46 protein-coding genes and 3 pseudogenes (1 of these 49 running past the window's edge) are annotated in these 57,671 nt (G+C 68.7%); 26 read left to right on the top strand and 23 right to left on the bottom strand.

Annotated features, from left to right (window positions below):
* The 10 genes from FHR97_RS15835 to FHR97_RS15790 all read left to right on the top strand — a co-directional run.
* Positions 1-595, top strand: the 3' portion of a protein-coding gene (locus tag FHR97_RS15835; RefSeq protein WP_183384767.1) for a hypothetical protein. The gene continues 59 nt to the left of window position 1, outside the view; 595 of the gene's 654 nt are visible here — the last part of the coding sequence; the start codon falls outside the window, past its left edge; its stop codon occupies positions 593-595.
* A 247-nt stretch (positions 596-842) separates the two neighbouring features.
* Positions 843-1,769, top strand: a complete 927-nt coding sequence (locus FHR97_RS15830) for a LysO family transporter (protein ID WP_183384766.1) — start codon at positions 843-845, stop codon at positions 1,767-1,769.
* Positions 1,770-2,046: 277 nt separating this feature from the next.
* The gene (locus FHR97_RS15825) at positions 2,047-3,486 is read left to right on the top strand and encodes an ATP-binding protein (protein WP_183384765.1); all 1,440 of its coding nucleotides are present in this window, start codon (positions 2,047-2,049) and stop codon (positions 3,484-3,486) included.
* On the top strand, positions 3,483-4,196 hold the full coding sequence (locus FHR97_RS15820) for a response regulator (RefSeq protein ID WP_183384764.1): 714 nt from the start codon (positions 3,483-3,485) through the stop codon (positions 4,194-4,196). The genes FHR97_RS15825 and FHR97_RS15820 overlap by 4 nt, the downstream gene beginning before the upstream one ends.
* Positions 4,197-4,297: 101 nt before the next feature.
* Entirely contained in the window at positions 4,298-4,951 is a 654-nt protein-coding gene (locus tag FHR97_RS15815; RefSeq protein WP_183384763.1) for a hypothetical protein, read from the top strand.
* Between the two features lie 182 nt (positions 4,952-5,133).
* On the top strand, positions 5,134-7,185 hold the full coding sequence (gene betT, locus FHR97_RS15810) for a choline BCCT transporter BetT (RefSeq protein ID WP_183384762.1): 2,052 nt from the start codon (positions 5,134-5,136) through the stop codon (positions 7,183-7,185).
* A gap of 145 nt (positions 7,186-7,330) precedes the next feature.
* Positions 7,331-8,269 (top strand): carbon-nitrogen hydrolase family protein, encoded by a 939-nt coding sequence (locus FHR97_RS15805; protein ID WP_183384761.1) that lies wholly within the window; start codon positions 7,331-7,333, stop codon positions 8,267-8,269.
* Positions 8,270-8,346: 77 nt separating this feature from the next.
* Complete coding sequence (locus FHR97_RS15800; RefSeq protein WP_183384760.1) at positions 8,347-9,588, top strand: cyclic di-GMP phosphodiesterase; 1,242 nt, start codon at positions 8,347-8,349, stop codon at positions 9,586-9,588.
* Positions 9,589-9,670: 82 nt separating this feature from the next.
* Positions 9,671-10,036, top strand: coding sequence for a DOPA 4,5-dioxygenase family protein (locus FHR97_RS15795; RefSeq protein WP_183384759.1), 366 nt, complete (start codon positions 9,671-9,673; stop codon positions 10,034-10,036).
* 68 nt (positions 10,037-10,104) lie between these two features.
* On the top strand, positions 10,105-10,344 hold the full coding sequence (locus tag FHR97_RS15790) for a hypothetical protein (protein WP_183384758.1): 240 nt from the start codon (positions 10,105-10,107) through the stop codon (positions 10,342-10,344).
* Positions 10,345-10,414: 70 nt separating this feature from the next.
* Here the strand turns inward: FHR97_RS15790 and adhP are convergent, their stop codons facing one another.
* From adhP to FHR97_RS15775, 3 genes are all read right to left on the bottom strand, one after another.
* Positions 10,415-11,440 (bottom strand): alcohol dehydrogenase AdhP, encoded by a 1,026-nt coding sequence (gene adhP, locus FHR97_RS15785; RefSeq protein ID WP_183384757.1) that lies wholly within the window; start codon positions 11,438-11,440, stop codon positions 10,415-10,417.
* Positions 11,441-11,551: 111 nt separating this feature from the next.
* Positions 11,552-13,072 (bottom strand): acetaldehyde dehydrogenase ExaC, encoded by a 1,521-nt coding sequence (gene exaC, locus FHR97_RS15780; RefSeq protein WP_183384756.1) that lies wholly within the window; start codon positions 13,070-13,072, stop codon positions 11,552-11,554.
* Between the two features lie 259 nt (positions 13,073-13,331).
* Entirely contained in the window at positions 13,332-14,405 is a 1,074-nt protein-coding gene (locus tag FHR97_RS15775) for a sulfite oxidase (protein WP_221187826.1), read from the bottom strand.
* 365 nt (positions 14,406-14,770) lie between these two features.
* Here FHR97_RS15775 and FHR97_RS15770 point away from each other — a divergent pair, with 365 nt between their 5' ends.
* Complete coding sequence (locus tag FHR97_RS15770; RefSeq protein ID WP_183384834.1) at positions 14,771-15,430, top strand: response regulator; 660 nt, start codon at positions 14,771-14,773, stop codon at positions 15,428-15,430.
* Between the two features lie 25 nt (positions 15,431-15,455).
* Here FHR97_RS15770 and FHR97_RS15765 read toward each other — a convergent pair whose 3' ends face one another.
* The 4 genes from FHR97_RS15765 to FHR97_RS15750 form a co-directional block, all read right to left on the bottom strand.
* Complete coding sequence (locus FHR97_RS15765) at positions 15,456-18,026, bottom strand: hybrid sensor histidine kinase/response regulator (protein ID WP_221187825.1); 2,571 nt, start codon at positions 18,024-18,026, stop codon at positions 15,456-15,458.
* Positions 18,007-19,197, bottom strand: coding sequence for a nitric oxide-sensing protein NosP (nosP, locus tag FHR97_RS15760; protein WP_183384753.1), 1,191 nt, complete (start codon positions 19,195-19,197; stop codon positions 18,007-18,009). The genes FHR97_RS15765 and nosP overlap by 20 nt, the downstream gene beginning before the upstream one ends.
* 133 nt (positions 19,198-19,330) lie before the next feature.
* Positions 19,331-20,647 carry a sigma-54-dependent Fis family transcriptional regulator gene (locus FHR97_RS15755; RefSeq protein WP_183384752.1) on the bottom strand — a complete coding sequence of 439 codons (1,317 nt, stop codon included), beginning with the start codon at positions 20,645-20,647 and terminating at the stop codon, positions 19,331-19,333.
* A 442-nt stretch (positions 20,648-21,089) separates the two neighbouring features.
* Entirely contained in the window at positions 21,090-22,604 is a 1,515-nt protein-coding gene (locus tag FHR97_RS15750) for a carbohydrate porin (RefSeq protein ID WP_183384751.1), read from the bottom strand.
* Positions 22,605-23,067: 463 nt separating this feature from the next.
* Between FHR97_RS15750 and FHR97_RS15745 the strand changes: the two genes are divergently transcribed.
* The 11 genes and pseudogenes from FHR97_RS15745 to FHR97_RS15695 all read left to right on the top strand — a co-directional run bounded on the left by FHR97_RS15745 (position 23,068) and on the right by FHR97_RS15695 (position 36,684).
* Positions 23,068-24,351 carry an ABC transporter substrate-binding protein gene (locus FHR97_RS15745; RefSeq protein WP_183384750.1) on the top strand — a complete coding sequence of 428 codons (1,284 nt, stop codon included), beginning with the start codon at positions 23,068-23,070 and terminating at the stop codon, positions 24,349-24,351.
* Positions 24,352-24,365: 14 nt separating this feature from the next.
* Entirely contained in the window at positions 24,366-25,352 is a 987-nt protein-coding gene (locus FHR97_RS15740; RefSeq protein ID WP_183384749.1) for a carbohydrate ABC transporter permease, read from the top strand.
* Positions 25,349-26,191: a carbohydrate ABC transporter permease gene (locus FHR97_RS15735; RefSeq protein WP_183384748.1), complete on the top strand. Its 843-nt coding sequence runs from the start codon at positions 25,349-25,351 to the stop codon at positions 26,189-26,191. The genes FHR97_RS15740 and FHR97_RS15735 overlap by 4 nt, the downstream gene beginning before the upstream one ends.
* A 26-nt stretch (positions 26,192-26,217) precedes the next feature.
* Complete coding sequence (locus tag FHR97_RS15730; RefSeq protein WP_183384747.1) at positions 26,218-27,840, top strand: alpha-glucosidase family protein; 1,623 nt, start codon at positions 26,218-26,220, stop codon at positions 27,838-27,840.
* A gap of 49 nt (positions 27,841-27,889) precedes the next feature.
* The gene (locus FHR97_RS15725; protein WP_183384746.1) at positions 27,890-28,996 is read left to right on the top strand and encodes an ABC transporter ATP-binding protein; all 1,107 of its coding nucleotides are present in this window, start codon (positions 27,890-27,892) and stop codon (positions 28,994-28,996) included.
* Positions 28,997-29,068: 72 nt separating this feature from the next.
* Positions 29,069-30,739: an alpha-amylase family glycosyl hydrolase gene (locus tag FHR97_RS15720; protein ID WP_183384745.1), complete on the top strand. Its 1,671-nt coding sequence runs from the start codon at positions 29,069-29,071 to the stop codon at positions 30,737-30,739.
* Between the two features lie 76 nt (positions 30,740-30,815).
* Positions 30,816-32,102, top strand: a complete 1,287-nt coding sequence (locus FHR97_RS15715; RefSeq protein WP_183384744.1) for an ABC transporter substrate-binding protein — start codon at positions 30,816-30,818, stop codon at positions 32,100-32,102.
* A 72-nt stretch (positions 32,103-32,174) separates the two neighbouring features.
* Complete coding sequence (locus FHR97_RS15710) at positions 32,175-33,821, top strand: alpha-amylase family glycosyl hydrolase (RefSeq protein ID WP_183384743.1); 1,647 nt, start codon at positions 32,175-32,177, stop codon at positions 33,819-33,821.
* Between the two features lie 86 nt (positions 33,822-33,907).
* Entirely contained in the window at positions 33,908-35,242 is a 1,335-nt protein-coding gene (locus tag FHR97_RS15705; protein WP_425486097.1) for an ABC transporter substrate-binding protein, read from the top strand.
* Positions 35,243-35,315: 73 nt separating this feature from the next.
* Positions 35,316-35,522 (top strand): annotated as a pseudogene (locus tag FHR97_RS15700) (alpha-amylase family glycosyl hydrolase); the annotation flags it as partial.
* A 109-nt stretch (positions 35,523-35,631) separates the two neighbouring features.
* Positions 35,632-36,684 carry a substrate-binding domain-containing protein gene (locus FHR97_RS15695; RefSeq protein WP_183384742.1) on the top strand — a complete coding sequence of 351 codons (1,053 nt, stop codon included), beginning with the start codon at positions 35,632-35,634 and terminating at the stop codon, positions 36,682-36,684.
* A gap of 93 nt (positions 36,685-36,777) precedes the next feature.
* On the opposite strand, the gene FHR97_RS15690 is transcribed toward FHR97_RS15695, so the two are convergent.
* The 7 genes from FHR97_RS15690 to FHR97_RS15660 all read right to left on the bottom strand — a co-directional run bounded on the left by FHR97_RS15690 (position 36,778) and on the right by FHR97_RS15660 (position 46,483).
* A complete protein-coding gene (locus FHR97_RS15690; protein WP_183384741.1) occupies positions 36,778-38,964 on the bottom strand; it encodes an ATP-binding protein in 2,187 nt (728 codons plus the stop codon).
* Positions 38,965-38,997: 33 nt separating this feature from the next.
* Positions 38,998-39,525 carry a putative pterin-binding protein gene (locus FHR97_RS15685; protein WP_183384740.1) on the bottom strand — a complete coding sequence of 176 codons (528 nt, stop codon included), beginning with the start codon at positions 39,523-39,525 and terminating at the stop codon, positions 38,998-39,000.
* 135 nt (positions 39,526-39,660) lie between these two features.
* Positions 39,661-40,476: a DUF2189 domain-containing protein gene (locus FHR97_RS15680; protein ID WP_183384739.1), complete on the bottom strand. Its 816-nt coding sequence runs from the start codon at positions 40,474-40,476 to the stop codon at positions 39,661-39,663.
* Positions 40,477-40,707: 231 nt separating this feature from the next.
* Entirely contained in the window at positions 40,708-41,136 is a 429-nt protein-coding gene (locus tag FHR97_RS15675; protein ID WP_183384738.1) for a universal stress protein, read from the bottom strand.
* 14 nt (positions 41,137-41,150) lie between these two features.
* A complete protein-coding gene (locus FHR97_RS15670) occupies positions 41,151-43,745 on the bottom strand; it encodes a TRAP transporter permease (RefSeq protein ID WP_183384737.1) in 2,595 nt (864 codons plus the stop codon).
* Positions 43,746-43,879: 134 nt separating this feature from the next.
* The gene (locus FHR97_RS15665; RefSeq protein ID WP_183384736.1) at positions 43,880-44,854 is read right to left on the bottom strand and encodes a TAXI family TRAP transporter solute-binding subunit; all 975 of its coding nucleotides are present in this window, start codon (positions 44,852-44,854) and stop codon (positions 43,880-43,882) included.
* A gap of 240 nt (positions 44,855-45,094) precedes the next feature.
* Entirely contained in the window at positions 45,095-46,483 is a 1,389-nt protein-coding gene (locus FHR97_RS15660) for a KamA family radical SAM protein (RefSeq protein ID WP_183384735.1), read from the bottom strand.
* Between the two features lie 319 nt (positions 46,484-46,802).
* Between FHR97_RS15660 and FHR97_RS15655 the strand changes: the two genes are divergently transcribed.
* Both FHR97_RS15655 and FHR97_RS15650 read left to right on the top strand, forming a co-directional pair.
* Positions 46,803-47,627: a carbon-nitrogen hydrolase family protein gene (locus tag FHR97_RS15655; RefSeq protein ID WP_183384734.1), complete on the top strand. Its 825-nt coding sequence runs from the start codon at positions 46,803-46,805 to the stop codon at positions 47,625-47,627.
* Between the two features lie 37 nt (positions 47,628-47,664).
* Positions 47,665-48,201: a macro domain-containing protein gene (locus tag FHR97_RS15650; RefSeq protein WP_183384733.1), complete on the top strand. Its 537-nt coding sequence runs from the start codon at positions 47,665-47,667 to the stop codon at positions 48,199-48,201.
* An 83-nt stretch (positions 48,202-48,284) separates the two neighbouring features.
* On the opposite strand, the pseudogene FHR97_RS15645 reads toward FHR97_RS15650, so the two are convergent.
* Together FHR97_RS15645 and FHR97_RS20750 are read right to left on the bottom strand one after the other, a co-directional pair.
* Positions 48,285-49,385 (bottom strand): annotated as a pseudogene (locus FHR97_RS15645) (TRAP transporter large permease); the annotation flags it as partial.
* Between the two features lie 103 nt (positions 49,386-49,488).
* Positions 49,489-49,635 (bottom strand): annotated as a pseudogene (locus tag FHR97_RS20750) (C4-dicarboxylate ABC transporter); the annotation flags it as partial.
* A 288-nt stretch (positions 49,636-49,923) separates the two neighbouring features.
* On the opposite strand from FHR97_RS20750, the gene FHR97_RS15635 reads away from it, so the two are divergent.
* Positions 49,924-50,688 carry an outer membrane protein OmpK gene (locus FHR97_RS15635; RefSeq protein WP_183384732.1) on the top strand — a complete coding sequence of 255 codons (765 nt, stop codon included), beginning with the start codon at positions 49,924-49,926 and terminating at the stop codon, positions 50,686-50,688.
* A gap of 94 nt (positions 50,689-50,782) precedes the next feature.
* Here FHR97_RS15635 and FHR97_RS15630 read toward each other — a convergent pair whose 3' ends face one another.
* Positions 50,783-51,871 carry a glycosyltransferase gene (locus FHR97_RS15630; protein ID WP_183384731.1) on the bottom strand — a complete coding sequence of 363 codons (1,089 nt, stop codon included), beginning with the start codon at positions 51,869-51,871 and terminating at the stop codon, positions 50,783-50,785.
* 149 nt (positions 51,872-52,020) lie between these two features.
* Between FHR97_RS15630 and FHR97_RS15625 the strand changes: the two genes are divergently transcribed.
* A complete protein-coding gene (locus tag FHR97_RS15625) occupies positions 52,021-52,893 on the top strand; it encodes a DMT family transporter (RefSeq protein ID WP_183384730.1) in 873 nt (290 codons plus the stop codon).
* Between the two features lie 4 nt (positions 52,894-52,897).
* On the opposite strand, the gene FHR97_RS15620 is transcribed toward FHR97_RS15625, so the two are convergent.
* From FHR97_RS15620 to FHR97_RS15595, 6 genes are all read right to left on the bottom strand, one after another.
* The gene (locus tag FHR97_RS15620; RefSeq protein ID WP_183384832.1) at positions 52,898-53,428 is read right to left on the bottom strand and encodes a DUF192 domain-containing protein; all 531 of its coding nucleotides are present in this window, start codon (positions 53,426-53,428) and stop codon (positions 52,898-52,900) included.
* Entirely contained in the window at positions 53,421-54,566 is a 1,146-nt protein-coding gene (locus tag FHR97_RS15615) for an ABC transporter ATP-binding protein (RefSeq protein ID WP_183384729.1), read from the bottom strand. Before FHR97_RS15615 ends, FHR97_RS15620 begins: the two co-directional genes overlap by 8 nt.
* Positions 54,556-55,227 (bottom strand): molybdate ABC transporter permease subunit, encoded by a 672-nt coding sequence (gene modB / locus FHR97_RS15610; RefSeq protein ID WP_183384728.1) that lies wholly within the window; start codon positions 55,225-55,227, stop codon positions 54,556-54,558. Before modB ends, FHR97_RS15615 begins: the two co-directional genes overlap by 11 nt.
* Positions 55,227-56,039: a molybdate ABC transporter substrate-binding protein gene (gene modA / locus FHR97_RS15605; RefSeq protein WP_246404091.1), complete on the bottom strand. Its 813-nt coding sequence runs from the start codon at positions 56,037-56,039 to the stop codon at positions 55,227-55,229. Before modA ends, modB begins: the two co-directional genes overlap by 1 nt.
* 244 nt (positions 56,040-56,283) lie before the next feature.
* Positions 56,284-57,018 carry a GntR family transcriptional regulator gene (locus FHR97_RS15600; protein WP_183384727.1) on the bottom strand — a complete coding sequence of 245 codons (735 nt, stop codon included), beginning with the start codon at positions 57,016-57,018 and terminating at the stop codon, positions 56,284-56,286.
* A 98-nt stretch (positions 57,019-57,116) separates the two neighbouring features.
* The coding region (locus FHR97_RS15595) for a pyruvate kinase (protein ID WP_246404086.1) at positions 57,117-57,671 on the bottom strand (555 nt) is incomplete at its 5' end.

Raw genomic sequence — 57,671 nt, 5'->3', positions numbered from 1 at the left:
GGCCCTGGCAGCGCCCCCGCCGCAGGCCTTCAGCGCCCGCTATCACCTGCAGGTGGACGGCTGGCCGGATACCGACATCCGCCACCGCCTCCGCCATGACGGGGGCGCCTGGCGGAGCGAGATGCGCACCGAGCTGCCCGGGGCCTGGGGGCGGGAGTGGGGACGCTTCCGGGTCGCCGAGGACGGGGTTCGCGCCCTGCACTATGCCGCGGGCTACTCGCTGCTGGGGATCCAGCGGGGCTACTCGCTGGACCGGCGGGACCTGGGGGCCCTGCCCGACCGCCAGAGCGCCCTTGTCGCCCTCGCCCGCCGGGCCATCGGCAACGCCTGCGTCCGGGATTGCCCGCTGCGCTACCGTGACCACCGGGGCCGCGAGGAAGTCCTGCGCTACCGGGTGCTGGGGCGGGATGCCCTGTCCCTGCCGCAGGGCCGCTTCGATCGGGTGAGAGTCGTCCTCAGCGAGCCCGGCGACACCGACAAGCGCCTGATACTGGACCTCGATGCGCAGCGCCCCGGCCTGCTGCTGGCCATGGAGTACCACCGCGACGGCCGGCGCCGCAGCCGGCTGACCCTGACTGCGCTGGCCGAGCCCTGAGTCCCCTTCCGCCGCGGGGCAAGAATGCCTGGCAGCCGGTCGGAATTGACCGATCGTCACGAGAAAGACGGATTTCGAGACGAGTCTATCGATCTGATGAGGCGAATAGCACACTATTCAACGACTCAGATCGAATGACATCGGCCGAGCCCGGGTTTCGCAGTAGAGCAGCGTCGAGTCCGACAGGCTGCTAGAGTAGCCGGTTTTCGGGTCGCCGACGGCACCCCAAAGGAGAAGGGACTCTCGCATGCTGACCGGTCTGCTGATCGTCTTGTTGCCACTGGTCCTGGGCTATCTGGTCCGAGTCCGACGGGCGGGGCCGATGGCCCTGATCAACCGTGGCGTGAATGCCTCGATCTACGTGATCCTGCTGTTGATGGGAATCGGGCTGGCCGGCCTCGACGACCTCGGCGGCCAGCTCTCGCGGATGGGCGGGCAGGCCCTGACCCTGCTCGGCGTGACCTCGGCCTGCAACCCCGCGGCCCTGGGCTGGCTGTCCCGCCGGCTGCGCCTGGCGGTGGATCCCTCGCGGGTGGTGGCCGGCGCCCCCACCAGCAAGCTCGCCGCCATGGCCGGATCGCTGTCGCTGGTCGGGGTGGTACTGCTGGGGGTCGTGCTCGGCGTGGTGGCCGGCGGCCCCCTGGGCGAGAGCCTGTTCCCCTGGGCGGAGCGGCTGGCGGAATGGGTGCTCTATGCCCTGCTCGCGCTGATCGGCTGCCAGCTGCGCAATTCCGGCATGCCGCTCCGGCAGATCCTGCTCAACCGGTTCGGCCTGGCCATTGCCATTACCCTGGCGGCGAGCTCGCTGGTCGGCGGCCTGCTCGCCGCTCCCCTGCTCGAGCTGCCCTGGAACCAGGGCCTGGCCCTGGCCGCCGGCTTCGGCTGGTACTCCCTGTCCGGCATCCTGATCGGCGACCAGCTCGGCCCCCTGCTCGGCGGCGTGGCCTTCTTCAACGATCTCGGCCGCGAGCTGCTGGCCTTCGTGCTGATCCCGCTGGTGATCCACCGCCAGGCGGCCCTGGCCATCGGCTACGGCGGCGCCACGGCCATGGACTTCACCCTGCCGGTCATCCAGCAACACGGCGGCGTGGCCTGCGTGCCGGTGGCGGTGGTCAGCGGCTTCATCCTCTCGTTGCTCTCGCCGCCGCTGATCCTCTTCCTGCTGACGCTGTAGGCCATGGGCACCCTGCCGCTCTCCAGGGATCAGCCAGCAACACGGCGGCGTAGCCTGCGTGCCGGTGGCGGTGGTCAGCGGCTTCATCCTCTCGTTGCTCTCACCGCCGCTGATCCTGTTCCTGCTGACGCTGTAGGCCATGGGCACCCTGCCGCTCTCCAGGGGTCACCCAGCAGCACGGCGGCGTGGCACCGGTCACCTGCACAATGCCTGCACACCGATCGGGGATGATAGGGTCTCACCCTGATCGTCCCTGCTGGCCCCGCGGAGTCCGTCGATGCGTTCCCGCTCTGTCTTCACCCCGGCCGTGTCCCGGCTCGGGATCAAGTTGTTCGTGATCATCCTGGTGGTCAATGTGGCCATCTCCGGGCTGGTCTTCATCGCCGTGTCACGCAGCCTCGACCAGGGCTTCATCGAGTACCTGGACCGCACCCAGACCCGGCGGGCCGAGACCCTGGCCAAGGGCCTGGCCGACGAATGGGCGTGGCGCGGCGACTGGCAATGGCTGCGCCAGTCGCCGCGAACCTGGCATCACCTGGTGCGTCGCCAGCTGTGGCCGGGGGATGCCCCGCCGCCGGAGGGCATCGAGCGCCGCCTGGGAGACCCCAAGGACTTCGTGCTCCATGACGCCGAGGGCCTGCCGGTGATCGGACTGCCGCCGGACAACGACCTGGAGGCGGCGGAGCTTCGCTGGCTGCCGATCGTCAGCGACGGCACCCGGGTCGGCACCCTGGGCTATCGACCGCCCCAGCAGCTGATGGCGCGCATGGATCGGATCTTCCTGTCCCAGCAGCGCCGTAACCTGGCGATCATCGTCGCCGCCCTGGGACTGGCCTCCCTGCTGCTGGCGGGAGGCCTGTCCTGGTGGCTGGGCCGCCGCACCCGAGGCATGACCCTGGCCACCCGGCGCCTCACCGAGGGCGACTACAGCACCCGTCTGGCCGAGCGCGGCCGCGACGAGCTCTCCAGCCTGGCACGCGACTTCAATGTCCTGGCGGCCACCCTGGAGGCCAGCCGCGAGGCGCGCAGCCGCTGGGTCTCGGACATCGCCCACGAGCTACGCACGCCGCTCGCCGTGCTGCGCGGCGAGATCGAGGCCATGCAGGACGGCATCCGTCCCCTGGACCTGGACAACCTGGGCTCGCTGGCCCAGGAGGTCGACCAGCTCGAGCGCCTGGTGGCCGACCTGCGACTGCTGTCCCAGAGCGATGCCGGTGCCCTGGAGGTCCAGCTGGCGCCCCTGGACCTGGCCGCCAGCCTCGCCGCCCGACTCGACGAGGCCACCCCCTGGCTGGCCGACAGCGACCTCGCGCTCGACAGCGAGATCGAGGGCCCGGCCTGGATCCGCGGCGACACCCAGCGCCTGCGCCAGTTGTGGACCAACCTGCTGGACAACACCTGTGCATATACTCATCCCCCGGGCCGGCTGAGGGTACGTCTCGCCGCCACCGGAGAGGGCTGGCAGGTGAGCTGGGAGGACAGCGCCCCGGGGGTGCCCGAGGCCGAGCTGCCGCGGCTCACCGAACGCCTCTACCGGGTCGAGGGGTCGCGCAGCCGCGCCAGCGGCGGCAGCGGCCTGGGGCTGTCCATCGCCATGGCCCTGGCCCGGGCCCACGGCGCCGAGATGGTCGCCACCCCGTCGTCGCTCGGCGGGCTATGCTGGACGCTGACCTTTCCGGCCATCGCCGAACATCAACTCAGGGAGGATGACGCATGATTGCCCCGGACCCCGCGACCGACCGCGTCCTGATCGTCGAGGACGAACCCAAGATCGCCCGCCTGGTGGCGGATTACCTGGAGGGCAGCGGTTTCGACTGCCACCACATCGACCACGGCGACAAGGTCCTGCCCTGGCTCGAGGCCCAGGAGGCCCGCCCGGAGCTGGTCCTGCTCGACCTGATGCTGCCGGGCACCGACGGCCTGACGCTGTGCCGGGAGATTCGCCAGCGCTGGCCACGGGTGGCGATCATCATGCTCACCGCCCGGGTCGAGGAAGTCGACCGTCTGCTGGGCCTGGAACTCGGCGCCGACGACTACATCTGCAAGCCGTTCAGCCCCCGCGAGGTGGTGGCCAGGGCCCGGGCCGTGCTGCGCCGCAGCCGCGCCGCCGAGGCCCCGGAGACCGCCGGCGACGGCAACACCCTGAGCCTGGACGAGGACGGCTGGCGGGCGCTGGCCGACGGCCAGGACCTGGGACTGACGGCGGTGGAGTTCCAGCTGCTGCGGGTGATGATGCAGTCGCCCGGTCGCATCTTCTCCCGGGAACAGCTGATGGATCACATGTACCGCGATCACCGCATCGTCTCCGAGCGCACCGTGGACAGCCATATCAAGAAGCTGCGCAAGAAGATCGCCGAGGTCTGGCCCGAGCGCGAGATCATTCGCTCGGTCTACGGCGTGGGCTACAAGTATCAGCCGGAGGAGTGAGCCCCGCGGGCATGCACCACCTTTGCACCCTGGGTCCACGGCCCTTGCACGTCGCCGGGCGACACTGCCAGCGTCACCCAAGGACACAAGGAATGCCGGACATGAAGAAGATGAGCCTGACCCGCAAGCTGTTCGCTCCCGCCCTGCTGGCCGCCGCCATCGCCCCCCTGGCGCTCTCCGCCGGCGCCGCTCCCGGTGAGGGCGAGCCCCACGGCAGGGGAGGATCGTTCCACGCCGAGCAGCGCGAGGCGCTCTTCGAGCGCGCGGGCCTCGACGCCGAGACGCGCGATGCCCTGGCCGAGGCCCGCGCCGAGCATCACCAGGCGCTGCAGGAGCTGCAGACCGAGCACCGCGAGCGGCTCGACGAGATCCTCGATGACGACCAGCGTGCGGCCCTCGAGCAGGCCAAGCGCGAGATGCGCCAGGAATGGCGCGCCGAGCAGCGCCAGGCCCGCGAGGCGCGCCTGGAGGCCCTGTTCGACGAGTGGCAGCTCGACGAAGCGAGCCGCGAGGCACTCCGCGAGCAGCGTGCCGCCTTCCATGCCGAGGCCCAGGCGCTGCACGACCGGACCTTCGACAGCCGCGAGGATCGCCGGGCGGCCTGGCAGGCACTGCGCGCCGACTACCGCGAGACCCTCGCCGAGCATCTCGACGAGGAACAGCTGAGTCGCCTGCGCGAGGCCATGCGTCCCGACCACAAGGGCCCCGGCCCGCACCACGGCGGCGATCGCCCCCGGCACCCCGACGCCGGCTGACGCCGCCCTCCCCGCCTCCCAGGACGCCCGGCCCCGTGCCAGGCGTCTTCGTTTTCCTCTCACCGAACTTCGAGATTCCCGCCGCAGGCGGGAGGCCGACTTGCAGACCACAGGGGATGTGCGTATTTTGTTTGAACGTTCATTTAAAAAAAGAGTCACCCCAACAACAGGAGTCTCACTGAATGACGGATAACACCGCCCTTCCCGAGCGACGGGATCGGATCAACCGCACGGTCTTCCACGGCAGCGTGGCAGGCATCCTGGTGTTCCTGGTCCTGACCATGACGTTCACCCAGGAGGCCGGCGCCTTCTTCGACGCCGGCCTGGCCTGGGTGAATGACACCTTCGGTTGGTACTACATGCTGGCCGCCGTGGCCTATCTCGCCTTCGTGGTGGTGATCGGCTGTTCGCGGGTCGGCTCGATCCGCCTCGGCCCGGACCACTCGCGCCCCGAGTTCTCGCTGGTGTCCTGGGCCTCGATGCTGTTCGCCGCCGGCATCGGCATCGACCTGCTGTTCTTCTGCGTGGCCGAGCCGCTGTCCCACTACCTGACCCCGCCAGACATGGCCCCGGAAAGCGCCGCGGCCATGCGTGCCGCCGTGCCCCAGACCTTCCTCCACTGGGGGCTCTCCGGCTGGGGCATGTACGTGCTGATGGGCATGGCGCTGGCCTACTTCAGCTATCGCCACCGCCTGCCGCTGGCCATCCGCAGCGCCCTCTACCCGCTGCTGGGCAAACGCATCAACGGCCCCATCGGCAACGCCGTGGACATCACCGCGGTGATCTCCACCGTGTTCGGCATCGCCACCAGCCTGGGCATCGGCGTGATGCAGCTGAACTACGGCCTGACCTTCATGTTCGGCATCCCCGAGAGCCTCGCCACCCAGGTTGTGCTGATCGTGCTGGTGGTGATCCTCGCGACCATCTCGGTGGTCACCGGCGTCGAGAAGGGCATCCGCCGCCTGTCCGAGTTCAACATGGGGCTGGCCGCCGCCCTGCTGCTGTTCGTGCTCTTCCAGGGCGACACCCTGCACCTGCTCGACGCCCTGGTGCTCAACGCCGGGGACTACCTCGGCAACTTCGTCGGCTCGAGCTTCGACACCTACGCCTTCGCCGGCGAGGACGCCCAGCAGTGGAAGGGCTGGTGGACCATCTTCTTCTGGGGCTGGTGGATCGCCTGGACGCCCTTCGTCGGCCTGTTCCTGGCGCGCATCTCCCGCGGTCGGACCATCCGCGAGTTCGTCATCGGCGCCCTGCTGATCCCGCTGGGCTTCATGATGGCCTGGATGTCGATCTTCGGTAACAGCGGTATCGAGATGGTCGCCAATCAGGGACTCGTCGAGCTGGGCGAGCAGGCGCTCAACGCTCCCCAGACCACCATCTACACCTTCCTCGAGCAGTACCCCTACATCGGCATCACCGCCTCGGTGGTCACCCTCCTGGGTATCGTGTTCTTCGTCACCTCCGCCGACTCCGGCGCCCTGGTGCTGGCGAACTTCACCTCGATCCTGTCGGACGTGAACCACGACGCGCCCATCCGCCTGCGCATCTTCTGGTCCGTGGCCATCGGCCTGGTCACCGTGGCCCTGCTGATGGCCGGCGGCCTGTCGGCGCTGCAGAGCGCGGTGGTGATCACCGCCCTGCCCTTCTCGCTGGTGATCTTCGCGATCATGGCCGGCATGACCCGCGCGCTGAGGCTGGAGAGCAAGAAGGCCGAGGCCCGCCGCCAGGTCAGCGGCACCGCGCCGGGCGGCGACTGGCGAGAGCGCCTCGACCGGGCACTGGATACCTCCACCCGGGCCGGCGCCGCCGCCACCATCGAGCACGCCGTCCGGCCGGCCCTGCGCCAGTTCGCCGAGGAGCTCGAGAGCCGCGGCCAGCCGGCCACGGTGACCGAGGAAGAGGTCGAGGGCGAGCCGCTGCCGCAGCTGACCCTGCAGGCGGACTTCGACGACGCCCACGGCTTCGTCTACCAGGTGCGCGCCCACCGCCTGCGCACCCCGAGCTTCCTGCCGGCGGACGACGACTACTATGTGCGCCTCGACGTCTACCTGACCGAGGGTGGCGCGGACAAGGACCTCAACGGCTATACCCGCGGCCAGGTGCTCGGCGACGTGCTTTCCGAGTACGAACGTCACCTGCACTTCCTGGCCCTGGCCGGCGAGGGCGGCGCCAGCGTCCAGGCGATGCCCGGCTCCGTGGGCGAGCCGCCCCAGGACCTCAGCCCGGCCTGAGGCACCCCCAGAACCGGCACGCGAGCGGCGACCCCACGGGGTCGCCGCTTTCGTGTCTGCCCCATGCCGGACGGCAGACAAATCGGGGGATCGCGCCCATAGTGGAAGGAGGCAGTCTTCGCCGGCCTTGCGGGAGGAACCGACCATGCCCACCCGAGTCGCCGTCATCCAGGCCCCACCGCGTCTGCTCGACCGGGACGCCAGCCTGGAGCGGGCCATTGCACTGACCGATGAGGCGGCCGCCTCGGGGGCCGGCCTGCTGGTGTTTCCCGAGGCCTACCTGCCCGGCTACCCCACCTGGATCTGGCGCCTGCGGCCGGGGGGCGACATGGCCCTGTCCGGCGAGATCCATGCCCGCCTGTGGGAGAACGCCTTCGATCTGGACCAGGATCACCTGCGCCCCCTCCAGAAGGCCGCGGCCCGCAACGCCGTGACGCTGGCGATCGGCCTCCACGAGCGGGATGGCCGCTACAGCGGCACCACCCTGTACAACACCGCGGTGGTGATCGGACCGGACGGCACCCTGCTCAACCGCCATCGCAAGCTGATGCCGACCAACCCGGAGCGCATGGTCTGGGGCCAGGGCGATGCCAGCGGGCTGCGGGTCGTGGACACCCCGGCGGGCCGCCTCGGCGCCCTGATCTGCTGGGAGTGCTACATGCCGCTGGCCCGTTTCGCGCTCTATGCCCAGGGCCTCGAAGTGTTCATCAACCCGACCTGGGACGCCGGCGAGACGCGCCTGGCCAGCCTGCGGCATATCGCCAGGGAAGGCGGCTGCTGGGTCATCGCCACCGCGACGGCCCTGGAGGGGAGCGACATTCCCGAAGACTTTCCCGAGCGCGACCGGCTGTTCTCGCCGGACGAGTGGATCAACCCCGGAGACGCCACCGTGGTCGCCCCGGGAGGTGAGGTGGTCGCCGGCCCCCTGCACCGCGAGAAGGGCATCCTCTATGCCGACATCGACGCCGCGGCGGCCCGGCGGGCGCGACGCACCCTGGACGTGGGCGGCCACTACGGCCGACCGGACCTCTTCTCGCTGAGCGTGGACCGCCAGCCCCGCGTGCCGGCACGCTTCGAGGACTGATCGGGCCCGGCGACCACGCCGCCAGCCGGAGGATGGTCTATAACTGTAGCCAGCCCATGACAGCCGGAGACAGCGTCATGCAAAGCGCCAACGACCCCCCGAACGGCGGACGCCTGGTCGAGGTGCCGGTCAGCCTGCTCGAGAACGGCATGTATATCGCCGCCCTCGATCGGCCCTGGATGGTCCCGCCCCACCTGCTGAAACGCGGACGCTCCGACCTGCGCCGACTGCGCAGCTACTGCCGCTCGGTGTATGTCGATCCCCAGCGCTCCCAACCCCAGGTGCAGGCGATCCTGTCCGCCCTGCAGAGCCCACCGGACCTCAGCGAGTTCGCGCCCTTGCCCGACGAGGAGCGGCGCCGCCCGGCGGTCGCGCAGCGCGATCCCCGCGAGGTGCACCACGCCGAGCAGCTGTACACCAAGACCCAGCGCACGCTGCAGCGCCTGATGCGCGACGAGCATGACTGGTATCGTCGCCTGCCGACGCTGCAGCGGGAGATCGGCCGGCTCATCACGTCGCTGGAGGTGGTCCCCGAGACCCTGGTCTGGCTGACCCGCCTCAAGCACCGGGTCGCCTACCGAATGGAACACGGCCTCAACGTCGCCATCCTCGCCATGGCCTTCGGCCAGCACCTGGGCCACGAGCGCTCACGGCTCGAGGAACTGGGGCTCGCCGGCCTGCTGCACGACGTGGGCAAGATGCGCCTCGACCAGGCGTTACTGGACAAGCCCGGCCCGCTCACCGAGGAGGAATTCCAGCACGTCCAGAGCCATGTACTGCGTGGTTACGCCATGCTCGAGCATGACCCGCATCTCCCCACGGCGGTCAAGATCGCCTGCCGGGACTATCACGAGCGTCTCGACGGCAGCGGTTACCCCCGCGGCAAGCCGGCCCGGGACATCGGCGAGGCCGCCCGGATCCTCGCCATCGTCGACACCTATGACGCCATCACCAGCGACCGCGTCTACAGTCCGGCCCGACCGGCGACCGAGGCCCTGGGCATCCTCCACCAGGGCCGTCGATGCCACTTCGACGGCCGACTGGTCGACCGTTTCATCGACTGGATCGGCCTCTACCCCCTCGGCACCCTGGTCGAGCTCAACAACGGCATGGTCGGCATCGTGGTCGCCCAGGTGCCCGACCAGCCGCTTCGGCCGCAGGTGCTGGTCAAGCTCGACGAACGCAAGACGGCCATCCCCGGGCAGCTGGTCGACCTCGCCGAGCCGACCCTCGACGGGTTCCGGCTCTCGGTGGACAAGGCACTGCCCCCGGGCGCCTACGGAGTCCAGCTGGAGAGCCTGCCGATCCCCGGTGGCTGACGCCCCGGGGCTCGTGTCGGGGGGCCGCCTCGCGGCGCCGCCGCACAACGGTTACCCTGAGGCCCCCTGCCAGGAGACGGCCATGAGCGATACTTCGCCCCTCACCGACCCGCGCCGCATCACCTACTACCACGCCCATCTGTATTATGAGGATGCGGCGGGACTCGCCGAGGCCCGCCGCGTGGCCGAAGCCGCCGCCGAACGCTTCGCGATTCGGGTGGGGCGCTTCCACGAGCGACCGGTGGGCCCCCATCCCCTGTGGAGCTGCCAGCTGTCCTTTGCCGCCGAGCTGTTCGGCGAGGTCGTGCCCTGGCTGGCCCTCAACCGGGGCTCGCTGGATGTCTTCGTCCACGTCGGCACCGGCGACGACCGCTTCGACCATACCCAGGGGGTGATGTGGCTGGGCCGCAGCCACGCCCTGGACCTGACCGTCTTCGGCGACGACTGAGGCGCGACCTCGTCCCGGCGGGCCTCGACTACACTGATGGGCACATACCGCTGTCGAGCGAGGCACCCATGAGTCAACGCTTCATCGAGGTCGTCAGCGACTACCCCTCCACCGAGGAGGAGTTCGTCCTCCTGCTGCATCTCGACCAGATCGCCCAGATCCGTCCCGAGTTCGAGGCGGAAAATGAGCCGCGCCATGAGCCCGTGGCCGTGGTCACCCTGGCCAATGGCGAATTGCTGGTCCTCAAGAACAGCTTCAAGAGCGTGGTCAAGCAGCTCACCGAGGCAAAGATGGTGATACGCTCCTAGGGCCGCCGCGGCCAGACACGTGACCGGGGCACGCCTGAGCGCGCCCCGGTCACGCCCTGTCCAGCCTCGATCAGCTCATGTCGAGCACGACGCGCCCTTCGATCCGGCCATCGATCATGCGCTGGAAGATGTCATTGATGTTCTCCAGCCGGTCGCTCGCCACCGTGGCCTTGACCTTGCCTTCGCCGGCGAAGTCGAGGGCCTCCTGCAGGTCCTGGCGGGTGCCGACGATGGAGCCGCGCACGGTGATGCCGTTGAGCACGGTGTCGAAGATCGGCAGCGGGAAGTCGCCGGGGGGCAGGCCGTTGAGCGAGATGGTTCCCCCGCGTCGCACCATGCCCTGCGCCTGCTCGAAGGCCTTGGGCGAGACCGCGGTGACCAGCACGCCATGGGCACCGCCGATCTCGCGCTTGAGGTAGGCGGCCGGGTCGGTGGTCAGGGCGTTGACCGTCACGCTGGCCCCCAGGCGCTTGGCGAGCGCCAGCTTGGTGTCGTCGATATCCACCGCGGCAACGTTGAGCCCCATGGCGCGGGCGTACTGCACCGCCATGTGGCCGAGGCCGCCGATGCCGGAGATTACGACCCATTGCCCGGGACGGGTGTCGGTCATCTTGAGCCCCTTGTAGACGGTGACCCCGGCACAGAGCACCGGCGCGATCTCCAGGAAATCGACGTTGTCGGGCAGCCGCCCCACGTAGCCGGCATCGGCCAGGGTATAGCCGGCGAAGCCGCCGTTCACCGAGTAGCCGGTGTTCTGCTGGGACTCGCACAGGGTCTCCCAGCCCCCCAGGCAGTGCTCGCAGTGCCCGCAGGCGGAATACAGCCAGGGCACCCCGACCCGGTCGCCTTCCTTGAGATGGCTGACGCCCTCGCCCACCGCCGCCACGTGGCCGACACCCTCGTGGCCGGGGATGAAGGGCGGTTCGGGCTTGATCGGCCAGTCGCCATGGGCCGCATGAAGATCGGTATGGCAGACACCGGAGGCGGCCACCTTCACCAGGATCTCGCCGCGCCCCGGGCGGGGCACCTCGACCTCTTCCAGGCTCAGCGGCTCGCCGAAGGACCGCACCACGGCGGCTTGCATCGTCTTGTCCATGAATCCTACTCCTAACCGTTGCGTTGGCAGGCACCGGCATCGCCTGTGCGATACCGGGCATCGACTCGTCAGGGGAGCCGCCCCGGGCAGGGTGCCCGGGGGGCAGGGGCCTCAGAAGAAGCCCAGCGGGTTGGTGTCGTAGCTGACCAGCAGGTTCTTGGTCTGCTGATAGTGCTCGAGGGCCACCTTGTGGGTCTCGCGGCCCACGCCGGACTTCTTGTAGCCGCCGAAGGCGGCATGCGCCGGATACTGGTGGTAGCAGTTGGTCCACACGCGGCCGGCCTGGATGCCACGCCCCATGCGGAAGGCCACGTTGATGTCGCGGCTCCACACCCCGGCGCCGAGGCCGAACTCGGTGTCGTTGGCGATGGCCAGCGCCTCGGCCTCGTCCTTGAAGGTGGTCACCGCCACCACCGGGCCGAAGATCTCCTCCTGGAAGACGCGCATCCTGTTGTGGCCCTTGAGCAGGGTCGGCTGGATATAGAAGCCATCGTTGATCGACTCATCCAGGGTCTCGCGGTTGCCCCCGGTGAGGAACTCGGCGCCCTCCTCCCGGGCGACGTCCATGTACGACATGATCTTGTCGAACTGCTCCCGGGAGGCCTGGGCGCCGACCTGGACGTCGGTGTCCAGCGGGTTGCCACGCTGGATGCTCGTCACCTTTTCCATGACCTTGGCCATGAAGGCGTCGTACATCGACTCCTGGATCAGCGCCCGGGACGGGCAGGTGCACACCTCGCCCTGGTTGAAGAAGGCCAGCACCAGCCCCTCGGCGGCCTTGTCGATGAACGCCGGCTCGGCGTCCATGATGTCGGCGAAGTAGATGTTCGGCGACTTGCCGCCCAGCTCCACGGTGGAGGGGATGATGTTGTCGGCGGCGCACTTGAGGATGTGTGCGCCCACCGGGGTCGAGCCGGTGAAGGCGATCTTGGCGATGCGCGTGCTGGTGGCCAGCGCCTGGCCGGCCTCGGCGCCGTAGCCGTTGACCACGTTGACCACCCCGGGGGGCAGCAGGTCGCCGACCAGCTCCATGACCTTGAGGATCGACACCGGGGTCTGCTCCGCGGGCTTGAGGACCACGCAGTTGCCGGCGGCCAGGGCCGGGGCGAGCTTCCAGACGGCCATCAGGATGGGGAAGTTCCAGGGGATGATCTGCCCCACCACCCCCAGCGGCTCGTGGAAGTGGTAGGACACGGTGTTGGCGTCGATGTCCGCCGCGGTGCCCTCCTGGGCGCGGATGCAGCCGGCGAAGTAGCGGAAGTGGTCGACCGCCAGGGGGATATCGGCGTTCAGTGTCTCGCGCACCGCCTTGCCGTTGTCCCAGGTCTCGGCGACGGCGAGCATCTCCAGGTTCTGCTCGATGCGATCGGCGATCCTGAGCAGCAGGTTGGAGCGCTCGGTGGCCGAGGTCCGGCCCCAGGCCGGCGCGGCGGCGTGGGCGGCGTCCAGGGCTCGCTCGATGTCCTCCGCCGTGGAGCGGGGAATCTCGCAGAACGCCTCGCCGTTGACCGGGCTGACGTTGTCGAAGTACTGCCCCTTGAGCGGCGCGACGAACTCGCCGCCGATGTAGTTGCCGTAACGGGGCGCGAAGGAAACCGGGGAATCGGGGCTACCGGGGTTGGCGTAGATCATGGTGCGCACTCCTGCCTGTTGGGAATCACGACGATCCGCTCGCGGCCGAGGACTTCAGCCGGACGCGTCGCATGCAATAGAGAGTAGTGAATCCTGCGCGTGCGCCCATCCTGCCTTGGGCGCAACGGATGGGGGTCTTTGGTCGTAGTTCCCTGGCACCGCCCATCGGGCGGTGGCCGCGCTACCGGGTAGCATCTGTCCGTTGGCGAAAGGCCCTGCACGGCGGCGGCAAGCCCGCCACCGGGAGCGCGGGGATGGCTCAGGGGGCGGGCTCGAACTCGCGGCGCACCTGGACCATCAGGCGCTGGACCGCATTGTTGGCGACCCCCTTGAGGTTCCACTGCGGCACCAGCGGCTGCACGTTGCCGGCCGCGTCCGTGGCCCGACAGAGCAGCTCGTGGCGGCCCTCGTCGGCCTCCCAGTCCAGGGACCACGCCTGCCAGGCATGGGGCGCCGTCGGGGATTCGAGCGCGGCCACCTGCCAGTGCTGGCCCGCATCCGTGCTGACCTCGACACGGTCGATGCTGCCCCAGCCCGACCAGGCCCGACCCTGCAGTGGGTGGTGGCCAGGGGGGAGCAGGCGTTCGCGGGTCTCGAACACCGGCATGCCCGGCGGCACCATCAACGCCCGGGGATACATGCGGCTCAGCTGGACCCCGGGGTCGTCCTCGTGCTGGGCGATGCGATAGAAGACGTTCTGCTGGTATCCCCAGAACGGCTCGTCGAGCACCGTGATGCGCTGCAGCCATTTCACCTGGGTCATGCCATACCAGCCGGGCACGATCAGACGCAGCGGGAAACCATGCTGGGGTGGCAGGGGCTCGCCGTTCATCTCGTAGGCCAGCAGCACCTCGGGGCGCAGGCAGTCGGCGGCGGACAGCGCGCGCTGGTACCGCTGGACGATCCCGCCCTGCTCGCCGCGATCGAGTCCGGTGAAGAGCACCTCCCTGGCCTCATCGAGTAGCCCGGCTTCCTGGAGCAGCGGCCCCAGCGGGGTCCCGGTCCATTCGCCGGTGCCGACGGCCTCGTCGAGCCACGGCTGGCTGTGCGGCCGGGGCTCGAGGCGCGCCCGACCATTGCCGGCACACTCCAGGGTCACCGGCTGGCTGACGCGAGGCCGCGAGCGAAGCTCCTCCAGCGACAGGGACAGCGCTCGGGTGACCCGGCCGTCGACCTCGAGGCGCCATGCCTCGGGGTCGACCCGGGGAATATCGAAGTGGGTGAGCACGTAGTGCATGCCCAGGGGCGTGGTCGCGTAGGCCAGCCCCTCGAGCGGCATGCCATGATTGCGGGTCGCCGACTGCAGCTCTTCGAGGGTGAAGTCCGTGGTCATGCCGCCCTCCCGTCTGACGCGGAACGGCCGCAGTGGTCGGCTACGGTCGAGGTGGGTTGTCATCAGTATAGCGCTCCACCGCCCCGGGGCCCCTCGACAAGGAGACGACTCGCGTGCGGCGAACGGCCCCCTCGGGCACTTCCCCCTGGGCGTCGGCCGTCCGACAGGGTGCCCGGCGTGTGCCGGGCCTCGCCCCGACGGAAGTCGTAGTTCTCCCGGTGCCGTTTGGCGTCATCATGGAGCGGGACGCCCATGCCCTCCCCCCACGCTGGGCCGCCACCCGGGCACGGCCGTTCGAGGCCGCCGGGAGACGCCACATGCACAGGATGGCGATGCCGATCGACGACAACGACAAGGCCATAGCCATGTACAAGCTACTGATCGCCGACGATCACCCGCTGTTCCGCGAGGCCATCGGCCGGGTCATCCGCGACGGCTTCGACGCCGCCGAGGTGCTCGAGACCCAGGACCTCGAGGCCACCCTGGCGATGGCCAGCGAGCACGACGACCTGGACCTGATCCTGCTCGACCTCGACATGCCTGGCATGCATGGCCTGGGGGGACTGCTGCGGTTACGCAACGAGGCCCCGACGATCCCGGTGGTGATCATCTCCGCCGAGGAGGACAAGCAGGTCATCCTGCAGGCCGTGACCTATGGCGCGGTAGGCTTCATCACCAAGTCGTCGCCCCGCGAGCAGATGACCAGGGCGATCGCCCAGATCCTCGATGGCAACATCTACCTGCCTGCGGACATCATGCGCGCCACCGGCACCCCCCCGGGCCACGGCGCCGAACCAGGGCTCAGCCCCCAGCGGCTCGAGACCCTGACGCGCAAGCAGCTGGAGGTGCTCGAGCGCCTGACCCGCGGCGAATCCAACAAGATGATCGCCTACCACCTGAACATCGCCGAGACCACGGTCAAGGCCCATGTCTCGGCGATCCTGCGCAAGCTCGGGGTGCACAACCGGGTGCAGGCGATTCTCTCGGCCAGCGATATCGACTTCGACGCCTACCTCAGGCGTTGACCGTCAGCCTCGCCCGACCAACGTCTCACCGCGCCCCGCTCAGCAACTGCGCCAGCAGCATGCGCAGCTTGAGCGGTTTCACCGGCTTGTGCAGCAGGCCGTGGCCCCGCTCGCGCAGCTGCTGTCGGAGGTCATGGCTATGGTTGGCGGTGATCACCACCACCGGCAGCGGGACCCGGCGCGCGGCATTGAGCCGTTCGGCCAGCGCCACACCGGTGTCCCCCTCGTCCAGGTGATAGTCGACGACCAGCACGTCCGCCGGGGCGGTGGCGAGGTCGAGCTGGGCGGCCAGCGCCGCCTCGCTCTCGGCGACCCGGACGCGACATCCCCAGCGGCCGAGCAGCAGACGCATCGCCTCGCAGATGTCGGTGTCGTTGTCGATCACCCAGACGCGCCGCCCCTGCAGGGCCAGGTTGTCGCCCGGGGTCGACGCCGGCGCCGGAGCACCGCGCGGGGACAGCCGGCCGTGGGGCAGCAGGATGCTGAACCGAGAGCCGCGCCCGGCGATCGAGGCCACCCCCAGCGGATGGTCGAGCATGCGGGCGATCTTGTCGGCGATGGCCAGGCCCAGCCCCAGGCCGCGATCCTGGCGCTTACCGACGGCATGGGAGCGTCGAAACTCCTGGAAGATCGCCCCCAGTTCGGCTTCCTCGATGCCCATGCCGGTGTCGACCACCTGGATCTCCAGCCCCTCGGGGCGATGTCGGCAACCGAGCAGGATGCGCCCCCGCTCCGTGTAGCGGATGGCATTGGTCAGGAAGTTGCGCACCACCCGGGACAGCAGCTGGATATCGCTCTGCACCACGCCGTCGCTCGCCACATAGTGCAGCGCCAGGCCCTCGCTGGCGGCCACCTGGCGGTACTCCCGGGCCAGGCCGTCGAGGAGCTCGGCCACCGGGAAGGCGGCGACATCGGGGGTCACGACCCCGGCATCGAGCTTGGAGATATCGACCAGGGTGCCGAGTAGCGTCTCGACGTCCTTCAGCGAGCGACCGATCTGCTCGATCAGTTCCCGGCCATCCGCCGTGACCGCCTGCTCGCCGAGGGCCCCCGTGAACAGGCGCGCGGCATTGAGCGGCTGCAACAGGTCGTGACTGACCGCCGCCAGGAACTTGGTCTTCGAGAGGTTGGCCGCCTCGGCCTCGGCCTTGGCCTCGCGCAGGCGCTGCTCGACGGCGGCGCGTTCGGCGATCTCGCCGCGCAGCCGGGTGTTCACCCGGGTCAGCTCGGTGGTCCGCTCGCGGACCCGCTGCTCGAGGTTCTGGTAGGCCTGGTGCAATGCCTCGGCGGAACGCCGCCGCTCGGTGATGTCGCGGATCAACACGAAGAGCCCGAGCACCTCGCCGTCCTCGCCGACGTGGGGCACGTAGGCCCGCAGCAGGACCCGTTCCTGGCCATTGGCCCCGTGCTCGGGGAACTCGAAGGACACGCTCTCCCCGGCCAGCGCCCGGTCCAGGTAGGGGGCCAGGCGCGCGCAATGTTCGACGCCGTGCAGGGCCGTGAGCTCGCCGCCGAGCAGCAGGTCCCGCGGCCAGCCGTACCATTCCTCGTAGACGCGATTGGTGAACACGTAGCGCAGGTCGCGATCGAGGTAGGCGATCATCGCCGGCAGTTCGTCGGTGATGGTACGGATCCACCGCTCGCGCTCACGCAGGACCTCGGCATGGCGGATGCGCTCGGTGACGTCGGTGTAGGTCAGTACCTGGCCGCCGCCGGGCATGGCATGGCCGCGCACCTCCACCACCCGGCCATCGGGCAGCTGGCGCTCGCAGGGGGTGGTGACGCCGCGGGCGTCGCCGGCGACGATCAAGGCGCTGCGCCCCTGCAGCACCGCCAGGTCGTGGGGCACCTCGAGGGAGGCGAGCCCGGTCAGGGTCCGGAAGCGCTGGTTGCACATCTCCAGCTGGCCACCGGCACCGATCACCGCCACGCCCTGGGACAGGCTGTCCAGCGTGACCTGCTGCAGGCGACTCTTCTGGGCCAGGGCGTGCTCGCGGCGGGCATGCTCCTGGCGCTTGAGCGCGGTGATATCGACGTAGAGCATCACCCGCCCCCCGCCGCGGGTGGGCCGCTGGTGCACCTGGACCCAACGGTCGTCATGGAGGCGATAGAGGGTGCGCCGGTCGCCATGGCCAAGCTGCTCGCTGAGCACCAGCCCCGAGGCCAACGCCAGGCGACGCAACTCCTGCATGTGCATGCCGTTCGCGATGTGGATTCCTGCCGGGCGCCAGAACTCGGCGAAGCGGCTGTTGAAGCGTTGGATGCGCTGGTCGGCATCGAACAACACGAAGGCGTCGGTGATGCTCTCGATGGCATCGACCAGGTACTGGCCGGCGGTCTCGGCGCGTTCTCGGGCCTCGACCAGCAGGCGGTTGCTGGCCCGCAGCTCGTGCATGGCCTGGTTGAGCTCCTGAGTCCGCTCACGGACCTGCTCGGCGAGCAGCGCGGCATGCTCGAAGGCCGCATAGGGGGCACTGCGTGGCAGGTTGCTGGCCTCGACGCGCTCGATCAAGGCCGCATTGATGCGCTTGAGCTTGGCGACCTCGCGCTCCAGGGCCCGCTCGCGCTCGCCGGGCTCAGGAGCGGCGGCGTCCATGGCCGATGACGACCCCGGTAAAGGTCTGGTTGAGGTGAAGGCCATTGCATTGCTCTCCGTAGGTATTGAACCCCACCACGTGATAGCGGCTCAGCAGCCGGGACGCGGCCTCGCTCAAACCGTCCAGGTCGATCTCCAGGCGACGCAGGAAACAGTCGCAACCGATGACAAGCCGCGGTGGCCCCAGGCGCGCGACGATATCGTCGAGCACGCGTTGCAGGTCGTCGAGCAGCGGCGCGGCGGCCATGGCGGTGAGCACGATGCCGTTCTCCACGGCGCAGTAGAAACTCAGGCTGAGGTCGTCGTTGACGCGCTGGATCGAACGCACATAGGTCTGGTCGTGCAGCCGCACGGCCAGCGGATGGCGGGCGAAGACCGCCTCGCCCAGTTCGTCCACCGCACAGCCCACCAGCCGGGCGTACTCCTCGGCGGCGGGCTCGGCATTGAGCTCGATCACGCGACGCTGCTCACGGTCGGCGGCGGTCACCACCAGCTTGTCGTCCAGGGGACGCAGGTGATGGGTGGTGAACACCTCGAAGTCGAGCACGCTGTTGACCATCACCACCACCGCCGCCCCGCTAAGAAAGCGCCCCTCGCCGTAGACATGGGTGCCGGCGAGCCGGTTGTCGTCGCCGGCGCTGCCGCCGAAATGGGGAATACTGCCGAGCGCGGCATTGAGGGTCGCCAGCACCCGCTCCTCGCTGGCCGAGAGGCCATCGAGCAGGGTCAGAGCGAAGGTATGGGCCTTGATGGGGGCGATCGCCGCCTGACGACAGCGGTCGAGCAGCCGGTCGCTCAGGCGCTGGGCATCGAGCAGCGAGACACCGTCGAGATCCTCGATCAGCGCATGGTCGAAGGCGAAGTAGCGTTGATCGAAGCCGATGGCGGTGATGCCACCGCGGCCATAGCCGCCCTCGCCGATCTCGCCGGCGGTGGTGCAGCCGCACAACGAGACGCCGCCGAAGTGCTCCTCAAGAGCGCGTCCCAGGGCCTCGAGATCGTACTCCGCGGAGCAGAAGAACAGCACCCCGCCGAGGCAGGGATGCAACAGGCGACGGGCCAGGTCCTGGGCGGCCATGTCCGGGTCCCGGGCCCGCGACTGGGCGACCAGCACGGGGGACGCCGCGGGCGCGTCGGCGACAGGCGGCAAGGGTGACGGCTCGATCTCCATGCGGGATCACTCATCGGCGGGACGGTCTCTCCAGTCTAGAGAGAAGCGCCGCGGCGGGATATGCGACTTGGGTGCCGTCTGCGACACCGGGAGTGCGACTTGGGTAGTAGTCGCCGGGGCGCTCACTGTCCCCTCAGGACCTGGCCGACAACCGCACCAGAGTGCCCACCTCGCGGTCAGGCGCCCCCAGCGGTTGGCGCTCCTGGCTTGCCAGCCACGCCGGCGTCGCCTGGGTCCCACCGAACGCGTCCCGGTCCAGCGACGGCAAGCGTGTCTGGGGCGTCAGCGCCATGTCGGCGCCCAGGCGTCGCAGGGCGTCATGGGCCGGCGTGTTGGCCTTGACCAGCCGCCCGCGACGATCGAAGGCCAGCAGACCCTCGCCCGGCCAGCGGCGGAAGGCATCGCGGCTCGCCTCGATCACCCGATCACGGCACTGAAAGTAGCCGGCCATCAGGTTGGCCTCGATCATGCGGGCGGCCGACATCGCGAAGTCCAGGGCATGGGGCCGATAGCTGCGGGTCCGGCCCGAGACATCGATTACCCCCAGCACTCGGCCGTCGTGGGGGTCGCGGATCACATCGGCCGAGCAGGTAAAGCGTTTGATACCGGTGCAGAAGTGCTCGGCCCCGTAGAGCTGTACCGGCTCGGCGGCGGTCAGGGCCGTGCCGATGGCGTTGGTGCCCACGTCGCGTTCCGACCAGAGGCCGCCCGCCATCAGGTTGACCGTCTCGGCCTGGGCACGGGTCCGATGGTCCCCGGCGACATCCAGGACGAGTCCCTCGGGATCGGCCAGCAACACCAGGTTGTCCTCCTCGAGAAGCAGCTCGCCGGCCCGAGCCAGGACCGGTTGCGCGGCCTCACGCAGAGCCGCCTGGCGATCGCGATGCCGATCGAGCGCCTGCGTGTCGGCCACCAAGGGCGCATGGCGCCGCTCCGGGTCGACCCGGCCGGCGTGACAGCGATGCCAGGATGCCTCGACGACCGGCCGGATATGGTCGGCGCCCACCTCCTGGTCCTCGACGAAGCGCTCCCATAACACCAGCAGGCGGCGGTGATCCCGGGGATTGCTGAAGCGACCGGCAAGATCCTCGGGCTGCGCCGTGGCCCTGGCCGCCTGCTGGCGGGTGAAGAATTGGTCGTGGCGAATGAAGCCCGCCACGATGCCGGGCTTGACCGCCTCGACCCGGCCATTGGCCAGGCGCGAGACGACCAGGTCATCGGGCAGGCCATCCAGCAGGTGCATGGGAGCCTCCAGGCCGCTGGCGAACCGGGAGGGGTAGACGATACCGGTATCCATGTCGTAGAAGGCGGGCCGAAACCCCTGCGAGCGGTTGCCCGCGCTGACGCCTCCACTGCCGCGGAAGAACTGGTTCTGTCGCCGCAGCATCGCCAGCGTCAACTCGTTGGGGCCAGCGGAAGACGAGGTCGTAGAAGGGAAGGCGGTTGTCATCGGCGGCTCCGGTCATCAGGCCTCGCATGCAGGCCACATGGACGGTCATCCATCCCGTGGAATGGGAGTCGGGTTCTCCCGGGGTCCCATGCCTCCTTGTCGCAGTAGCAGTCTAGTCTCCCGCGGCCGGTATAGCGGGTGACTGCAACGCCAGGGCGTCGGCCGGTATCACGTCGTTTGGGCCACATGGCCTGCCTCCTGGGTAACCCACCGAGAGAGTGGCGTCTGCCACCTCCAGTAAAGCACAGGGACCGGACCGATCCTTCGATACTTTGGCAGGAGAGAGTGGGCATTTAGTCCTATGCCGGAGGGCGGCGGACGACGGAATCCAACTTGCGGCGGTGCCGGGAGGGAGACGGGGCACCAACAAAAAGCCCGTGGCATCTGAGCCACGGGCAAGGATCGGAACAGCAAGGGTCAGCAGGCCATCAGGGCCGGGGCGTCAGAACCAGATCTCGCTCTGTACGCCGAAGGCCCACTGGCTGCCGGCGAAGCCTTCACTGCCGAAGGCATCGTCATCGCTGAACTCGTTGAGCTCCTCGTCCCAGTCGCTGAAGCTGGCGAAGACGCGAATCTCCGGGCGCTGCCAGAAGCCGCCCACATCGGGCTTGAAGGTCGGCGCGATGGTGAACCTGGTGTATCCCCCCTCGGCAGCATTGCGTCCCTTGAACCCGGCGGGATCGAAATCGAGGTACTGGTAGCTGGCCTCATACTGCATCTCGAAGTTGTCGGTGAGCTCGTTGGCCAGACGCGCGTTGACCGTGGCCCAGCGGTACTCATCGCCCTCGGCGAAACGATCCTCGCTGGTCTCGGCCATCAACGCCGGCGCGATGCGCCACTTGGGCGCCAGGTAGGTGGTCCCGTAGAGCGCCACTCGGGTGGAGGCGGCTTCCTCGGTCAGGTCGCCATTGGAGCCCAGTCCCTTGACCTCGGCGCCCAGCCCCTGGCCATGCATCACCGCCGCCTTGAAGTTACCGTCGCTCAAGCCGAAGAAGCTGTCGCCATGGTAGGCCACCATGGTATGGAAGCCGTCGTCGGCGGCCGAGTCACCGCTCTCGAGCAAGCGCATATCGTTGTCGGCGGCGGTCAAGCCGTTGACCATCCATTGCCAGTTGCCGAAATAATTGTTGACCGTGTAGATGAAGCTATCGGTGTCGTTCTCGTTCGGATCGGCTTCCTCGATGACGGGAAAGTCAGTGAAGCTACGTCCATAGACCGAGAAATTGGCCTTCCAGCTGTCGGCGAGCTGGACATCGTAGAGCCCGCCGCCGGTGCCGGCCAGGAACACGAAGTCGGTATCCAGCCAGTGGATATCGAAGTTGTCGCGATCGAAGCGCTTGCCGGCCCAGATCGAGGCATCCTCGAAGGCCCCGGTGAAGCTCGGCAGCTCGCTCAACTCGACATAGACATTGCGCACGTTGAGATTCGACTCCTCGGCGGTCCAGTCGTTGCTGGTCCGCACGCCGTCGGCGAACATCAAGCGGTAATCGGCGACGGCGCCATTATCGAAGCGCTGCCGGTAGTTCAGCTTGGCCTCGGCATAGGTATCCGGCTCATTACCCAGGCGACCCACGGCACCGCCGAGGCCTCCGGCGGGGGTGATATAGGGACCGCCCTCGGTGCTCTTGCCGTCCTCGCCGATCAGCAACCCCGAGCGCGCATAGGCACCGAAGGTGAAGCCTTCGTCGCTGTCGGCCTTCTCCTCGACCCTGGCCAGACGAGCCTCGATCTCGTCTTCCGACAGGCGATCCTCGGCCTGCCGTTCGGCCAGTTCAGCGCGCTGCTCGGCGGCGTCGGCGCGCCGCTCGGCGGCGACGATGCGCTGCTCCAGCTCGGCGAGGCGCGCCTCGAGGTCACCCTGGCCCTGGGCACTGGCAAGGCCGCTGGCCCCCAGACCGGCGGCGGCGATGGCGATGGCGAGCGGTGACTTGATCTTGCAGGAAGCGGGGAAGGTCATGGTGAGTATCGCCCTTTGTTGTTGTCGCGGGAGGTCATGTCGAACATCGTGTCCATGCGCCAGGGATGAGGCGTCTCGCCGTCCTGCCTGCGGGGCCCTTGCCGCGGGAGCGGTCGACCGAGGCACGGGGGCATGAAACACGCCTCGAAACTTAATCGATTAAGCCTCAGGGGACAAAAAAAAATTGTAATATTACGACCTATGTCTAACGAGGAGTCAGGAACCTCTCTGATATTAGTAACATTACCTAATTAAATGGCCTGCTAGTGATTCACACGCTCAATGCCCCCCACGATGTCTGTGACGAAAGTCTAGGTTGCAGTCCGTCGCCACCACCGCTTAACTGAGCGGCAAGCTCATCTTAATCGTTTAAGAGGTCTTAAGGCCCACCCGCCATGAGCGACGGTAAGGGTGTCGACGAATCACACCCGGTCCCGGACAACAACAAGCGACGAGGAAACCCATGCACAAGAAGACATTTCAGAAGACCCTGATCACCTCTGCGCTCACCCTGGCCGGAGCCGCGAGCGCCGCCGGCCCGGCCCTGGCCGCCGAGCTGACCATCTCCTGCGGCGCGGTGGGCGCCGAGCTGACGCTGTGCCAGCAGGGCGTCGCGGCGTGGGAGGAGAAGACCGGCCACCAGGTGGATATCGTCTCCACCCCCAACTCTTCCACCGAGCGCCTGTCGCTCTACCAGCAGATCCTCTCCGCCCAGTCCAGCGACATCGACGTGATGCAGATCGACGTGGTGTGGCCGGGGCTGCTGGCCAACCACCTGCTCGATCTCAACGAGACGCTCGGTGAAGACGCCGCCAAAGGCCATTTCGAGACCATCGTCGCCAACAACACCGTCGACGATCGCCTGGTAGCGATGCCCTGGTTCACCGACGCCGGCGTGCTCTACTACCGCAAGGACCTGCTCGAGAAGCACGGTTTCGAGGCCCCCGAGACCTGGGCCGAGCTCACCGACATCGCCACGGAGATCCAGGCCGCCGAGCGCGAGGCCGGCAACGACAAGATGTGGGGCTACGTGTTCCAGGGGCGCGCCTACGAGGGCCTGACCTGCAACGCCCTGGAATGGGTGGCGAGCCACGGCGGCGGCACCCTCGTCGATGCCGAGGGCGAGATCACCATCGACAACCCCCAGGCCGCCGCGGCGCTCGACCTGGCCGCCAGCTGGCCCGGCGAGATCTCGCCTGCCGGCGTGCTCAACTACACCGAGGAGGAGGCGCGCGGCATCTTCCAGTCCGGCAATGCGGTGTTCATGCGCAACTGGCCCTATGCCTGGTCGCTGGCCCAGAGCGAGGACAGCGACGTGGCCGGCAAGGTCGGCGTGGTCAAGCTGCCCCACGGGCCCGACGGCGACAGTGCGGCGACGCTGGGCGGCTGGAACCTGGCGGTCTCCAAGTATACCGAGAACCGTGAAGCCGCCGCCGACCTGGTGGCCTTCCTGACCTCCGAGGCCGAGCAGAAGCGCCGTGCCATCGAGGGCGCCTACAACCCCACCCTCACCTCGCTCTACCAGGATGAAGAAGTCCTCGAGGCGGTGCCCTTCTTCGGCACCCTCTATGACACCTTCACTAATGCCGTGGCCCGCCCCTCCGCCGTCACCGGCGACCACTACGGCCGGGTCAGCAACGGCTTCTTCAACGCCGTGCACGACGTGATGTCCGGCAACCAGAGCGGTGCCGAGGCCGTGTCCCGGCTGGACAGCGAGCTGTCCCGCATCAAGCGTCGTCGTTGGTAACCCAGGAGGCACCCATGTCAACTCCCGCAACCGATCCCACCCCCCAGGCGGTGCATTCTGCCGTGCCCTCGCCCAAGGCGGGCTATCGTGGCACCAAGGTCCGCCGCCAGCGGGTCCGCGCCGCCTGGACCTTTCTCGCGCCGATGCTGGTCGCGCTGGTCCTGGTGGCCGGCTGGCCGCTGCTGCGCACCTTCTATCTGAGCCTCACCGATGCCTTGCTGTCGGATACCACCGGCGCGGCCTTCATCGGCTTCGAGAACTACCTGGTCTACGACGACGGCGCCTGGTACGGCCTGCTCACCGATCCGGTGTGGTGGAATTCGGTATGGAACACCGTCTACTTCAGCGTGGTGTCGGTATCGCTCGAGGTGGTCTTCGGCATCATCGTCGCCCTGCTGCTCAACGCCGAGTTCAAGGGCCGCATGCTGGTGCGCGCCGCAGTGCTGATTCCCTGGGCCATCCCCACCATCGTCTCGGCCAAGATGTGGGCCTGGATGCTCAACGACCAGTTCGGGATCATCAACCACATGCTGATGGCCCTGGGCCTGATCGATGCGCCCCTGGCCTGGACCGCCGATGCCGACCTGTCCATGTGGGCGGTGATCATGGTCGATGTGTGGAAGACCATTCCCTTCGTCGCCCTGCTGGTGCTGGCCGCCCTGCAGATGCTGCCCAGGGACTGCTACGAGGCCGCCGAGGTCGACGGCATCCACCCGGTCAAGGTGTTCTTCCGGGTCACCCTGCCGCTGATCACCCCGGCGCTGCTGGTGGCGGTGATCTTCCGCATGCTCGACGCCCTGCGCGTGTTCGACGTGATCTACGTGCTGACCTCCAACTCCACCAGCACCATGACCATGTCGATCTACGCCCGCCAGCAGCTGGTGGAGTTCCAGGACGTGGGCTATGGCAGCGCCGCCTCGACCCTGCTGTTCCTGATCATCGCCCTGGCCGTCGTCATCTATCTCTACCTGGGCCGCCGTCAACTGGGAGTCGACCAATGAACCAGTATCAGCTGATCAAGCTCGCCAAGCGGGTCGGGCTCTATGCCCTGATCGCCGTGGTGATGGTCTACGCCATCTTCCCCTTCTACTATGCCGTGATCACCTCGCTGAAGCCGTCGAGCGAGCTGTTCCGGGTCGATTTCTGGCTGTCGTCGCTGGACTTCGGCAACTACGTGCAGATCTTCACCCAGAAGAGCTTCGTGCGGGCCATCTTCAACTCCATCATCATCTCGCTGTCGGTGGTGCTCATCGCCCTGCTGCTGGGCATCACCGCCTCCTACGCCCTGGGCCGGGTACGCTTCCGCGGCCGCACCACGGTGATGCTGGTCATCCTCGGCGTGTCGATGTTCCCCCAGGTGGCGGTGCTCTCCGGGCTGTTCGAGGTCATCCGCTCGCTGAACCTCTACAACAACCCGGGCGGCCTGATACTCAGCTACACCATCTTCACCCTGCCCTTCACCGTCTGGGTGCTGACCACCTTCATGCGCCAGCTGCCCATGGAACTGGAAGAAGCCGCGATCATGGACGGCGCCACCCCCTGGGTGACCATCACCAAGGTGTTCCTGCCGCTGATGTGGCCGGCCATGGCGACCACCGGGCTGCTGGCCTTCATCGCCGCCTGGAACGAGTTCCTGTTCGCCCTGACCTTCACCCTCACCGACGACCAGCGCACCGTGCCGGTGGCGATCGCCCTGATCTCTGGCGGCAGCCAGCACGAGCTGCCCTGGGGCCCGATCATGGCCGCCTCGGTCACCGTCACCGTGCCCCTGGTCATGCTGGTGATGATCTTCCAGAAGCGCATCGTCTCCGGCCTCACCGCCGGCGCCGTCAAGGGATAAGCCTCATGTCATCGATGGACAAGACCATGCAAGACAACCTGACCTGGTGGCGCGGTGGCGTCATCTACCAGATCTATCCGCGCAGCTTCATGGACGCGAATCATGATGGGGTTGGCGATCTGGCGGGGATTACCGAGAAGCTCGATTACGTGGCGAGCCTGGGCGTCGACGGCATCTGGCTGTCGCCCTTCTTCACCTCGCCGATGCGCGACTTCGGCTACGACGTCAGCGACTACCGCGACGTCGACCCGATGTTCGGCACCCTGGACGACTTCAAGGCCCTGCTCGCCCGGGCCCACGCGCTGGGCCTGAAGGTGATGATCGACCAGGTGATCAGCCATTCCTCGGATCAGCATCCCTGGTTCCAGGAGAGCCGCGCCGACCGCACCAACGCCAAGGCCGACTGGTACGTGTGGGCCGACCCCCGACCCGACGGCACCCCGCCCAACAACTGGCTGTCGATCTTCGGCGGCGCGGCCTGGACCTTCGACTCCCGGCGCCGCCAGTACTACCTGCACAACTTCCTGACCAGCCAGCCGGACCTCAACTTCCACCATCCGGCGGTGCGCCAGGCCCAGCTGGACAACCTGCGCTTCTGGCTGGAACTCGGCGTCGACGGCTTCCGCCTGGACACCGTCAACTTCTACTTCCACGACGCCGAGCTGCGCGACAACCCGCCGGTGCCGGCGGGTGAGGCCAAGACCCTGGGGGCGCCGGACGCCAACCCCTATACCTGGCAGCGCCACGTCCATGACCTGAGCCGCCCGGAGAACCTCGACTTCCTCAAGGACCTGCGGGCCCTGATGGACGAGTTCCCCGGCACCACCACGGTGGGCGAGATCGGCGACGATAACCCGCTCGAGCGCATGGCCGAATACACCGCCGGTGGCGACAAGCTGCACATGGCCTATGGCTTCGACCTGCTCAACGAGCCGCACTCCCCGGCCTACATCCGCCAGGTGATCGAGCGCTTCCAGCGCCTGGCCGGCGATGCCTGGCCGTGCTGGGCGCTGTCCAACCACGACGTGGTGAGAAGCGCCACCCGCTGGGGTGCGGGCGAGGACCCCGTGGCCTACCCCAAGGTGGCGCTGGCGATGCTGTTGTCGCTGCGTGGCAGCGTCTGCCTGTACCAGGGGGAGGAGCTGGGCCTGCCGGAGGCCGAGGTGCCCTTCGCGCGCCTCCAGGACCCCTACGGCAAGGTGCTGTGGCCGGAGTTCAAGGGCCGCGACGGCTGCCGCACGCCGATGCCCTGGAGCGATGCGCCCCAGGCCGGCTTCACCGCCGCGGACGTCGAGCCCTGGCTGCCGGTCGACGACCGCCACCAGCCGCTGGCGGTCGACCGCCAGCAGGACGGCCGCCACTCGGTGCTCAACGCCACCCGCCGCCTGCTGGCCTTCCGCCGGGAGCACCCGGCGCTGGTCGACGGCGATCTGTCGCTGGTCGACGTCGGCGAGGACCTGCTCGGCTTTATCCGCGAGAAGGACGAGGAACGGCTCCTCTGCGTGTTCAACCTCGGCGCCGAGACCCGGAGCACGACGCTGCCACGGTCCGGCACCCCGCTCCAGGGCCACGGCTTCGCAGCGGTGCTCGACGGAGACACCCTGACCCTGCCGGCCTACCAGGCCGCCTACCTCAAGCTCGATCGCTAACACCGAATCACAACAATGCCGGTCCCGGTGGCCGGCGAGGAGTCGCAAGATGGCAAGCGTGACCCTGGAAAAACTCAACAAGGTCTTCGGCCACACCCATATCATCAAGGACGTCGACCTCAAGGTCGCCGATGGCGAGTTCGTGGTCTTCGTCGGGCCCTCGGGCTGCGGCAAGTCCACCCTGCTGCGGCTGATCGCCGGCCTGGAGTCGATCACCGACGGTGATCTCAAGATCGCCGACGGCGTGGTCAACGACCTCCCGCCCCGCGAGCGTGGCGTCGGGATGGTGTTTCAGTCCTACGCCCTCTACCCGCACATGTCGGTCTACGAGAACATGGCCTTCGGTCTCAAGCTGGCCAAGATGGCCAACGAGACCGTCGACGACCGGGTAATGGCCACCGCGCGCATCCTGCAGCTCGAGGAGCTGCTGCACCGCAAGCCCAAGGAGCTCTCCGGCGGCCAGCGCCAGCGGGTGGCCATGGGCCGCGCCATGGCCCGCGAGCCGCGCATCCTGCTGTTCGACGAGCCGCTCTCCAACCTGGATGCCTCGCTGCGCGTGCAGATGCGCAACGAGATCGCCCGCCTGCACCACCGCCTGGGCTCGACCATGATCTATGTCACCCACGACCAGGTCGAGGCCATGACGCTGGCCGACAAGATCGTGGTGCTGCGCGACGGTCGCATCGAACAGGTCGGCAGCCCCCAGACCCTCTACCAGCAACCGGCCACCCGATTTGTCGCCGGCTTCATCGGCTCACCGACCATGAACTTCATGCCGGCCGAGCTGGTGAACAGCGATGGCGAGGGGTGCCGGGTCAAGGCGCCGGGGCTCGGCGAGCTGGCGCTGCCCCAGGATGCCAGCGGCGAAACCCGCGGCGCCGACCTGACCCTGGGCGTGCGCCCCGAGCACCTGCGCCTGGCCGAGGCCCAGGGCGAGAACGCCTTCGAGATCGTCAACGTCGAGTACCTGGGCAACGAGGTCTACGTCTATCTCGAGCCCAAGGCCGGCGACACCCTGTTGATCCATCGCAGCGAGGCGCCGAGCCGCTGGGACATCGGCCAGCGGGTGGCGCTGGTCCCCGACCTCGAGCACGTGCACCTGTTCGACGTCGAGGATCGGGCCCTGGGCCTCGCCAAGCGGCGCCAGGCGGCCTGAGCCCCACCCTACCCACTCCTACCCGCACTTGCCGACGGAAGCCGCGGCTTCCGTCGCCAGGAGACCCGATAGATGTCGTTCTCTCGACCCCCACACGACGAGCAACAAGACTGGTGGCGTGGCGCGGTGATCTACCAGGTCTACCCGCGCAGCTTCCTGGACACCAATGGCGACGGCGTCGGCGACCTGCAGGGCGTGATCGACAAGCTCGACTACATCGCCTCGTTGAATGTCGATGCCATCTGGCTGTCGCCCTTCTTCACCTCGCCGATGAAGGACTTCGGCTACGACGTCAGTGACTACCGTGGCGTCGATCCGATGTTCGGCACCCTGGCGGACTTCGACCGCCTGGTGGAGGCCGCCCACGCCCGGGGGCTCAAGGTCACCATCGACCAGGTGCTCTCCCACACCTCCGACCAGCATGCCTGGTTCCAGGAGAGCCGACAGAGCCGCGACAACCCCAGGGCCGACTGGTACGTGTGGGCCGACCCCCGGCCCGACGGCGCCCCGCCCACCAACTGGCAGGCGATCTTCGGCGGATCCGCCTGGCAGTGGGACACCCGCCGCTGCCAGTACTACCTGCACAACTTCCTGGTCGAGCAGCCGGACCTCAACTTCCGCAACCCCGAGGTGGTCGAGGCCATCCTCGGCGAGGTGCGCTTCTGGCTGGAGCGCGGCGTCGACGGCTTCCGCCTGGATGCGGTGAACTTCTGCACCCACGGCGAGCTCAAGGACAACCCGCCCAGGGAAGAGATCGTGGAAGGCTTCATCGGCGTGCGCCCGGACAACCCCTACGGCTACCAATTGCACCTGTACGACAAGACCCAGCCGGAGAACCTGGCCTTCCTCGAGCGGCTGCGTGCGCTGCTCGACGAGTATCCCGGCACCACCAGCGTCGGCGAGGTCGGCGACGACGATTCCCTGGGGGTGATGGCCGAGTACACCCGGGGCGGCAAGCGCCTGCACATGGCCTACTCCTTCAACCTCTTGACCGACAACGCCGATCCTCGGCATCTGCTCGAACCGCTGGAAGAAATGGAGGCGCGCATCGGTGACGGCTGGCCGTGCTGGGCGCTGGGCAACCACGACATCACCCGGCTGGCCACCCGCTGGGGCGCCGAGGACGATGCCGCCAGGCTGCGTCTCTACCTGGCCTTCCTGCTCACCCAGCGCGGCAGCGTCTGCCTCTACCAGGGCGAGGAACTGGGCCTGACCGAGGCAGAACTGAGCTTCGAGCAGCTGGTCGACCCCGCCGGCATCACCTTCTGGCCGAGCTACAAGGGGCGCGACGGCTGCCGCACCCCCATGCCCTGGCAGGCCGACGCCCGCCACGGCGGCTTCTCCCGGACAGCGCCCTGGCTGCCGGTGCCCGACGACCACCTGGGCCTGGCCGTGGACCGGCAGGAGGCCGACCCCGACTCGCTGCTCAACGCCTATCGCGCCTTCCTGGCCTTCCGCCGTCGGCATCCAGCGCTGGTCAAGGGCGAGATCCGCTATCACCCGTTGCGCGACGACGTCATGTGTCTCGAACGCCGCCATCGGGGTGAACGCCTGCTGGTGGCGCTGAACTTCGCCGGTGGGCCCCGCGAGCTGGGCGCCCCCCGGGACGCCCGAGCACTCGACGACGCGCCGGCCATGGTCAACGGCCGCTGGCAGGACGGCACGCTGCGACTTCCGGCCTATGGCATCGCCATCGCCCGCTATCCGGACGCCCCCTTGGGGCAAGCGAGCTGGCATCCCTGAGCCCGCCCCGGGCAGGCACGACATGCGGAGATCACTCCGCCCGCACTCCACAACGACAACACCAGGAGTCCACTCCATGATCCTCGACAACGCCAAGCAACAACGCCGCGCCCTGATCGGCGCCCTGGTCCTCGGTGGCTCGGCACTGTCCGCCCAGAACACCCTGGCGGCGGAGATCGCCATCGCCTGCGGCGCCGGCGACGCCTCCGACTACTGCCCAATCGCCGCCCAGGAGTGGGCCGAGGAGACCGGCCATACCGTGCAGGTCGTCTCCACCCCCAACAGCTCCACCGAGAAGCTGTCGCTCTACCAGCAGCTGCTGGGCAGCCAGTCCAGCGACATCGACGTGCTGATGGTCGATATCATCTGGCCGGGCATGCTCGACGACCACCTGGTGGACCTCTCCGAGTACCTGCCGGAGGACGCCACCGAGGGCTTCTTCCCGGCGCTGGTCGACAACAACACCGTCGACGGCCGCCTGGTGGCCATGCCCTGGTTCACCGATGCCGGCCTGCTCTACTACCGCAAGGACCTGCTGGAAAAATACGGCCATGAGGTCCCCGAGACCTGGCAGCAGTTGACCGACATCGCCACGGACATCCAGGCCGCCGAGCGCGAGGCCGGCAACGACGACTTCTGGGGCTTCAGCTTCCAGGGCCGCGCCTACGAGGGCCTGACCTGCAACGCCCTGGAGTGGGTGGCGAGCCACGGCGGCGGCACCCTCGTCGACGAGCAGGGCGAGGTGACCATCGACAATCCCCGCGCCGCCGCCGCGCTCGACCTGGCCGCCTCCTGGGTCGGCACCATCGCCCCGGAAGGCGCGCTGAACCACACCGAGGAGGAGACCCGCGGGATCTTCCAGTCCGGCAATGCCCTGTTCCTGCGCAACTGGCCCTACGTATGGTCGCTGGCCAACGGCGAGGGCAGCGAGGTGGCCGGCAAGGTCGGAATGGCGCCGCTGCCCCACGGCCCCGAAGGCGAGGCCAAGGCCACCCTGGGCGGCTGGAACTTCGCCGTGTCGCGCTACTCCGAGCATCCCGAGCTGGCCGCCGACCTGGTCGCCTTCATCACCTCCCGGGAGCAGCAGAAGGCCCATGCCATCCAGAATGGCATGAACCCCACCATCGAGGCGCTCTACCAGGATGAGGAGGTACTGGCCAGCAACCCTTCCATGAGCGAGCTCTACGAGACCCTGACCAATGGCGTGCCGCGTCCCGCCACGGTGACCGGCGATGCCTACGCGCGAGTCTCCAACGCCTTCTTCAACCGTACCCACCAGGTGCTCTCCGGCGATCTCGACGGCGCCAGCGCCGTCCGGCAGCTGGGGCGCGAACTCGAGCGCCTCGGCCGCCGCGGCTGGTAAGGCCATGTGTGTCGCCCGGTCGGAGCGGTTCCGGCCGGGCCCTCCCTCGCACCCACCGACAGGAACCCCAGGATGACGCTTTCCCAATTGCGCCAGGACGCCCGGCATGACTGGTGGCGGGGCGCCACGATCTACCAGATCTACCCGCGCAGCTTCATGGACTCCAATCAGGATGGGATTGGAGATCTCGCCGGGATAACGGCGCGTCTCGAGCATGTAGCGAGCCTCAATGTCGATGCCATCTGGCTGTCGCCCTTCTTCACCTCGCCGATGGACGACTTCGGCTACGACGTCGCCGACTATTGCGACGTCGACCCCATGTTCGGCAACCTCGACGACTTCCGCACGCTGGTCGACCGCGCCCATGAGCTCGGGCTGCGCGTGATCATCGACCAGGTGCTGTCGCACAGCTCCGACCAGCATGCCTGGTTCCAGGAGAGCCGCCAGGACCGCACCAACCTCAAGGCCGACTGGTACGTCTGGGCCGACCCCAGGCCCGACGGCACGCCACCCAACAACTGGATGGCGGCCTTCAGCGGCCGCGCCTGGACCTTCGACGCCCGGCGCCGCCAGTATTACCTGCACAACTTCCTGCCCAGCCAGCCGGACCTCAACTTCCACCACCCCGACGTCCAGCAGGCGCATCTCGACAACCTGCGCTTCTGGCTGGAGCTCGGCGTCGACGGCTTCCGCTTCGACGTGGTCAACTACTACTTCCACGACCCGGCCCTTACCGACAACCCGCCGATGCCCCGCGAACGGGTCCACCCCGGCAACCCCCAGAGCTACCAGTTCCAGCGCCACAACATCGAGCAGCCCGAGAACCTGCCCTACCTCGAGCGCATCCGCGCCCTGCTCGACGAGTACCCGGGGTCGACCACCGTGGGCGAGATCGCCGGCAACGACCAGCTGCCGATCATGGCCGCCTACACCCAGGGCGACAAGCGCCTGCACATGGCCTACACCTTCGACCTGCTGGACTCGACCGGCGACGCCGCCGAGCTCTACGGCGTGCTGGCGCGCTCTAGCGAACTGGGTGAGGACACCTGGCCGTGCTGGGCGCTGTCCAATCACGACGTGGTGCGCAGTGCCACCAGCTGGGGCGAGGCGCGTGCCCTGCTGGCGCTGACCGTGCTCTGCTCGCTGCGCGGCAGCCTATGCCTCTACCAGGGCGAGGAGCTGGGCCTGCCCGAGGCCGAGCTGGCCTATGAAGACCTGCAGGATCCCTTCGGCATCAACCTGTGGCCGGAGGTCAAGGGCCGCGACGGCTGCCGCACGCCGATGGTCTGGGACGAGACCGCCAACGGCGGCTTCTGTGCCGAGGGCATCGCGCCCTGGCTGCCGGTCGACGCGCGGCATCGGCCGCTGGCGGTGACACGCCAGGAGGCCGACCCCGACAGCCTGCTGAATCGGGTACGCCAGTTGCTGAAGCTGCGCGGGGCGAGCGAGGTGCTGCGCCAGGGCGACCAGCAATTGATCACCCCCGAGGCGCTGCCCGAGGACATCTTCGGCGTGATTCGCAGCCACGGCGAGCGGCGCCTGCTATGCCTGGCCCACCTGGGCCGCGGCGAGGCGCCGGCGACGATCGCCCCCGATGCGCTGGTGGACGGCATTGCCGGTTGGCACAGCCTCGCGCTGCCGGGCATGCCGGCCCCCGAGATGGCGGGCCGCGCCCTGACGCTGACGCCGGGCAGTGCCGCCTGGCTGGAGCTGCGCTGACGTCTCCCCCCATGGAGGACGCCGTGCCCCGACCACGCGCGTCCTCTTCATCCCCAACGACAACCACAAGCCTGGAGCCCCCCGGAATGCCTCGCATCGCCCATCCCACGCGTCGTCCCGCCATGCACCTGCTGAAGGGGGGCGCCGGCGCACTGCTGCTCGGCGGCGCCGCCCTGGCCACACCCCAGGTGCTGGCGGAGGAAATCGCCATCGCCTGCGGCGCCGGCGATTCCTCCGACTACTGCCCGGCGCTCGCCGAGCAGTGGGCCGAGAAGACCGGCAATACAGTCAACGTCATCTCCACGCCCAACGACGCCACCGAGAAGCTGTCGCTCTACCAGCAGCTGCTGGGCAGTCAGTCCGGCGACATCGACGTGCTGCTGATCGACATCGTCTGGCCGGGGCTGCTCGACGACCACCTCGTGGACCTCTCCGAGTACCTGCCGGATGACGCCACCGAGGGCTTCTTCCCGGCGCTGGTCGACAACAACACCGTCGACGGTCGCCTGGTGGCCATGCCCTGGTACACCGATGCCGGCGTGCTCTACTACCGCAAGGACCTGCTGGAGAAATACGGCCATGAGGTCCCCGAGACCTGGCAGCAGCTGACCGACACCGCCGCGGCGATCCAGGCCGCCGAGCGCGAGGCCGGCAACGATGACTTCTGGGGCTTCAGCTTCCAGGGCCGCGCCTACGAGGGCCTGACCTGCAACGCCCTGGAGTGGGTGGCGAGCCACGGCGGCGGTACCCTCGTCGACGCCGAGGGCGAGGTGACCATCGACAATCCCCGCGCCGCCGCCGCGCTGGACCTGGCCGCCTCCTGGATCGGTACCATCGCCCCGGAAGGGGCGCTGAACCACACCGAGGAGGAGACCCGCGGCATCTTCCAGTCCGGCAACGCGCTGTTCCTGCGCAACTGGCCCTATGTGTGGTCGCTGGCCAACGGCGAGGGCAGCGAGGTGGCCGGCAAGATCGGCATGGCGCCGCTGCCCCACGGTCCGGAAGGCGCCAGTGCCGCGGCTCCGGGCGGCGAAAACCAGAGCGTGGCCACCCTGGGCGGCTGGAACGTCGCCGTGTCGCGCTACTCCGAGCACCCGGCGCTGGCCGCCGACCTGGCCGCCTACATCACCGCCGCGCCGCAACAGAAGGCCCACGCCGTCAAGATGGGCCGCAACCCGACCATCGAATCGCTCTATCAGGACGAGGAGGTGCTGGCCAGCAACCCCGCCATGGGCGATCTCTATGAATCCCTGGCGGGCGGGGTGCCGCGCCCCTCCGCGGTGACCGGCGATGCCTATGCGCGGGTCTCCAACGCCTTCTTCAACCGCACCCACCAGGTGCTCTCCGGCGACCTCGACGGCGCCGGCGCGGTCCGGCAGCTGGGCCGCGAACTCGAGCGCCTGGGCAGGCGCGGCTGGTAAGGCCATGTCTGCCGCCCGGCCGGATCGCCTCCGGCCGGGCCCTGCTACGCGCCAACCGATAAGGAACCCCAGGATGACGCTTTCCCAGTCGCGCCAAGACACCCGCCACGACTGGTGGCGTGGCGCCACCCTCTATCAGATCTACCCGCGCCGCTTCATGGACGCCAACGGTGACGGCATCGGTGACCTGCCCGGCATCACCTCACGGCTCGAGCATGTGGCGAGCCTGGGTGTCGATGCCGTCTGGCCGTCACCGATCTGCACTTCGCCGCTGAAGGACGTCGCGTCCTTGCCCGAGCCGGCTAGGCAGCCCTGCCATTCGCGGCTATGATAGAAGGCTAACTAAATCGATACAGAGTCGTTCTCTCATCCAGGATCCGAGTCGCCACGTGTCTTCGCCACGCCGCATCACCCTGAAGGAGCTGGCCGCCGAGTTGGGCGTCTCCACCGCCAGTGTCTCCAACGCCTTCAACCGCCCCGACCAGCTCTCGCCGGCCCTGCGCGAGCGCATCCTCGGCGAGGCCAAGCGCCTGGGCTACCGGGGCCCCGATGCCAAGGCGCGCAGCCTGCGCACCGGACGCTCGCGGATCATCGCCGTGGTGCTCGCCGAGAGCCTGACCTACAGCCTCAACGACGCCGTGGCCAGCGAGCTGCTCTCCGGCATCGCCGAGGTCCTCGATGCCCATGGCCATACCCTGCTGCTGCTGTCGGGACGACAGCATGCCTCCCAGGCGCCCGGCTCGGCCAGCATCGCCGACGGCTTCATCGCCTACGGCCTGCTGCCGCCGACCCTGATGGTTTCGGCCGACCTGCCCGCCCAGCGCCCGCTGGTGGCCGTCGACTTCAGCCCCGAGGGCTACCCGGCGGTACATATCGACAACGAACCGGCCAGCCACATGATCGCCCGGCATGCCCTGCGCACGCCGCCGCGCCGGCCGGCGATCGTCAGCCTGCGGCTCACCGCCGAGCCCTGCAACGGCCGCGTCACCCAGGCACATACCCAGCTTCCCCCCGAGCAGACCATCACCCGCTCGCGGCTGGCCGGCTTCCATCGGGCCCTCGAGGAGCGGGGTTTCACGCCCTCCGCCGTCCCCATCTGGAACATCGAGGAGAATACCTTCGAGGTCTGCGCCCCGGTGATCGCCGAGATTCTCGACCTGCCCGACGAGGAGCGCCCCGACCTGCTGCTGTGCATGTCCGACCGCATCGCCCTGACCGCCCTGACCCTGGCCGAACAGCGCGGTATCCGCGTGCCCGAGGACCTGCGTATCACCGGCTTCGACGGCATCGCCGAGGGCCAGTACCGGGCGCCACGGCTGACCACCGTGCGCCAGGACAGCGTCGAGAAGGGCCGCATCGCCGCGCGCATGATCCTCGGGCTGGAGCCCGCCGAACCCAGGCTGCTGCACACCGCCCTGATGATCGGCGACTCCTGCCCCTGACGCCGCCGTCCGGCCTGGACTGACGATGCTCACGAGCGGCATTGCCAGCCGATGACAGGAACCGGCCACAGGACCGGCGGACGGCACCGAGGATCAGGGAGTGAGGGGGGCCTGCGCGAGAGCTGCCAGGGTGGTCTGCAGCGTTGTCCTCAGGGCCGCCAGGGTCTCCTCGGCCCCGCCCAGCCGTCCGGCATGGGCCGCCTGCTCGAGCCGCGTCGCCAGCCCGGCGACCTTGACGGCACCGAGGCTGGCGGACTCCCCCTTGAGTTGATGGGCCAGGCGCTCACTCCCCGTCGTGTCGCCCTCGGCCACGGCGGCCTCCAGCGCCGCCAGGTGCTCCTCCGCCTGATCGCGGTAGCGTTGCACCAGGGCATCGACCCCGGCACGCCCCAGGCTCTCGTGAAGGGCCGCCATGACCTCGGGGTCCAGCAACTGGTCGGGCCCGACCATGGCCCCGCGCCGTGCCAGGGCAGTCCGGGCCCGACTCGGCTGACGCTGTCGAAGGTGGCGCTGCAACACGTTCAGCAGGGCATCCTGCATCAGCGGCTTGACCAGGTAACCGTTCATGCCCGAGGCCAGGCAGCGTGCCTGGTCGCCTCCCGGACCGCCTGCGGTCATGGCGACCACCGGCACCTCGGCCAGCCAGCCCCCCCGGCCACGCAGCCGACGCGTCACTTCGAGGCCATCCATGTCGGGCATCTGTACATCCATGAAGATCAGGTCGAAAAACTCCCGGCTGGCCGCGTCCAGTGCCTCGGTCCCGGAGCTCACCAGGCTGACGCGGCACCCCAGCTTGGCGAGCATGGCCTGCGCCACCTGTTGGTTCACCGGATTGTCCTCGACCACCAGCAAGCTGGCCTCGGTCAGCGGCTGGGCGGGGGCATCGCCATGCGCCCAGAGAGCCACTGCCGACGCCGGCGCGGCCTCGACCAGGGGGAGACGGAACCAGCAACGGCTGCCCACTCCCGGCCGGCTCTCGATGCCGATTCGTCCCCCCAGCGCCTCCACCAGCCGCTTGCTGATGGCCAGCCCCAGGCCGGTGCCGCCGACGCGCCGCGCCGTCGAGGGGTCGCCCTGATGGAAGGGCTCGAAGAGCAGCGCCTGCTGCTCGGCCGGAATGCCGCAGCCCGTATCGACGACCGCGATGCACAGCGCCTCCTGCCCCGCCCGATCGACCTCGACGCGCACCGCGCCATGGTCGGTGAACTTGATGGCATTGGACAGCAGGTTGAGCAGCACCTGGCGCAGGCGGCCGGGATCGCTGACCACGCGCTCGGGCAGTGACGGGGACAGCTGCGCCGTCAGCGACAGGCCACGGGCCTCGGCATGGGGCGTGAACAGCGAGACCGCACCGTTCACCAGCTCGCGGAGCGACAGCGGCCGGTGTTCCAGGTCGAGGCGGCCGGCCTCGATCTTGGAGAAATCCAGGATGTCGTTGATCAGTTCGAGCAGGCGCTGGGCACTCTCGTGAATGGTATCGGCGTAGTGGCGGGCCCGATCCGGCAGGGACTGATCCACCAGCAGGTCGCTCATGCCGATCACGCCGTTGAGCGGCGTGCGGATCTCGTGGCTGACGGTGGCCAGGAACTCCGACTTGGCCTGGCTTGCCGACTCGGCGCGGCGCGCCGCGACCTCGAGCTCCCCGCTGAGCGTCTCCAGGGTGCGCCTCGCGGCGGCGTTGTCCCGTGCCTCCCGGAACAGGAAGGTCACCACCATCATCGCCGCCACGCTCATGGCCAGGATCAGCACCAGCAGCAGTCCATAGAGCCACTGCAGGCGCTCGCGCTCGCGGGTCGAGGCCTCGGCCATGTGCCCGTTGACGCTGATGATGAGCCGCTCGGAGGGAGTGCTGAGCCGGCCCAGTCGCTCGATCAGGGCCCGCCGTGCCCCGGCATCCAGGCGGTCGAGGCGCTTGATCCTGGCATCCAGCGCCTGGAGATGGGTCTCGATCTGGTCGATCAGATCGGCGGTACGGGGAATCGCCCCGACCAGCTCGGCGACCTCGCCGCCGCGCAGCAGCGACAGCCGGCTGTAGAGCAACTCGAAGCGCAGGCGGGCCTCCTCCAGCGTCGCCTGGCCATCCTCGCTCAAGGCCAGGAAGCTGCGCAGCTCCACGGTGTCCCGATCGAGCTTGTAGGCGTGCCAGACGGTGTCCTCCCCGACACGCCAGATCAGGCTGTCCTGCCGCCAGGCCACCAGCCCCACCACCAGCAGGGCGCCGGCGAACAACAGCAGGGCGGCGATGGCACCGAACTTCAGGCGCAAGGGGTATCGCGGCACCGAACTCCTCCTTGATGATCGGCCGTGCCGGCGTCAGTAGACCTCGATACGGTTGACCTGCCAGACCGAGCGGAAGCGAATGGCTTCCGTCACCAATTCGGGGTGGGCGTCGAAAGGGTACAGCACGAACAGCGGGCCGAAGTCCCGGATGGGCATGGGCGTGCCGTTGCGCTGCATGGCCAGGATGACGTCGTAGCGCTCGAAGTCGCTGACCGGGATCATCGCCTCGAAGCCGTTCAGGGCGCTCACTCGCACACGACGCCCCTCGGCCCCCACCGCCTGGAGAATCGCCTCGGCCAGCGGCCCTGCGAAGCGGTTGCTCTCGGGGTGCCAGGGCGTACTGGTGACGATGGTGCGGGCGGGCAGCGCCTCGAGCATGGCCCGATCGAAGCGGGCCTCGTCACCGACATTGGTACGGGTGATATCCCCCCCCACGGTCAGCATGATCGGGCCGTCGGGCACCGGCAGTGCAGCGGCTTCTTCGGCCGCCTGAGCAGACGGCATCGCCAGGCAGGTCAGCAGCAGCCCGCCGATGAGGTTGAGAAAGATGCGGGGACGCATGGCAGGACTCCCGATTGCCGGTCGTGTCGGCGCCTAAGGGTACGCGATTCGTGTCACGAGGTCAGGTCGGTCTGGCTTGAAAACGAAACGGGGACGCAGCACGCCCCCGCCACCTCGCCACCGGCATCGCTCGGCTCAGCTGGAGGGCTCCTCGAGCGGCTCGATGCGTACCAGGTCCTCATAGGCATGCCAGCTGGCATGGCCGAGGACCGGCAGGATCAGGGCCAGGCCGATATAGAAGGTCGCCACCCCGACCAGCACGCAGCCCGTGAGGATGGCGGCCCACAGCAACATGGGACGGAAGTTCCTGGCCACCGACCGGATACTCGCCTCGATCCCCTCCATGAAGGTCAGGTCCTGATCCATCAGGGTCGGAATCGCCACCACGCTGATGGTGAAGGCGCCGAAGGCCAGCACCGCCCCGATGGCCGTGCCCACCAGCAGCATGCCCAGTCCCTGGGGCGTGGTCAGCAGCGTCAGGTAGAGAGACTCGGGATCGGGCGCACCGAGCCCGAAGAACAGGGCGAACAGCAGTGTCGCCAGGCGGATCCAGGCGAGGAAGAAGATCATCATCATCACGCCCATCATCGCCAGTTGGCCGGCATGTCCCCTCCAGCCACCGAAGGCATCGCCCAGGGTGGGGTCGCGTCCGGCCTCCAGGGCCCGGCTGATGCCATAGGAGCCCACCGCCACCAGGGGGCCGATGAACATGAAGCCGGCGATCAGCGGCAGCAGCCAGTGCCATAGGCCCAGGGTGAAGGCCCCGGCCGTGATGGCGATGCTCAGCCCGACCCAGAACATGCCATAGGCCAGGCTCACCGCCGTGGCACGCCGGAAGTCCTCGAAGCCGGCCGCCAGCCAGGCTCGAGGCTTGTCCATGCCGACGGGGCGGATGGTGATCTTGACGTTGGCTGGCGCCTTGGCACGGCTTTTCGTGGCTGCTGCACTCATGGAGTCACCCCTGTTGCCGTCGATGGAGCCCCGGTGCTGCCGGGTCAGTCAGAGGCCGTATTCGGCCATCAGGCCCCATACGCGCTTACCCCCTTGATATCTGATCAATGTAGACGACACCCTGCCATCCCGCCGATGCCGACACCGCCGTTCCCTCAACGCTGCGCGGGTCGAAACGCGAACGCCCCCGACGGGGCGGGGGCGTTCGCGTCGGCCGGGGCCGCGGGTCGCTCAGCGCACGATCATCACCGATATCTTGCTGTGATGCACCACGTGCTCGGCATTGGGGCCCAGCACGTAGTCGGCGAACTTGCGCTTGTTGTGGGACGCCATGACGATCAGGTCGACCTCGAGCTTCCTGGCCGCCTTGATGATCGCCTCCCAGGGCGAACCGTCGACGAGCACGCTCTGGACGGTGATGTCTTCCGGCACGTTCTTCTGGATGAACTCGTGCTGGGCCTTCGTCATCGCCTCATGGGCCTTGGTGGCGAAATCCTCGGGGAAGTAGGCCCCCACCAGCGGCATCTGGTAGTCGGGCAGCACCGTCACCACATGCAGCGAGGCACCGAAGCTACGGCACAGCGTCAGCGCCGTGGGCAGGGCCTTGCTCCAGGAGGCCTCCTCGTTGAGATCCACCGGTAGCAGTATCTTGCTGTACATGAGCATTACCTCCTTCAGGCCGAAACCGGCTCAGCGCTGCGCTCCCGACGCCGGCGCTGCAGCAGCACCACCAGGCCGAACACCAGGAAGGCGGGAATCCACATCAGCTCCTTGGTCCAGCGATCCACCGGGGCCTGGACCCGGACGATCGCCTGATCGAAGTCGAAGCCCATGTTCGCCGCCTGGCTACCATAGGCGACCATGTCGACCACGGCCCGGTCGTCCTCGATGAGCAGCTCGAGGCCCAGGTTACCGAGGCGCTCCTGGCCGTCCGCCCCCTCCGGCACCGGCAGGGTCATGTAGGTCGTCATGGGATCCCCATAGGCATCCAGCCCGCTGATCTGCACCCGCAGGGTGGAGTCGGGGTCGGCCTGGCCCAGGGCCTCGACGAACTGCGCGGGCGGGATGTCCTGGTAGGGATCGTGGATCATGTCCATCCAGAACCCGGGCCGGAACAGGGTGAAGGCCACCAGCAGCAGCAGGATCGACTCGTACCAGCGACTGCGCGTGACCATGAAGCCCTGGGTCGCGGCGGCGAAGATCAGCATCGCCACCGTGGCCACCACGAAGATCAGGATCCCCTGCAGGAAGGACACGTCGATCAGCAGCAGGTCGGTATTGAAGATGAACAGGAAGGGCAGCGCCGCGGTGCGCAGGCTGTAGTAGAACGCCTGGAAGCCGGTGCGGATGGGGTCGCCGCCGGAGACCGCGGCGGCGGCGAAGGACGCCAGGCCCACCGGCGGCGTCACGTCGGCCATGATGCCGAAGTAGAAGACGAACAGGTGGACCGCGATCAGCGGCACCAGCAGGCCGTTCTGCTCGCCGAGCTGGACGATCACCGGCGCCAGCAGCGCCGACACCACGATGTAGTTGGCCGTGGTGGGCAGGCCCATGCCGAGGATCAGGCTGAGCACCGCGGTGAACAGCAGGATCAGCATCAGGTTGCCCATCGAGAGGATCTCCACCACGTCGGCGAGCACCAGCCCCACGCCGGTCTGGGAGACCGCCCCCACGATGATGCCGGCGGTGGCCGTGGCGATGCCGATGCCGATCATGTTGCGCGCACCGCCGACCAGGCCCTCCCAGAGATCGAGCAGGCCCTCGCGGATGTCCCCGCCGAGACTGCTGCGGTGGCGGAAGAGCGCGGTGATCGGCCGCTGGGTGACCATGATGAAGATCATGAAGACGGTGGCCCAGAAGGCCGACAGCCCCGGCGAGAGGCGCTCCACCATCAGGCACCAGATCAGCACGATGACGGGCAGGATGTACTGCAAGCCGACCATCACCGTGGGCTTGGTCTGGGGCAGCTTGTAGACCGGCTCGTTGGGGTCGTCGAGCTCGAGTTCCGGATAGCCGGCGGCCACCTTGAGCAGCCCCACGTAGACCGCGGCCAGGACCACCGCCACCACCCAGGGCGTGGCACCGCCCAGCAGCGGCTTGAGCCAGCCCAGTCCGTAGTAGACCACCAGGGCCGTGATCATCATCAGCAGCAGGCCGGCGAGGAAGCCGATCACCTTGCGCACCAGGGGCTTGGGCGGGTTGCTGCTCTCCAGGCCCTGCAGGTTCGCCTTGAGCGCCTCGAGGTGGACGATGTAGACCAGCGCGATGTAGGAAATCAGCGCCGGCAGGAAGGCATGCTTGATGACCTCCACATAGGAGATGCCCACGTACTCGACCATCAGGAAGGCCGCGGCCCCCATCACCGGCGGCATGATCTGGCCATTGACCGAGGACGCCACCTCCACGGCCCCGGCCTTCTCGGCCGGGAAGCCGACCCGTTTCATCATCGGCACGGTGAAGGTCCCGGTGGTCACCACGTTGGCGATGGAGGAGCCGGAGATCAGCCCGGTCATGCCGGAGGCCACCACGGCCGCCTTGGCCGGCCCGCCGCGGTAGTGGCCGAGCAGCGAGAAGGCGACCTTGATGAAGTAGTTGCCGGCGCCGGCCTTGTCGAGCAGGGCGCCGAACAGCACGAACAGGAACACGAAGCTGGTCGACACGCCCAGCGCGATGCCGAACACCCCCTGGGTGGTCAGCCACTGGTGGTTGATCAGCCCGTAGAGGCTGACGCCCCCATGCGACAGGATGCCGGGCATGTAAGGGCCCGCCAGGCTGTAGACCAGGAAGACCGTCGCCACGATCATCAGCGGCGGCCCCAGGGCACGCCGCGTGGCCTCGAGCAGCAGCAGGATGCCGACCACGCCGACGATCACGTCCTGGGTGATCGGGGCGCCGGGACGCTGGGCGAGCTGCTCGTAGAACAGGAACATGTAGGCGCCGCAGAAGGCCGCCACTGCGGCCAGCACCCAATCCTGGAGGGGGATGCGGTCGCGCGGGGAGCGCTTGAGCGCCGGATAGGCCATGTAGGCCAGGAACAGCGCAAAGGCCAGGTGGATGGAGCGCGCCTCGGTGGCGTTGAAGACACCGAACCCCAGCACGAAGGGGATCGGCGAGGCGATCCATAGCTGGAAGAGCGACCACACCGCGGCGATGCTGACCAGCAGCTTGCCCGGCGTTCCGGCCGGCTTGCGGGCCCCGGTGTCGCTGGAGGCGACCATGTCCTCCAGGTCGACTTCGGATCCCGGAGCCCTGTTGTTGTCCTCAGTCATAAGCATGCCCTGCTCTGCGTCGGTTGCCACAAGGTTGCGCCTGCGGTGCTGTCGGCAGCGCAAACGCAATGCGCGGCCCTCGGCGAGGGCCGCGCATCATTCAGCGAATATGCAGTGATCTCAGGCGTCGACGATCACTCGATCCAGCCCTGTTCGCGATAGTAGCGCGCGGCCCCCTCGTGAAGCGGGGCGGACAGCCCGGCGGTCACCATCTCCTGCGGATCGAGGTTCTCGAAGGCCGGGTGCAGGCGCTTGAAGCGATCGAAGTTGTCGAAGATCGCCTTGACGGTCTGGTAGACCACCTCCTCGTCGGTATCGGCATCGGTGACGAAGGTCGCGGCGACACCGAAGGTCTCGACGTCATCCGGATTGCCCTTGTAGAGACCGCCGGGGATGACCGACTTGGAATAGTAGGGATGCTCCTCGACGATGCCGTCGATGGCCTCGCCATTCAGCGGAATCAGCCGGGCATCGACGGTGGTGGTGGCCTCCTGGATGGAGCCGTTGGGATGGCCCACCACGTAGACCATGGCATCGACGTTGTTGTCGGCGAGCGCCGCGGCCTGCTCGGCGGCATCCAGCTGGGAGGCCAGCGAGAAGGTGTCCTCGGTCCAGCCCTTGGCGTCCATGACCACTTCCATGGTGTTGCGCTGGCCGGAGCCCGGGTTGCCGATGTTGACGCGCTTGCCTTCCAGGTCGTCGAGGGTCTCGATACCGGAATCGGCACGGGCCAGCAGGGTCAACGGCTCGCCGTGCACGCGGAAGACGGCACGCAGTTCCTCGTAGGCGTCACCCTCGAAGTTGCCGGTGCCGTTGTAGGCCTGGTACTGCACGTCGGACTGCACCACGCCCATGTCCAGCTCGCCGGACTTGATGCCGTTGATGTTGGCCACGGAACCGCCGGTGGACGGTGCGTTGCACTTGATATCGACATCCTCGAGACGGTTGACCAGGCGGCAGACCGACTGGCCGACCACGTAGTAGACCCCGGTCTGGCCGCCGGTACCGATGGTGATGAACTGCTCCTGAGCCACGGCCGGCGTGGAGAACACCGCGGCGCCGAGCAGTGCCCCGGAGAAGGCGGCAGCGGAGAAAGCATGGCGTTTCATTGACACACCTCTTGACATGATGGGCATGGCGTTCGGTCGACGGTCCATCGTCAGCGACCGCCTGGGGCCGAACCGTACTTTCCTACTTTAGCTAAGAAACGGCTGTCTGATGAGGAATTTTTCTTTCCGTGTCAGTCTAGTTGCCGCCAACGTTTAGGGCTCGTTAATTTTCCCGCCGCCCAGACGGCCCGGGCCCGGCGTGTCGGCCGGGCCCGGGAGAATCGGTCGCCGCGAAGGGCCTCAGGAGGCCTTGGTGATCAGCGCCTGCTTGGCCTGCTTCATGGCGGCGAAGTCGGCTTCATAGAAGAACTCGCTCTCGCCCAGCGCAGGCGTGAGGTGGTTGAGCCAGGTGGCGTTCTCGTCGTACCTGGCGAAGAACGGCCGCTGCACCCAGTCCGCGTCGCGGCCCTGGATGAAACGCAGCACGAACACCTTCTCGCCCTTGATTTCCGTCACCCCCTGGATCTCCACCTTGCCGGGGTCGGCCGACATGGAAGGCCCGCGGGCGGTCCGCGCCAGGCCCGGCACCCGCTTCATCGCCTCGCGATAGATCTCCCAGGCACGCACCAGCGGCACCTCGAAGTAGTGACGGGCACCGGTATCGCGCTCCACGAACATGTAGTAGGGGATCATCCCCAGGCGCACCTGGGTGGTCCACATCCTCGCCCACTGTTCGGCATCGTCATTGATATGGCGGAGCAAGGGGGCCTGGGTGCGGATCTCGGCCCCGGTGGCGCGGATGCGGCGGATCGCCTCACGGCAGATGGGCGTGTCCATCTCGCGCCAGTGGTTGAAGTGCGCCATGAAGGCGACATGCTTGCCGGCAGCCACCAATTCCCCGAACAGCTGCAGGATATCCTCGGCATCGGGGTCGGTGACGAAGCGATAGGGCCAGAAGGTCAGGCTCTTGGTGCCGATGCGGATATCCTGCACATGATCCAGCTCGGGCGCCATCAGGCCTTCCAGGTACTGGCGCAGGTGCTTGGCCTTCATCACCATGGGATCGCCGCCGGTCATCAGGAGGTCGGTGACCTCGGGGTGCTCGGCCAGGTAACGATGCAGCGAGCCGGCCTCACTGGAAGCGAACTTGAGGTCCTTGTCGCCGACGAACTGCGCCCAGCGGAAGCAGAAGGTGCAGTAGCTGTGGCAGACCTGCCCCTGGCTGGGGAAGAACAGCACCGTCTCGCGGTACTTGTGCTGCATGCCCGGCAACGGCTCGCCGTCGAGCAGCGGCAGGTTGAGATCCATCTGGCCAGCCGGGTGGGGATTGAGTTCCACGCGGATCCGCTCGATCACCGGCTTCATCTCGTCGGCGGGGGCCTCCCGGGCCATCAGCGCGGCGACCTCGTCGAAATGCGCCGGCTTGAGCATGCCGCGCTGGGGAAAGGTGAGCTGGAAGACCGGGTCGTCGGGCACCCTCTCCCAGTCGATCAGCTCATCGATCACGTATTCGTTGACGCGAAACGGCAGCACCTGGCTGACCACCCGCATGTCGAAGCGCAGCGCCTCGGGCAGCTGCTCGAGCGCCTCGATCCTGTCGAGCTGGCGATGGGTATAGACCTTGAACTGCCGGGCCTCGAAGGCTTCGGCACGGGGATCGCCGAGTTCCAGGGTCACACGCTGATTCATGCCATCTCCTCCGTTGTTCTGTCACGGCCGGCGCGGGACGCATCCCATCGGTGCCCCATCACGGGGGCGTGCCGTGGCCTGGGCAAGGGGCTGGTAGTGGTACAGCGCAAGAGGAGGGCTTGCAAGTATTCGCGCACAATTGCAACGAATGTCTCGAAAACATCGCCATTTCGCAACTAACCGTTCATGTGCATCGCGGCCGGGAGGCCCCGGGCGAGCCGCGCCCGAGGCCGTGAGGGGCTCGAGGCCCCCGCGCCGGCGCAAACCACGATACGCTGGAAGGACATCCTGTCGGACCCGTGTCGCCGGAGGAGCCGTCATGAACCTGCTCGCCTGCCAGATCGCCATTCCCCGCACCCGCTGTCGCGGCGATCAGCTCCGCCACCTGCGCGCCCTGTGCCGCCGCCTGCGGGAGGCCTGCCGGGAGCGGGTACCGGACCTGATCGTGCTGCCGGAGCTCGCCGCCCAGGAATACGGCAACGGCGCCTTCGCCTGCCTGCGCGACCTCGACGATGACGGGCGGGGACCGGTGGCCGGGACCTTCGCCGAACTGGCCCGCGAGCTCGGCTGCCATATCGCCGTGGGCGTGGCGCGGCGGGACGGTGGGCGTCACCACATCAGCCAGCTGCTGCTGGGTCCCGACGGGGAACTCGCCGGCGTCTACGACAAGCTGCACTGCGCCCAATTCGGCGCCTCGGCGGAGGCCGCCCACTTCACTCCGGGCGAGCACCTGCTGGTCACCGAGATCGCCGGATGGCGCCTGGGCGTGATGATCTGCTACGACCTGCGCTTCCCCGAGCTCGCCCGGCGGATGGCCGAGCTCGGGGTCGAGTTGATGCTGCACCCCGTGGCCTTCACCCGCGACTTCTCCTTCGTCAGCTGGCACGCCTTCGTCATCGCCCGGGCCATGGAGAACCAGTGCTACTGGCTGAGCCTGAACCGGGCCGGCGAGGCGTGGGGACACTCCCTCCTCTGCCCGCCGCTGGTCGACGAGGAGCACCCGGTCACGACGCTCGGCGCCGAGGAAACGCTGCGCTGGCTGCACCTGGACCGCACGGCCCTGAGGGATGCCCGCACGCGGCTGCCCCTGGGCCAGGATCGCCGTGACGACCTTGCCTCCCTGCGGCCCTGGACACCAGACTGACTGATTGTCCCATGAGCGAATTCTCGAGGAGACCGAGATGAACGCATCCTCGTCCCACATCGAATGCCGCCAGGGCGATATCGCCCGCCAGGACGACATGGTCGCCGTGGTCAACGCGGCCAACGCCCAGCTGCGCACTGGCGGCGGCGTGGCCGGTGCCCTGCACCGGGCCGCCGGTCCCGAGCTGGCCGAAGCGGGCCGCCCCCTGGCCCCCCTCCACCCGGGGCAGGCGGTGCTCACCGAGGCCTTCGGCCTGCCCAATCGCTATGTGATCCACTGCCTCGGCCCGGTCTACGGCGTCGACGAGCCCTCCGACGAACTGCTCGCCGCCTGCTATCGCCATGCCCTGCAACTGGCGGAGCAGCACGGCATCGAGAGCCTCGCCTTTCCGGCCCTCTCCACCGGCGCCTTCGGCTATCCGGCCGCGGAGGCCGCCCGCATCGCACTGGCCACGGTGATGGACACCCTGCCCGATTGTCCCTCGGTGCGCCGGGTGCGCTTCGTGCTCTTCGATGCCGAGAGCGCCGACCTGCACCGGCGTACCCTGGCCAGTCTGGAGGACGGCGCCGGCTAGCGCCGAGCCGCCGGATCGCCTCGCCGCTGCGTTCGACCCGGTGCTCAGGCGGCGCTCGGGAGGCGCGACGCCCTGCCCCACGGCTAGACGTTATAGCCGAGTGCCCCGGGCAACCACAGGGCGATGGCCGGGAAGGCCACCACCAGGGCCAGGGCCGCGGCCATGGCGACCACGAATACCAGCGCCCAACCCAGGGTCTGCTCCAGGCGGACCCGAGCCACCTCGGTGGTGACCATCAGGTTGACCGCCACCGGCGGCGTGAATTGGCCGATGGCGATGTTCATCGCCATCAGGATGCCGAACCAGACGGGATTCCAGCCGAAGTGCTGCATCACCGGCACCAGGATCGGCATCATGATCAGGTAGATGGAGATGGCGTCGAGCAGCATGCCGGCCACCAGCACCGCCAGCATGATCAGCAGCAGGGTGCCGTCGTCGGACAGCCCGATCACCCCCTCGGCCAGATGGCGGAAGGTGCCCAGCATGGTGCCGGCCCAGGCGAAGATGCCGGCCAGCGAGATGATCAGCATCACCACGCCGGAAATCACCGCCGCCTCGCCGAACAGCCGCCAGAGGTCGCGCCAGCCGAGCTCGCGGGTCAGCCACAGGCCCACGACCACGCCATAGGTCACCGCCACCACCGCCGCCTCGGTGGGCGTGAAGAGCCCGCTGCGCAGCCCGCCGAGGATCAGCACCGGAGCGAACAGCGCCGGGATGGCCTGGCGGAAGCTCGCCCCGAGCGGCGGGCGACGTCCTCCGGGGCCTCCCAGCGATGGTGTCGCGACAGCCACCAGGCCGGCACCAGCAGCGCCGCCCCCGCCAGCATCCCCGGGAACAGGCCGGCGGCGAACAGCGCCCGCAGGTCCACCCCCGGCACCACGATGGAATACAGGATCAGCGCCACCGAGGGCGGGATCAGGATCGCCGTGGAGGCCGAGGCCGCGATCAGCGTCACCGAGAAGGGCCTCGGATAGCCGGCCCGGGTCATGCTCGGCAGCATGACCATGGCCACGGCCGCCGCATCGGCGGGGCCGGAGCCGCTCATGCCGCCCATGATCATGCACACCAGCACCGCCACCAGCGCCAGGCCGCCGTGGCGCGGGCCGATCAGCGCCTGGGCGAAGCGCACCAAGCGCCGCCACCCCGGCACGCTCGAAGATCAGCCCGGTGAGGATGAACAGCGGGTTCTCCTGGCCGTCCACGGCGCCGGTGGTCAGGCGCCGGCTTGGCGTCGGCCCAGCTCATCTGGGTGGGATTGGCGCCCAGGGCGGTGAAGGTGTCCTGGAAGAGCGGCGAGCCCACCACCCGGATCTTCAGCCCCTCGAGGTCGGCCGGCTCCTCGATGTCACCGCGGGAATTGGAGATCTGGCGGAAGCCGTTCTCGCCCCAGGCCAGGGGCACCACGCCCTTGTCCTCGATGGCGGAGAAGATCATCTCGCCGGCCTGGGCCGTCAGGACCGAGGTCAGCAGGGCGGCACCGGCCTCCACAAGCGTAGCGGCGCCCCGTCCCGGCTGGCGCCATTGCCTCCCCACCAGTGTATACAAATAATCATTGAAAGAGTGCACAACAGATTCTATAAATGTGTACGGCCGATGAAAATGGGAACACTCGACAGTACCTGTTGTGTACAAACCTGGTGCACCACCGCCCGGTCCCGCGCCGCGACCGGGCGAGCCTCAGGGCATCGGCCGCCTCCAACGACAACAACATCGGAGAACATGATGCGCACCAAGACCACGCTCGTCCTCGCCACCGCCGCCACGTCCCTGCTCCTCGGCCAGGGCGCCAGCGCCGCCCTCTACAGCACCACCAAGGTCGAGGCGCTCTACGGCTGGGACTACGAGGCCGAGGCCGGCGCCGGCTTCCCCATCGACACCGAGGAGCACGCCATCCTCACCGTCGCCAATGCGACGGGCTGGACCTATGGCGACAGCTTCTTCTTCGCCGACTTCACCAACCTGGATCAGGGCCACGAGGACGAGCAGGACTTCGGCAGCACCCATGCCGAGTGGAACCTCCGGGGCAATATCGGCAAGGCCACCGGTCTCGATCTCGCCGTCGGCCCGGTGACCGGCCTCTACGTGACCGGCCAGCTGGATCTGGACCGCAACTCGGCGACCCGCAAGACCACCCACCTGGCGGGCCTCTCCGCCGACCTGGCGGTGCCCGGCTTCCGTTTCCTCAAGGTCTACGCGATGTATCGCAACGACGAGAGCGAGGCCGCCGACGGCAGCTCGGTGCAGTACACCGCGGCCTGGAACCTGCCCTTCCAGCTCGGCGGGGCGGACTTCTCCTTCGAGGGCTTCGTCGACTACATCACCGAGGAGGGCGAGCTGGAGGCCCAGCTGCTGACCCAGCCCCAGCTGGTCTGGCACGCCACCGGCAACCTCGGCGTCGGCCTGGAGTACCAGCACTGGGAGAACAAGTTCGGCCTCGAGGACACCGACGAGTCGTTCCCCCAGGCCATGGTGCGCTGGACCTTCTGATCGACACGCGTCGACACGCGAGAGGGGCGGCCGAGGCCGCCCCTCTCGGTTAGCCCTGAATGCCCCGCCGCCGACCCGGCTCGCGGCCCTCGTGTCAGTCGTCGCCCAGGGCGCGGTAGCGCGCCACGATGCTCGCGGGTGTATAGGGCTCGATGAGCGCCGCCGGGATGGCCGGGGGATCGGCCAGCAGGTCGCTCATCGCGGCGCCGAAGGCCTCGACATCGTCGAGGGGCACCAGTCCGCGCCTGAGCTCGCCCTGCAGGATGTCCGACGGCCCCGAGAGACAGTCGGTGCTGACCACGGGGGTCCCGCAGGCCAGGGCCTCCAGCAGCACGTTGGGCAGGCCCTCGTAGTCGGAGGACAGCATCAGCAGCCGCGCCCGGCGCATGTAGGGGTAGGGATTGTCACGCGCACCCAGCAGGGTGACGCGGTCCTCGAGGTTCAGGGCGTGGATCTCGCGCTCGACGCTCGCCCGGTCGCCATCGCCGATGAGCACCAGCGGCAGGTCGGTACCGCTTGCCAGGTAGCCTCTCAGCAGCCGGTCGAGGCGTTTCTGCGTCATGGCCAGCCGGCCCACGTAGAGACAGAAGTCCCGCCCGGCCCATTCCGGCTCGGCGATGGGGTCCCGCATCATGACCTGCAGGCGCTCCAGTTCCATGACATTGGGAATCACCCGAACCTCCCGCGGGCGGCAGCCGATCGAGGCCAGGGACTGGCGATTGGTCTCCGAGAGCACGATCAGGCGCTTGTCCCCGTACAGCCGGCACACCTTGCGACGCTTGATCCGTCGCCGCCAGCCCTGCTTGTTGGAGAGCAGTTCCTGGCGAGGGTCGGAGCGAATGCACAGCCAGGCCCGATCCGCCAGGCAGGAACGGCTGACGACCTGATGGGCCTGGTGCAGGTTGGCCACCACCAGGTCGAAGGACGCCGGGTGCTCGGCGAGGAAGGCATCCAGCCGGCGCGCATGCAGCCGGTAGCGATGCAGCTTCTCGCGCCGCCCGCGTGGCGTGAAGGGCACCACCCTGACCTCGGCGCCCTCGGGCACGTCCAGGCCCAGGCGCTCGGACAGGGCGACCAGGGTGACCGACACGCCCTGGGCCAGCATGGCCCGGGTCAGCTTGAGCACGGAGCGAGGCGCCCCGCCACTGGCCAGCTGATCGATCACGAAAAGCACTCTTTGCATCCCACACCACTCCTTAGCTCATGCCACGGGCCCCATGGTAACCGGCCCGACGGTGATCTGCCCGCGGCGACCCCGGAAGCCACGCGGCAACCGAGGGCCATCTTTTGCTATGCTGGCGCCCTCTTCTCGCCATCGATCAAGGATGAGTCTTGCCATTACGGGACCTGGCCCTGGGCCTCGGCGTCGTCGCCATCTGGGCGCTGAACATCATCGTCATCAAGCTCGGCGTGGCGGAGCTGCCGCCACTGCTGCTGACCACCCTGCGCTTTGTGCTGGTGGCCGCGCTGCTGGTGCCCTTCCACCCGGTGGCCCGCCACCAGCTGCCCTTCCTGGCGCTGCTGTCGTTGACCTTCGGCACCCTGCACTTCGCCATGCTGTTCATCGGTCTGGAGCAGGCCGAGGCCGGGACGGGGGCGCTGCTGGTCCAGATGGGCACGCCCTTCGCCACCCTGCTGGCGGTGCTCTTCCTCAAGGAGCGGCTGGGCCCGCGCCGACTGGCCGGCCTGGTCCTGTCCTTCGCCGGCATCGTCGTGCTGGCCGGCGGCCCGACGCTGCCGGCGCCGCTGCCCACCGCGCTGCTGCTGGTGAGCGCCCTGGGCTGGGCCATCTCCCAGCTGTTGATCAAGCAGGGCCCCAACGTCCCGCCGATGGCACTGGCGGGCTGGGTGGCGCTGTTCGCCACGCCCCAGGTGGCGCTGGGCTCCTGGTGGTTCGAGCAGGGCCAGATCGACGCCCTGGCCGACGCCGGCTGGGCCGCCTGGGGCGCGGTCTTCTACACGGCGGTGATGTCGTCGATCCTCGCCTACGGCGTCTGGTACGGCCTGCTGCGCCGCCACCCGGTCAACCGGGTGGTGCCCATGGTGCTGCTGGTACCGGTGCTGGCGGTGGGCCTCGGGGTCGTGCTGCTCGGCGATGGCCTGGGGCCGCACAAGCTGATCGGCGGCGGGCTGGTGGTGGCCGGCATCGGCTTGATCGTGCTGCGCCTGGGCGGCCGGAAGGCCCCCGCCGAGGCCACCTCCTGATCGCTCAGCCATCCGCCGCCATGCTCGCCCGGCGACACTCCCCGCCATCGCCGGGCCAGCTGACACAGTCACCCGGCCCGACGCCCTTCTCCTCGAAGTAGCCGGCATTGACCTCCAGGGCGGCCCGATAGGCGGTGGCCGGCCGGGTCACCGGACAGTCCCGGGCCGCGTCGGCCGTGCAGGGGTCCATGCGGTGGATCTCGAGGATCCGCCCGGTCTCGTCGATGAAGGCGATATCCAGCGGGATGCGGGTGCGATACATCCAGAAGCCGTTGCGCGAGGGCTGGGTCCGCTCGTAGAGGAACAGCATGCCGGCGTCGGGGGGCAGGTGCTCGCGCCCCATCAGGCCCCGGCCGCGCTCGGCGAGGCTGCGTGCCACCTCCGCCCTCAGGCGAAGCGGACCCGCCTCCCCATGCAGGGTCACCGACACCCTGGGCAGGCGCGGCTCCTGGGCCAGGGCCGGCGCCCCCCAGAGCGACACGGTGGGCAACAGCAGCAGCGCCTGCAGCAGGCGACGGCGGGTCGGATCAGGCATCTCGGGCACGGGCGGGCTCCTTTCTGGGCTGGGCGACCTGCGGCATCAGGTGGATACCGGAGGCCAGCAGCGAAACGGTCACGGTCTCGCCCCGGGCCAGGCCGTTGCGGCGAGCGGCATGGGTGGCGATCTCGAAACGCAGGGTATCGTCGCAGTGATCGAAGGCCAGTGCCACGGACGCCATGCCCCCCAGGACCGCCATCTCGCTGACCCGTCCGGTGACCGGGTTCTCCCGCTCCCCGCGGGACGGCCGGCCCCGTCGATGCAGGACGATGTCGGAATTCGGCAGGTACCAGGCCAGGCGCCGCCCCGGGGGCAGCCCTTCCAGCCCCTCGGCCACCTCGAGCCGCCAGGGGCCCCACTGCAGCCGTCGCCGGCCCGCCTCGTCCGCCACCACGGTGCCGGCGAAGACGTTGTGGCGATCCAGCAGGCGCGCCACCTCGGGGGAGGCCGGCCGCCGGAACAGCGCCTCGGCGGGGGCCTGCTGCAGGCTGCGACCGGCATGCAGCACGCACAGCCGGTCGGCCAGGGCGGCGGCCTCGTCGAGGTCGTGGGTGACCAGCACGATGGGAATGTGGATCTCCTCGCGCAGCAGCGCCAGCTCCCGCTGCAGGCGCCGCCGCGTGACCTGGTCCACCGCCGAGAAGGGCTCGTCGAGCAACAGGACGCGCGGCTGGCGGGCCAGCGCCCGGGCCAGGGCGACACGCTGGCGCTGGCCGCCGGACAGCTCGCCGGGCAGGCGGCCGCCCAGCCCCTCCAGGCGCACCCGCGCCAGCCAGGCCTCCGCGACCGGGCGACGCTCGGCGGCGGGCAGCTGACCGAGCGCCACCATGACGTTGGCCCGGGCGTCGAGATGGGGAAAGAGCGCATAGTCCTGGAACACCAGCCCCACCCGGCGCTGCTGCGGTCGCGTCCAGCGCTGGCGGGCCGAGGCGAACCAGGTCTCGCCGGCACAGCGGATATCGCCCTCGGCCGGCCGGTAGAGACCGGCGATGGCCCGCAGCAGCGTCGTCTTGCCGCTGCCCGAGGGCCCCACCAGGGCCAGCAGCTCACCGGGGGCACAGCGGAAGGCGGCGTCGAGCGGGATCGGCCCCGCCTGGGCGACCCGCACCGACAGCTCGCCGGTCTCAGCGTCCATGCCGCCTCCTGCTGCGCCCGCTCAGCCCGTAGACCACGCCGATGGTCACGAAGGACACCAGCAGCAGCATGGCCGACATCAGTGCCGCCCCCTGCTCGTCGAAGGCCTGGACGCGGTCGTAGATGGCGATGGCGAGCGTCCGGGTCTCGCCATCGATGGCCCCCCCCACCATCAGGATCACCCCGAACTCCCCCAGGGTATGGGCAAAGGTCAGCGCCAGCGCCGAGACCAGCCCGGGCCACGCCAGCGGCAGCTCGATGCGCCACAGGGTCTGCCAGGGAGAGAGGCCACAGCACCAGGCGGCCTCGCGCAGGTTGCCAGGAATGCCCTCGAAGGCCCGCTGGATGGGCTGCACGGCGAAGGGCAGGTTGGCCACCAGGGAGGCGAGCAGGATGCCACTGAAGGTGAAGTTGAGGGTCGTGCCGGTGAGCGAGGCCCAGAAGGCACCGAAGGGGGCCTCGCGGCCGAAGCCCTGCATCAGGTAGAAGCCCAGTACCGTCGGCGGCATCACCAGCGGCAACGCCACCAGGGCCTCGCAGAGGGGACGGGCGCGAAAGCGGGCCAGCGCCAGGGTGCGCCCCAGCCACAGGCCCAGCGGGATCAGCAGCAGGCTGGTCAACGCCGCCAGGCGCAGCGAGACCCCCAGCGCCGGCCAATCCATCAGGAGCCGTCATCCTGCGTGGGCGGCTGGAAGCCACGGCGCTCCAGGATCGCCCGCGCCTGCTCCCCCTGGAGCCAGGCATGGAAGGCCCGCGCCCCCTCCCCGGCCCCGTCGAGCAGGGCCATGCGCTGCACCAGCGGCGCGTGCCAGTCGGCGGGAATCAGGACATGCTCGGCCTGCTCGGCCACCGTCGGGGCCAGCGCCAGGGAGTAGGCCACCAGCCCGCCCCGGGCCTCGTCGGCCAGGGCGAAGCGGGCCGCCTGGGAGACGTTCTCGCCCTGCACCCGCAGCCTCGCCGTCGGCGCCCAGAGGCCGGCATGGCTCAGCGCCTGGCGGGCCGCCACGCCATAGGGGGCATGCTCGGGATTGGCCAGGGCCAGCCGCGGCCGACCCTCGCCGTCCTCGAGGGCGGCAAGCGCCTGTCGCACCGCCGCCAGCGGCTCATCGGCCGAGGGCAACGCGCCACGTCCCCTGGCCTGCAACCAGACCAGCCGTCCCACGGCATAGACCCGGCTCGTCCCCTCGGTGAGGCCCGCCTCCTCGAGCACGCGCACGTTCGCCTCGTCCGCCGAGAGGAACAGCTCGAAGGGAGCATGCTGCAGGATCTGGCGACTCAGGTTGCCCGAGGCACCGAAGTTGACCCGGACATCGTTGCCGGTCTCGTCGCGGTAGGCCGCGACGAGCTCGGGGAACACGAACTGCAGCGACGAGGCCGCCGCCACGCTGGGCACCTCCATGGCCTGCACCAGGGGGGCCAGCCAGGGCAGCAGGAGCAGGGCCAGGCGGACCGCCCAGCGTCGGGGATGCATCATGGTTCGAGCCTCTCGAATGACGTGCCGTCAAGTGCCGACCGGACGGTCGGCATCGTCAAGGCGGCCGACACGGCCTGCCCGCTGCCGGATGACCTCCCCGACCCGACGATCCGGTCACGGGACGGACGAGGCGCCATGGCATGCCGAGCAGGCGGCCGGGCCGGACGATTCGGCAGCATTGTCATCCAGACGCGACGGACGGTAAAGGCGCCGGCCGGGGAAGCCGGCACCGAGCTGACGTGGATCAGGCCTGTTCGGGGGCACGACCGAGGATCGACTTGAGGTCGATGCGGGCCTCCCGGGGGCTCAGGTCGAGCAGTGCCTCGAGGCCATTCAGGTGGTCGTGGATATCGCCGCGGGCCGCCTCGGCGTCCCCGGCCTCCAGGTGGGCCAGCAGGCGGGAATGATCCCCCGCGAGATAGCAGGAGGCCAGGCCCGCGCGCTTGTAGAGGGCGATGACGATGGAGGTGCGCAGCACCAGGTCGGTGAGCATTGCGCCCAGTACGCGGTTGGGCGAATGCTCGGCCAACAGGTGGTGCAGGGTCAGGGAATGCTCGATACGCGCCGGCTCATCCCCCCGCTCGAAGGCCGCGACCTCGCCGCGCACCTGTTCGGCCAGGGCGGCCATGGGCTCGGCCGGGAGTCGGCCGGCCAGCAGGGCGACCACCTCGCCCTCGACCAGGCGCCGCGCATCGAAGGTCTCGCGGGTCTCCTCGATGCTCGGGGCGCGGACCCGGGCCACCTGGTTGGGCCGCTGGTCGATGACGTGCTCGGACGCCAGGCGAGTCAGGGCCTTGCGCACCACCGACCGGCTGACACCGAAGACCTCCCCCAGGGTCACCTCGGGCAGCTTGGTGCCCGGGGGCAGGCGCTGCATCAGCACCGCCCGGCGTACCTTGTCGACGATATCCCGGTCGCCGATGCGACGGTCGCCGACGCGTCCCTCGGCCAGCATCTCCGTGTGCCAGGCATTGTTCATGGTATGTCTCTCCGCATGGTCCTGGGGGAACCATCGCATTTTTAACGCCGTCTGACCACACCATGGCGATATTTTGTATACAAGAAGCTGCCCTCCCCTCAGCGATCCTGGTGCTCGGTCGTCACATCCAGGATCTTCAGGGTGTTGGTGCCACCGTGGGCATTCATGTGGTCGCCGCGGGTCAGGATGATGTGGTCCCCCGGCTCGGCGATACCCCGAGCCACCAGCAGGGCCAGGGCCCGATCGTTGAGTTCGGTGGCGCTCATCTCGCTGGTGTCGAAGGGCAACGAGGTCACCCCCCGGTACAGCGCCATGCGCCGCTGGGCGACGGGGTTGTGGGCCAGCCCGACGATCGGAAGCCCCGAGCGGATCCGCGAGGCGATCAGCGGCGTGTAGCCGGTGGCGGTCATGCAGGCGATGGCGGCCACCCCTTCCAGGTGGTTGGCGGCGTACATCGCCGACAGGGCGATGGTCTCGTCGATCTGTGAAAAGCCCTCGTGGATGCGGTGGCCGGATTCCTGGGCACTGCGCTCGCGCTCGGCGCCCAGGCAGACCCGGGCCATGGCCTCCACGGTCTCCACCGGGAAGTCGCCGGCGGCGGTCTCGGCGGAGAGCATCACCGCGTCGGTGGCGTCGAGCACGGCGTTGGCCAC

The sequence above is a fragment of the Halomonas stenophila genome (assembly GCF_014192275.1).
GTDB classification, from domain to species: Bacteria; Pseudomonadota; Gammaproteobacteria; order Pseudomonadales; family Halomonadaceae; genus Halomonas; species Halomonas stenophila.
This window is presented reverse-complemented; position numbering and strand designations above follow the sequence as displayed.

Excerpts from the sequence above, each read along its gene's own strand:
- FHR97_RS15750 (WP_183384751.1), bottom strand. The coding sequence starts at position 22,604 with ATGACCTTCCCCGCTTCCTGCAAGATCAAGTCACCGCTCGCCATCGCC.
- FHR97_RS15720 (WP_183384745.1), top strand. The coding sequence starts at position 29,069 with ATGTCGTTCTCTCGACCCCCACACGACGAGCAACAAGACTGGTGGCGT.
- FHR97_RS15820 (WP_183384764.1), top strand. The coding sequence starts at position 3,483 with ATGATTGCCCCGGACCCCGCGACCGACCGCGTCCTGATCGTCGAGGAC.
- FHR97_RS15660 (WP_183384735.1), bottom strand. The coding sequence starts at position 46,483 with ATGAATCAGCGTGTGACCCTGGAACTCGGCGATCCCCGTGCCGAAGCC.
- FHR97_RS15740 (WP_183384749.1), top strand. The coding sequence starts at position 24,366 with ATGTCAACTCCCGCAACCGATCCCACCCCCCAGGCGGTGCATTCTGCC.
- FHR97_RS15735 (WP_183384748.1), top strand. The coding sequence starts at position 25,349 with ATGAACCAGTATCAGCTGATCAAGCTCGCCAAGCGGGTCGGGCTCTAT.
- FHR97_RS15655 (WP_183384734.1), top strand. The coding sequence starts at position 46,803 with ATGAACCTGCTCGCCTGCCAGATCGCCATTCCCCGCACCCGCTGTCGC.
- FHR97_RS15635 (WP_183384732.1), top strand. The coding sequence starts at position 49,924 with ATGCGCACCAAGACCACGCTCGTCCTCGCCACCGCCGCCACGTCCCTG.
- FHR97_RS15805 (WP_183384761.1), top strand. The coding sequence starts at position 7,331 with ATGCCCACCCGAGTCGCCGTCATCCAGGCCCCACCGCGTCTGCTCGAC.
- FHR97_RS15755 (WP_183384752.1), bottom strand. The coding sequence starts at position 20,647 with ATGACAACCGCCTTCCCTTCTACGACCTCGTCTTCCGCTGGCCCCAAC.
- adhP (WP_183384757.1), bottom strand. The coding sequence starts at position 11,440 with ATGGACAAGACGATGCAAGCCGCCGTGGTGCGGTCCTTCGGCGAGCCG.
- FHR97_RS15770 (WP_183384834.1), top strand. The coding sequence starts at position 14,771 with ATGTACAAGCTACTGATCGCCGACGATCACCCGCTGTTCCGCGAGGCC.
- FHR97_RS15665 (WP_183384736.1), bottom strand. The coding sequence starts at position 44,854 with ATGAAACGCCATGCTTTCTCCGCTGCCGCCTTCTCCGGGGCACTGCTC.
- FHR97_RS15680 (WP_183384739.1), bottom strand. The coding sequence starts at position 40,476 with ATGAGTGCAGCAGCCACGAAAAGCCGTGCCAAGGCGCCAGCCAACGTC.
- FHR97_RS15630 (WP_183384731.1), bottom strand. The coding sequence starts at position 51,871 with ATGCAAAGAGTGCTTTTCGTGATCGATCAGCTGGCCAGTGGCGGGGCG.
- FHR97_RS15675 (WP_183384738.1), bottom strand. The coding sequence starts at position 41,136 with ATGTACAGCAAGATACTGCTACCGGTGGATCTCAACGAGGAGGCCTCC.
- FHR97_RS15650 (WP_183384733.1), top strand. The coding sequence starts at position 47,665 with ATGAACGCATCCTCGTCCCACATCGAATGCCGCCAGGGCGATATCGCC.
- FHR97_RS15790 (WP_183384758.1), top strand. The coding sequence starts at position 10,105 with ATGAGTCAACGCTTCATCGAGGTCGTCAGCGACTACCCCTCCACCGAG.
- FHR97_RS15620 (WP_183384832.1), bottom strand. The coding sequence starts at position 53,428 with ATGCCTGATCCGACCCGCCGTCGCCTGCTGCAGGCGCTGCTGCTGTTG.
- FHR97_RS15685 (WP_183384740.1), bottom strand. The coding sequence starts at position 39,525 with ATGCGTCCCCGCATCTTTCTCAACCTCATCGGCGGGCTGCTGCTGACC.
- FHR97_RS15725 (WP_183384746.1), top strand. The coding sequence starts at position 27,890 with ATGGCAAGCGTGACCCTGGAAAAACTCAACAAGGTCTTCGGCCACACC.
- exaC (WP_183384756.1), bottom strand. The coding sequence starts at position 13,072 with ATGATCTACGCCAACCCCGGTAGCCCCGATTCCCCGGTTTCCTTCGCG.
- FHR97_RS15825 (WP_183384765.1), top strand. The coding sequence starts at position 2,047 with ATGCGTTCCCGCTCTGTCTTCACCCCGGCCGTGTCCCGGCTCGGGATC.
- FHR97_RS15730 (WP_183384747.1), top strand. The coding sequence starts at position 26,218 with ATGCAAGACAACCTGACCTGGTGGCGCGGTGGCGTCATCTACCAGATC.
- FHR97_RS15775 (WP_221187826.1), bottom strand. The coding sequence starts at position 14,405 with ATGACCACGGACTTCACCCTCGAAGAGCTGCAGTCGGCGACCCGCAAT.
- FHR97_RS15710 (WP_183384743.1), top strand. The coding sequence starts at position 32,175 with ATGACGCTTTCCCAATTGCGCCAGGACGCCCGGCATGACTGGTGGCGG.
- FHR97_RS15830 (WP_183384766.1), top strand. The coding sequence starts at position 843 with ATGCTGACCGGTCTGCTGATCGTCTTGTTGCCACTGGTCCTGGGCTAT.
- FHR97_RS15615 (WP_183384729.1), bottom strand. The coding sequence starts at position 54,566 with ATGGACGCTGAGACCGGCGAGCTGTCGGTGCGGGTCGCCCAGGCGGGG.
- FHR97_RS15815 (WP_183384763.1), top strand. The coding sequence starts at position 4,298 with ATGAAGAAGATGAGCCTGACCCGCAAGCTGTTCGCTCCCGCCCTGCTG.
- nosP (WP_183384753.1), bottom strand. The coding sequence starts at position 19,197 with ATGGAGATCGAGCCGTCACCCTTGCCGCCTGTCGCCGACGCGCCCGCG.
- FHR97_RS15715 (WP_183384744.1), top strand. The coding sequence starts at position 30,816 with ATGATCCTCGACAACGCCAAGCAACAACGCCGCGCCCTGATCGGCGCC.
- FHR97_RS15600 (WP_183384727.1), bottom strand. The coding sequence starts at position 57,018 with ATGAACAATGCCTGGCACACGGAGATGCTGGCCGAGGGACGCGTCGGC.
- FHR97_RS15800 (WP_183384760.1), top strand. The coding sequence starts at position 8,347 with ATGCAAAGCGCCAACGACCCCCCGAACGGCGGACGCCTGGTCGAGGTG.
- FHR97_RS15745 (WP_183384750.1), top strand. The coding sequence starts at position 23,068 with ATGCACAAGAAGACATTTCAGAAGACCCTGATCACCTCTGCGCTCACC.
- modA (WP_246404091.1), bottom strand. The coding sequence starts at position 56,039 with ATGATGCATCCCCGACGCTGGGCGGTCCGCCTGGCCCTGCTCCTGCTG.
- FHR97_RS15765 (WP_221187825.1), bottom strand. The coding sequence starts at position 18,026 with ATGGACGCCGCCGCTCCTGAGCCCGGCGAGCGCGAGCGGGCCCTGGAG.
- betT (WP_183384762.1), top strand. The coding sequence starts at position 5,134 with ATGACGGATAACACCGCCCTTCCCGAGCGACGGGATCGGATCAACCGC.
- FHR97_RS15705 (WP_425486097.1), top strand. The coding sequence starts at position 33,908 with ATGCCTCGCATCGCCCATCCCACGCGTCGTCCCGCCATGCACCTGCTG.
- modB (WP_183384728.1), bottom strand. The coding sequence starts at position 55,227 with ATGGATTGGCCGGCGCTGGGGGTCTCGCTGCGCCTGGCGGCGTTGACC.
- FHR97_RS15670 (WP_183384737.1), bottom strand. The coding sequence starts at position 43,745 with ATGACTGAGGACAACAACAGGGCTCCGGGATCCGAAGTCGACCTGGAG.
- FHR97_RS15795 (WP_183384759.1), top strand. The coding sequence starts at position 9,671 with ATGAGCGATACTTCGCCCCTCACCGACCCGCGCCGCATCACCTACTAC.